Genomic DNA, 57,671 nt, shown 5'->3' with positions numbered 1-57,671 from the left:
GATTGCTAATTTAATGAGTGAATGTTTAGTCTTAGGAGCCGTTGGAGCTAAAAATGATATTGTTCTTTTAAATCCAGATTTTAAAGTTGAAAATGGGCTTAGAATAGGATAAAGAATAGGAATTTATCAAGATGCCTTTTTCAAATAGATTTGTCTTCTTATCCAAGGCGTCAGGAATTTTATGGTCTTATAATCGCATTGTTTTAAACGCCTTCAAGAATGAGTGTTTACCATATTTTTTTGAATTAAATCAATGCTAGCACAATCGTGGAGATAATTGAAACATCTCGGCTCCGCTCGATGTGACATTAAAGGTGTAACATTATAATAGGTTTAAAAGTTGAAAATTCAATTACATCTCATCTCCAAAGAAAATAGCGTTCATCAATAATTTATTGGTTCCATACCAGAAGCCTCTAAAATTCGTATTGTCTGTAAATAGTATCACATTTCCTCTGCCCATTCCCACTTGTTTAAAAGGAACAGTGTTAGACAGTAGTTCTAAATTAGGTTTGCTAATATACCCGCTTAAAAGAGGTTTCTCCGTATATTTTATAGGATTGTTGTAACTCGTAGAATCAGCTTTTAAGAAAATTGTAGTGTCTCTAAATAATGCGATCTTATTATCTTCATATCCAAAATTTATAGGATGAGACCGGTCTTGAGTAGCTTCAAAAATAGCTCCTCCAATTCCCTGTGCTCCTCTAAAGTCATTGCGCTCCTCAAAACTTATATCTTTGGCTTTTACTTTATTTTCCAAAAATTTCAGTTTCATAAATTCATTGGTGTTAAACCATTTTGCAGCATTTTTATAGCCTATTAAAGTACCTCCAGCTTTTACCCAATCCTTGATTTTTTCAGTATCATTTTTTTCTAGAGCATTGCCCCAAGAGTTTGGTAAAATAATATCGGTGTATTTGCTAAGATCTGTTCTTCCAAAATTACGGGTATCCAATTTGGTGATATTCATGTTATACCGTTGATCGAACAAATGCCAGATCTCACCTGCATCGTAAGGTGTGATCCCATCTCCAACTATTATTGCAACTTTCTGGGGTTCTAAAGGTCTAAAGTAATTGCTTCCTAAATTGATTCCTTTTGTTAATCCAGTACTTACACCAGTAATAGAAACATTCGATTTTCGGGAAACTTCTTTTAAAAAATTGAAGATTTCTGATGCACTTATTTCCTGATTTTGAACAGGAATAAGAATAGTTCCATAATCATATTTCTTGCTATCCGCTTCAAAGGTTTTCATACCCACTTGCGCCCGAAGTCCTTTTTCTAAAATTAGATTTAAAGCTTTTGGAGAATAGTAATCATGCCATTCCATGAGGTAGGCATATTCACTTTGGGTTGTAGGAATAATAGAGGGCTTTTGGAGACTGTCTATTTTCTGTCCCGTGTATTTAAGCGGAACACTATTATTAAATTCAAGATCGAAGGCTAGAGGAAAGGACCAAGCAGAAATATCGTAGAATAAACTATCTGTAAAGGAAGTCCTTTTCTCAAACATTGCTTCAACTACTCTATGCTGACGTTGATTCTTCGGAACAATATATCCGGAACCTTTCTTGAAATTCTTTCCATCAATTTCGAAATCTTCCTTAATCTCATAAATTTCAACTTGCTGACGTTTCAAAATTTCGGCTAAATGATAGGCCTTGTTTTTATCTTTTTCGCTTCCAAAAACATAGGCATCTTTCCCCATGCTATCTCTGGAATTCTTATAGAACGATCGCTGATAGTCTAAAATTTTCTTTCTCATACTTCCAGCGGCTTCTAAAGTAGATAAGGCAGCGGTGAACTGGTTTCGGATTGTAAATGGGAAAGTTAATAAGCCGTTATCTGTTTCCTGTACATGACCTCTGGAACTAGCTTGTTCAAAAAGGATCCCGATGCTTCCATTTATATCTGGAAAGGTCGAGCCTTTTCCGTAGTAAAAATCGTCATAATCTTCTTCAGTATAATATAGGGACCCAATTTTGTCCAGTGCTTTTGCATGATAGGTTCCAATTTCTCTGGTGAGATCTTGATTCATTTGAGGTGTAAGTGGATGTGTTCTGGAAGGGATTCCTGGCTGAAAGAAAAATGAGGAATTGGAACCCATTTCATGATGATCTGTAAGTATGTTGGGTTGCCACTTATGAAAAGTGGTAATTCTAGCTCTAGATTCGGGTAATTGCACTGGTAACCAGTCTCGATTCATATCAAACCAATAATGATTTGTTCTTCCTCCCGGCCAAACTTCGCTAAATTCTCTGTCTTGAGGATCTGGATTTAGATTTTTGCTTTTATTTGTATTAGCCCAATATGCAAAACGTTGTAACCCGTCTGGATTTAAAGAAGGATCAAATAAAATTACCGTATTTTTTAAAAGCTCATCTATTTTTTCGCCCTGTCCTGCTGCTAAATAATATGCAGCTAACAATGCAGCATTAGATCCACTTGGCTCGTTACCATGAATAGAAAATCCTTGATATACCACAATTGGCATCTCTTCGGTTTTTAAATCTTCACTAATAGCTTCAGTAAGATTAACATGATTCTTACGTATAGTTTCTATATTCTTTTGATTCTCTTCTGAAGTAATAACTAATAATAATAAGGGTCTTCCTTCAAAAGTAGTTCCTCTGCTTTCTAGGCTTATTCTAGGAGATTCTGAAGCCAATTTGCGCATGTAAGCAACGAGCAAATCATGTGTTACATGCCATTCTCCTGGGACATAACCCAACACTTCCTGCGGTTTAGTTATATCTGGATTATAAGAAATATCCTGAGGAAGATAGTAGGAGAGATCAAGATTTTCCTGTGCATTTATATTTAAAGAAAAAGTGAAAATAAGAATTAAATAAAGATATTTCATGAATTTAAAATGTTTGAGGCTCTAATATATAAAAACCGCCTCAATTTCTTGAGGCGGTTTCATTTTAATCCCTCATTGAGGATTTATTCTTCCAGAGCTTAACTCTATGTTTTAATACCTAGCCCTAGGACTTGCACGAGCTTCCTATTTTATTATAAGCTTAAATATCTTCAAAACTAATATCTGTAAACTTATCTGGCGAAGGAGTGACATCTGCAACAACTTCATCTTCCTGATATTCTTTTTTGAAATCTTTTTGATGCTTATCGCTAATTACTTCTTGACCTTTTTCTTCAACAATATAGCTAGTCATCTCATTTAAGATTTCAGCAAAACCATCAAAATCTTCTTTGTACAAGTAGATTTTGTGCTTTTTGTAATGAAAAGATCCATCTGCATTAGTGAATTTTTTACTCTCAGTAATAGTAAGATAATAATCGTCTGCTTTGGTAGCTCTTACATCAAAAAAGTATGTACGCCTTCCTGCTCTTAATACTTTAGAGAATATTTCATCTTTCTCCATCATTCCATTTTCATTCATAAAATAAATCTTTGTTGTTTTATTTAACTAATGTCAAAAATCTAAAAAAAATTAACATTTCACAACAAATTTTCACATTTCTTTTTCACTTAGCTGCTTTGCATAAAGTTCTTTATAATATCCTTCCTCCTGAATTAATTTTTGATGTTTCCCTTCTTGCACCACAGCGCCATCTTGAAGGATAATTATCCTGTCGGCATTTTTTACTGAAGAGATCCTATGACTCACAATAATTGTGGTCTTCGTTTTAGAGATTCTGAATAAATTCTGAAGGATTTCTTCTTCGGTCTCTGTATCTACTGCTGAAAGACTATCATCAAAAAGCAAGATCTGAGGATCATGTATAATTGCTCTGGCTATAGAAACACGTTGCTTTTGTCCACCAGAAAGAGTAATCCCTCGTTCTCCAAGAACAGTATCATAACCTTTGGAAAAGCCTTTGATGTTTTTATGTACCGACGCATTTTTAGCGGCTTCTATTACTTCTTCTTCCGTAGCATTGGTCTTTCCAAACATTATATTACTGCGAATTGAATCGCTGAAAAGAAAAGCATCTTGTGGTACATACCCAATACTATCTCGTAGACTATAGAGATTATGATCTTGGATGTTTTCACCATCAATAAGAATAGTTCCATGATCCACATCGTATAATCTACCAATAAGCTCTAGGATAGTAGATTTTCCCGAGCCTGTCTTTCCTATTATTGCTAAGGTTTCCCCTCTTTCTACTTTAAAAGAAATGTTTTTAAGCGCAGTAATATTTGTGTCTTCATAAGTAAAAGTCACATTTTTGAACTCGATATTCCCTTGAATTTCCACAGAACTTTCCTGATGATTTTTTATTTGTGGTTCTTGCTTCAGGAATTCATTAATTCTTTTTTGTGATGCTTCAGCTTGCTGTACAATAGAGGTAACCCATCCTACAATGGCTACTGGCCACGTAAGCATATTTACATATAGCAAGAATTCTACAATAATTCCGATATTTTCTATTTCGCCACTAATTACCTGTTTTCCTCCTATATAAATTACCACAGTGTTGCTCACTCCAATAAGAAGAACCATCAACGGGAAAAAGAAAGCTTGAACTTTAACTAAATTTAGATTCTTTTCTTTGCTTCCGTTAGAAAGAACTTCAAAATCCTGATTGGTTCGTGGTTCTAGTCCATAAGATTTTATAACCGAGATCCCACTAAAGGTTTCTTGGGTAAAAGTGTTCAGTTTAGATAAGTATTGTTGAACAATCGTACTTCTATTATGAATAGCTACACTCAGTTTGTAAATAGCAAAAGATAAAAATGGAAGTGGAGCCAAGGTGTAAAGTGTTAATAAAGGAGCTGTATTAACCATATACCAGATAACCACAACAAATAGTGTGAGAGTAGTTATACTGTACATTATGGCAGGCCCAAGATACATTCTAACCTTGGAAACGTCTTCACTTATTCTATTCATCAAATCTCCTGTACGATTCTTTTTATAGAAATTTAAGGAGAGCCTTTGATATTGCTGATAAATCTCATTTTTAAGATCATATTCCATCCGTCTGGAAGCAACAATAAAGGTTTGGCGCATTATAAATGTTAATGCTGCCGCTACTAAATTGGCTCCAATAATTAGAAGGATGTTATAGAACAATTCTTCTCTTAATTGTGCCGAATCTGTAATTTCTCCTTTAATATAGCTTTCTATGGCCGTAGTGGAATTTCCTATAAATTGAATAGGGTATAAAGTGAATATTCTTGCCGCTATAGTTATTAATAGCCCAAGTAACATATGCCATTTATATTTGAGGAAATATTTATTGAGGTGTCGTAATTCTTTCATGTAGTGATGTAGCCTGTGTTTCTTACAGTATTCGCATTTTAACAATCGAATTGACTGTGAAAATTAAAATATTGGTTAATTTTGCACATTGATTTTCAGAAAACTGAAAAATCTGAACTTAAATTTAAATTTTATGCAAGTTGACGTTTTAGCTGCTGATGACCTTAAAAAAACTGCTCCTGTTTTTGGGCAATTGTCTTTTGATAATCATGAACAAGTGGTTTTTTGCAATGACAAAGATACAGGTTTAAAGGCAATAATTGGAATTCATAATACTGTTTTAGGACCTGCTTTAGGTGGAACCAGAATGTGGAATTATAATAGTGAATGGGACGCCTTGAATGACGCACTAAGACTTTCTAGAGGGATGACCTTTAAAAGTGCTATTACAGGATTAAATCTAGGTGGAGGTAAAGCAGTTATTATTGGTGACGCCAAAACTCAAAAGACTCCAGAATTAATGAGAAAATTCGGTGAGTTTGTACATTCTTTAAGCGGTAAATATATCACTGCAGAGGATGTAGGAATGGATACTGAAGATATGGATATAGTAAGAGAAGTTACACCTTATGTAACCGGAATATCTGAGTCTAAAGGTGGTGCAGGAAATCCTTCGCCTATAACAGCTTATGGTGTGTTCATGGGTATGAAAGCCGCTGCGAAATACAAATTTGGGTCTGATGATCTTGATGGTAAAAAAGTATTGGTTCAGGGAATTGGTCACGTGGGAGAGGCTTTAGTAGAACACTTAACCAATGAAGGTGCTATCGTTTTTATTAGTGATATTAATCCTAGTAGATTGGAAGAGGTTAGTGCTAAATACGGAGTTACTATTTATACAGAAGATCCTTATGATGCTGAGGTGGATATTTACGCTCCTTGTGCTTTAGGTGCAACTATTAATAATGAGACTATTCACAGAATCAAGGCTAAAGTAATTGCCGGTGCTGCAAACAATCAATTGCAAAATGAAAATACTCATGGCTTATTGTTACAGGAAAGAGGGATCGTATATGCTCCAGATTTCTTGATTAACGCAGGAGGAATAATCAATGTTTATGCAGAATTAGAAGGTTACGGAAAACAAGAGATCATTCGTAAAACAGAAAATATATACAATACAACTTTAGAAATTCTAAAAACTGCAGAAGCTCAAGCCATAACTACCCATCATGCTGCTCTAAAAATCGCGCAACAGCGAATTGATGACAGAAAAAGGGAGAATTTGAACTAAGTAGTTTGAAATAAATACTATTTTTGCAAGGCGAAAGAGAATTCTTTTCGCCTTGCTAATTTTATAACGTTCTTTTACAGCCATGTTAACCAGAAGACATATTCGAGTTAAGGTAATGCAATCATTATATGCATTCCATCAAAGTGAAAATAAAAACTTCAGTACAGAGGAGAAATTTCTTCAGAAAAGTATGTTGGAGATGTATGATCTATTTTTAGTGATGTTAAAATTAATCACTGAAATTAAATCCTATTCAGAAAATTATTTGGAAAAATCCTCAAAGAAATTTCTTCCTACACAAGAAGAAATGGATCCTAATAAAAAATTCGTAGACAACAGAGTTATTAAGATACTCGAAAACAATCAATATTTACAAGATGCTTGGGAAGAACGTGGTATTACTCATTGGAAAAGAGATGGGGAATATGTAGCAATCCTATGGGAAGAAATTCGCAATAGTGATGCTTTCGAAAATTATATGACTACTCGCGAATCTACCTTTAAAGAAGATAAAGATTTTATAATTCTTTTGCTGAGAGAATTTATTGCTCCAAACGACAAGCTTTATGATTATATAGAGGATACTAAATTAACATGGGTAGATGATCTTCCTTTAGTTAACACGGCGATCCTGAAGTATTTGAATAAATTGAAGGAGAACACTCCAGATGATGCGAAGATTCCTAAATTATTTAAGAGCCCAGATGATGAAGAGTTTGCTGCAAATTTATTTAGAAAAGCTCTAGCAAACGATGAAGATTTGGCAAAAGAAATGGTGGATAAAACACCCAATTGGGATAAAGAACGTATTGCAGAAATAGATACTATTCTTATTAAAATGGGGATTTGTGAAATGCTTCATTTTTCTTCTATTCCGGTTAAAGTAAGTATCAATGAATACTTAGAAGTAGCTAAAGAATATAGTACTCCAAAGAGTAGTATTTTTATAAATGGGATTTTAGATAAATTATCTAAAGAATACCAGGAACAAAACCGTTTAAATAAAATGGGAAGAGGCCTGATGTAGTCGGGAAAATTTATTATTTTTAACTTTTAATTCAAATTAACATATTATGAAAAAAGGAATTTTAATGATAGCAGCCGTTGGTGCACTATTCTTTACTTCATGTAAGGATGATGCTTCAAGTAAAGTGAAAGCAGAAAATGTTGAAACTGCCGCTGAGCGTGATGCTCAAGTTGCTGCTTTTGGAGAGCTTAGTTTTGAAGAAGAGGAATTCGACTTCGGAAACATTGCCAAGGGAGCGGCTCAAGAGCACGTTTTTAAATTCACGAATACAGGGGAAGGACCATTGGTAATTACCAATGCTACTAGTACATGTGGATGTACAGTACCAACTTATCCTAAAAATGAAACTATCGCTCCTGGGGAATCTGGAGAGATGTTAGTGAAATTTAATGGATCTGGACAAGGTCAAGTTACTAAAACTGTAACCGTAACTGCAAATACAGAAAACGGATCAGAACAAATAAGAATCAAAGCTTTTGTTGAAGCTGGTGAAGAAGAAACTGCCGGTTAAACAAAACTTTTAAAATAATTTATGGAACAATTAACCCAATTTGCACCAATAATATTAATGTTTGTGGTTGTGTATTTTTTTATGATACGTCCACAAATGAAACGTGCTAAACAAGAAAAATCTTTTGCAGCTGAGCTTAAGAAAGGTGATAGAGTAATCACTAAAAGCGGTATGCATGGTAAAATCGTTGATTTTAGCGAGAAAAATAATTCAGTTATTATTGAAACCGGTGCAGGGAAAATTACATTTGACCGCTCATCTATTTCTATGGAGTTGAGTAAGAAAATGAATGAACCAGTTGCAGAAAAAAAGGTTCTAGAAAAAAAATAATTTTTTAGTGTCTTTCTTTATAATATAAAAAAGCCTGTTGATATTTCAACAGGCTTTTTTCATTAATCAACGAGACCTAATTCCAAAATACATTAGGGATATATTTCTTTAAGGAATTAAATCACGTCAACAATATTCTTAATTCCAGAATTCTTAATTGCTTGTGTAACAACCTCATTGCCATTGTTTAATATCACAATATTTTTCCCATTCGTTATTGCTTTATTTTTCAAAATCAATAACATAAAAACTCCTACCACATCAAGCTTATTTAATCCCGTAATATCTATTGTAAGCTTCGAAATCTGAGAAAGTGCCATTTCAAGATCTTTCTGAACCTCACTTACATTAATAGAGGTTAAATATCCGTTTAGCTCAACTAGCTTATCATTATTTATTAGTGATTCGGTCATTTGGTTTCTTTTGTTACTCAAAGATATAAGGCTTAGGACATTAGATTAGTAAGAATTCGATGAAAGGAATTTTCGCGTAGTTAGATGGTTATTAAATAACCGTGAATGTTTAATAATCGGACATAGTATAGAGATAGATCAGTTTAAAACGCTAAAATTCAACTTGTTATACTAAAGCGATTTCAGCTCTTATATATAATACCCAAAGTTTGTTGTCCATAAATATACATTCTTCTAACAGACGATTAATGTTTAAAATAATGAATTAAAGGTATTATAAGTGTTCCAAGTAAATATTGATTAGCTCTTATTATTAGCTAGCTAAATTTGCAGAATAGGCGCATAAATAATTCTGCTGTATTGCTACAAGCGGAATCTTACAAAAGCTATTGGGGTATATAATTTTAATTTTGAACCTTAAATATTATTGGTAATGCATATTGCACAATAACAGGATTGCCTCTTTATTTTCCAGGTTTCATTTAGGTAAAGCCTCTATTACCCGCTGAGCTTCTAGTTCTAATTTTGGGTGCGGGGGCGCGAGTTTGTATGTCTATAATATCCCTTCCCTATTGGATCAATTTTAAACATCACATTTATTTTATTGTTAACCGTAAAACCAAGTTGGATTCCAAACTCTGTGCTGAAATTTTAATTAATCAATTTTGTGATCTCTTTCTCTTAAATTTTTATGGTCTTTATTATTTTTAAGGCTTCATATTCTGAAAAAAAGGAAAATCTTCTATTAATAAAAAAGAGATTATTTCAATATGAACATCAAAATACAATTTCAAAAGATATACATAAGTAAGAAATAGGCTCGTTTTATCAAAAAAAGTCTAAGGGTTTTTGAGTTTTTCTACAACTGAAACAGGAAGTCGGGAGGAATAATTATCTAAGATAAGTTTATAAACTGTATTCCATTCAGGATTGTTTTTATTTTGAAGTGTATAACGGTTTTCTTTTAGTTTTTTAAGAATAGGTTCTATAGAATAAAGAGGAAAAGCCTGCTGGTATTCCTCTAATTTATTGATAGATGGTTCTACCTCTTTATTAATAATGTGTTTTAGTGCATCAATCAATAATTGCGATGCTTGATCTTTTTTATCTTCGGAACTGAATTTAATATTACCGAATTGGAGCTTGATACTGCTATCATCAAAGTCATTTTCAATATTAAATATAGTATCTCCATTATTCTCTACGATTTGAATTTCCTCGTTTCTGTACTTTTTAATAGCCATAACCTGAGGGTAAAGTTTAGTTTCTTCGTCATAGATTTTAGATTTTATGGTTGCCAAGGCTTGCATAGCATTTTGGATGGTAGTTTGATTAATTTCAGAAGGGAATGGGATTAACGTGGTTACTTCCTTAGATTTTATACCAATAACTTCAATAATCAACGTTCCACTTAACTTCCCGTCTTTGGCAGCTAATCCAATTGAGTATAAATCTCCAATATTTATCCCTGCTTCAGCTGTAGTAATCAATGAAATAAGCCTTAGCCCAACACCCACTCTTTTAGAGCCGATAAATTGATTATTGGATATCTGTGCTAGGGTTGCATATTTCATATAATCCATTGTCACCTTATAACTGGAATTTTTTTTGGATAGAGTAATGGGTAAGTAATTAATAGACCCTTCCTTGGTTAGCATACCTATTGACACAAGCACCGTTTCATTATTAAGAAAGCCGAGGGTTTCTTCGCGGGTTAAAAGCTTCATGTCTTTTGAAACTATTAAATTTTCCTCACTAGCAATTCGAATTTGATCTTCAAATTCAACTGGGTCTACCGGTTCGTATCCTCTGAAATTTTTATAGGTTTTACCCTCATCAAAAATATTATCATCAAAATTTGAAGTTTTACAGCTATATAGAAATAGGCAAACTAAAATTAAAGTTGTTATTTTCATATTTCAAATTTTTTGAAAAAGCTTATGTGTATAATCTATATAAACCTTATTTTAAATTCTTGATTATTTAGAAATTAATTTTATATAATACTGTGAATCAGTAGTTAATACAAATGTAAATCTAATATTTAATTTTTTTGAAATTGGTTTTTATTACGAAAAAGGTCTAAAGGAATATTACGACCCATTCTTAAGATATAATAGGAAATAAATTGATCACCTAATAGGATGTTTTTATAATTTATTATTAAGAGTAAAATAAATTTAAAATGAACCTTCTCTATGATTATCTATTTAATTTGGTTGAAAGGAATTCAATGGATTTGATAATGAAATATGGACAAATTAGAATTGATAAGGAATTTGAGGATGAGGAAATAGGCAGTAAACCGTTAAAGTGATCATCTTTATAATTATAGAGCTCTTTGCCTACTTAAATTATTTACATAATCTCCAATTGAGACTCAAAGCTTAGGGTTTTTACATCATGTTTTTTGGATGACATGAGAATATAAGAATAGCTATTTACACAGTAGTGCGGGGAATTTCATTCTTAATAATATTTATTAAGAAGTACTTAATTATAAGTTTTTTAAACATCTTAAATAAGTGAAATAAAAAATTCCGCTGTATTGCTACAAGCGGAATCTTACAACTATAAGCTGTTGGGGTATATAATTTTAATTTTGAACCTTAAATATTATTGGTAATGCATATTGCACAATAACAGGATTGCCTCTTTGTTTTCCAGGTTTCATTTTAGGTAAAGCCTCTATTACCCGCTGTGCTTCTAGTGCTAATTTTGGGTGCGGGGCGCGAGTTTGTATGTCTATAATATCCCCATTGGTATCAATTTTAAACATCACATTTATTTTATTGATTCCCTTTAAACCAAGTTGACTTCCAAGATTTACGTTGAATTTGCTATTGATGAATTTGGTAATCTTCTCACTCATACAATCTTTGCGTTCGGTGTTATTAGTCAAATTTTCACAACCCGGAAAAATTGGTACATCTTCAATCAAAATGAACGGAACCGTATCGATCTCTTTATTCTTTTTTATTTCGATTATAGCATCAACTTCAGCTATGGGTTCGTTATCTGTTTCTGTAGATTTAATAGGATCTTCTATTATATCTTCATCATCGGGGATCAATTTAATTTCATCTGGAGCTATTGGTACTTTTGGTGGTGGAGGTGTAGGCAGGTTAGTAATTGGTATTTCCAATTCATCTACAGAGTTGTCTAGGGGCTGGGCATGCACTATTTCTGATTTCTCGTAAGATCGCCATTGCACCACGAAATAAGCCATTAAAAGGACCAGTATTAGACCAATTTGCAAGAAGAATACTGTCCGCTTGTTAAGATCTGCTTTTGTAGTTTTTTTTACTTCCATAATTTTGAAGGTTTAAAAATTAATAGAAAGGTTAACTCAGTTGCAGAAGATATTTATCAATTAACATGCCTATAACATGATTAATTGATAAAGTATTAATATTAATAGTGTCTTTATTGTTTGATAAACTATATTTATTTTATTAAATATGTAATTTTTAGTCATTTCTTATAATTATTTAGAAATGAATCAAGGATTTTAAATGGTAATATTAAATTTTGAATACCACGTTAAATATTTAAGAAAACTAATTTAATGGGTTGTTTATAAAATAGCCATGATTTAGCAATTTCTTTGTTAAGTTTAATGGAAGTCTATTCTAGATGAGATCTTATATAAATCTAATTCTCAGGTTTTATTGCTGAAATATTTCTGCTCATTCAAAGAACAATTTGAATGAGCAGAGTTTTAATTTAATGCGAATAAAGCCAAATATCTACTCTAAAAATTCGTAGTCATATTTTATAATAAGAGCTTTCCTAATAATGAACTTATAGACTCTAACTCATCATAGCTTGATATGATTATAAGTTTAAACTAATCCTCATAGTTTTTATTGATTGAAAACCTAACTAAATAAATAAAAATTATCATAAATTTATTTATTCACTAATTAAATTTCTTCAATATGTCAAACGATCATTCCAGTAATCCTGAAAATCATAAGGTTTGGGAAGTAAACGAATCTAGTAAATGCCCATTTATGGGTGGAGCCAAAAATTTCTCTGCTGGTAGCGGAACTTCCAATCGTGATTGGTGGCCAAATCAATTAAATCTAAAAATATTACGTCAGCATTCAAAAGAATCAAATCCTTTAGGAGAGGATTTTAATTATGCTGAAGAGTTTCAGAAATTGGATTTAAGTGCAGTTAAAAAAGATCTTTTTGATTTGATGACAGATTCACAGGAATGGTGGCCTGCAGATTATGGACACTATGGTCCATTTTTTATTCGGATGGCTTGGCATAGCGCAGGAACCTATCGTATTGGCGATGGTAGAGGAGGAGCTAGTTCTGGTTCCCAACGATTTGCGCCATTAAATAGCTGGCCAGATAATGCAAATCTGGATAAAGCACGTTTACTTCTTTGGCCTATAAAACAGAAATACGGAAACAAAATTTCTTGGTCTGATCTTTTGGTCTTAACGGGAAATTGTGCGCTAGAATCAATGGGTTTTGAAACATTTGGTTTTGGTGGAGGAAGAGAAGATGTTTGGGAACCAGAAGAAGATATTTATTGGGGTTCAGAAAGTGATTGGCTAGCCAATAAGGAACGTTATTCTGGAGATCATGAACTAGAAAATCCGCTAGCAGCTTCTCATATGGGACTTATTTATGTAAATCCTGAAGGACCCAATGGAAATCCCGACCCTATAGGCGCAGCACGAGATATTCGTGAAACTTTTGGACGTATGGCAATGAATGACGAAGAAACTGTTGCACTTATTGCTGGTGGACATACCTTCGGAAAAACGCATGGTGCCGCCGATCCTGAAGAATTTGTTGGAATGGAACCGGCAGGAGCAGGTATAGAAGAACAGGGATTAGGATGGAAGAATTCGTTTGGTACTGGTAATGCAGAAAGTACTATAACTAGCGGTATTGAGGGAGCTTGGACAGCTTCTCCAACAAAATGGAGCAATATGTTTTTTGATAATCTTTTTAAATACGATTGGGAGCTTACTAAAAGTCCAGCTGGAGCATACCAATGGAAACCAAAAAACAATGAAGGAGCTGGAACCATTCCAGATGCACATGATTCTTCTAAAAGTCATGCTCCTTTTATGTTAACTACAGATCTTGCTTTGCGTGAAGATCCTGCCTATTTGAAAATTTCGAAACGCTTTCATGAGAATCCTGAAGATTTTGCAGATGCTTTTTCTCGGGCTTGGTATAAATTGACACATCGTGATATGGGACCAGTTTCCCGTTATCTTGGACCGGAAGTGCCAAGTGAAGAACTGATTTGGCAAGATCCAGTTCCAATTGTAGATCATGAATTAGTAACCGATGAGGACGTAAAAGAATTAAAGAAGATCATTCTTAATACAGGTCTTTCTGTTTCTCAGTTAGTCTCTACCGCATGGGCTTCAGCTTCGACATATAGAGATTCAGATAAACGTGGAGGTGCTAATGGAGCGCGATTGCGTTTAGCTCCACAAAAATATTGGGAGGTTAATAATCCTTCTCAACTTTCAAAAGTATTGGATACGTTAGAAGAAATTCGCACTAATTTTATTAATGGGCAATCTGGAAACAAAAAGGTATCTATTTCAGATATGATTGTATTGGGTGGTAGTGCAGGTATTGAAAGAGCAGCTCAAAATGCAGGATATGAAATAAATGTTCCCTTTACCGCTGGAAGAACAGATGCTTCTCAAGAGCAAACTGATGTTGAAGCTTTTGCGCCTTTAGAGCCGAATACTGATGGTTTTAGAAATTATTTTAGAAATCAGGATCATATTTCTGCATCAGCAGAACAAATGTTGATAGATCGTTCACAGTTATTAAAACTTTCTGCTCCAGAACTAACTGTACTTATAGGTGGAATGAGAACCTTGAATACAAATTTCGATAATTCGGACCATGGTGTGTTTACCGATAGACCTGAAACGCTTACCAATGACTTTTTTGTAAATCTATTAGATATACGTACAAAATGGAAATCAATTTCAGAAGATGAAAATATTTTTGAAGGAACAGATCGTACTTCAGGAGAAAAGAAAGGGACAGCAACAAGATTTGATCTTATTTTCGGATCTAACTCAGAGTTACGTGCCATAGCGGAAGTCTATGGATTTAAAGATTCACAGGAAAAGTTCATTAAAGACTTTGTGAAGGCTTGGACAAAAGTTATGAATTTAGATCGTTTTGATTTAAAATAATACACACCTCAGCATTTTTGACTAAATAAAAGATCCCGTAAACTTAGTGTTTATGGGATTTTTCATTTGTTCCTATATAATTATTGAATTGTTGATTAATTTGCAGTATTAAATAGTATTGGAAATTCCAATAACGTTTAATCCTTGAAAAAAAGTTTAAAAGTTGTTCCGACATTCACTTCACTGCTCACCGATATTTTGCCACCAAGGCTTTCCATATGGCTTTGTACTAAATAAAGTCCTATTCCTTTACTATCTGAATTATTATGAAAACTTTGATGAAGTCCAAAGATTGAGCCTTTAACTTTTTCCATATCAAAGCCAATTCCATTATCAGAAAATAATAATTGGATTCCATTTTTCACCTTTACAGATCTTATTATAATTGATGGAGAAATGTTTGGAGCACAATACTTTATTGAATTAGAAATGAGGTTAAGCAATATACTTTGTAAGTAAAAGGAACTAAATTCTACCGCGGGTGCTTCAGAGAAATCTACATTAAAAGTGGTTTTTGATTTTTGGATCAAATTATTAATAGAATTTAGAACCATAAAAAAGGTGTCCTCTAAACTCAAACTTTCAACCTGAATATTTATTTTTTTCTCTTGACTTACAGCATCTACATACTTATCCAAAGTGTTTTTCATTTGAATTGTAGAAGTATTAAGTAATTCTATATACTCCAGAGTTTGCTCATCTTCGATTTTAGAAAGATCCAATAAGCTAAAAAGTGAAAGAAGATTGTTTACAGGAGCCCTTAGATCGTGCGAGGTAGTATACGTGAATTTTTTAAGATCGGCATTTAATTTTGCAAGGTCTATGAGGAGTAAATTCCGTTCCTCCTCCAGTTTTTTTACCTGCGTGATATTCTTTGCAATAGCGTAAATCAATTGACTTTTTGGTTCAGAAATCGAGGTCCAAGAAAGCCAGATAATATTTCCATCTTTAGTGAGATATCTGTTCTCAAAATTCAAAACTGGGTTTTTCCCACGTAGATTATCTCTAAACTGGGCGGTCTTAATTTTATCTTCAGAATAAATAAAATTACTAACAGGTTTACTAAGTAACTCTTCCATACTATATCCAAGAATATTTGAAAAAGCAGGATTTACCTTCTTCAAATTTCCTTTATGATCTGCAATACAAACAATATCTGGCGTTAACTGGAAAAACTGTTCCAAGTTAAAAGAAATTTCAGTGTCTGAATTTGGTATGATGGAGTTCCTATCACTTTGCATAAAAAACGAAAAATTATAATTTAATTTGACAACTGCAAGTTAGTTTATTAATTTCTTGTGTCCATAATCTGAAGCAATTAGTACTTAGCAAAATAAGTTTATATATTTAATTTAAGTTTATAGAAGAAATTTACCTAATGCTTTTTGATTTTAAGTAATTCAAATAATTATTGCACAGATAAAACTTATGCACTTCGCAAAAATTAAACTCCTTTCAACTCATAAAGAGTAAATTAAAGCTAAAATATTTTTTGTAAGTTTAATAACTGAGACAAAATTTAATGAAAATTATACATATTAGCGCCGAATGTTATCCAATTGCTAAAGTTGGGGGACTGGCAGATGTTGTAGGAGCTTTACCTAAATATCAAAATACTGCAAAAACTACAAGTCAAGTAGTGATGCCATTTTATAAAAATAAATATACTCAAGATCATAAATTTAAAATTTTATACGAGGGTCATTTAGAAATGGGTAATGACTCCTTGGATTTTAAGGTTTTAATTCCAGAAAATGATCACTTAGGATTTGAGCTTTTCTTGGTAGATATTCCTGAACTATTATATAAAGACTATGTGTATTCAGAAAATGACACCGATAGATTTTTAGCCTTTCAAATTGCTGCGTTAGACTGGATAATTCAAGATATGCAATTACCAGACATTATTCATTGTCATGATCATCATACTGGATTAATCCCTTTTATGATGTCCCATGTAGAACAATACAAGAAATTAAAAAACACTCCTTCTATATTTACAATTCATAATGCACAGTATCAAGGTTGGTTCTCCCATGATAAAGTAGATCTAATTCCAAGATTTCCTCTCTCTCATATAGGACTTTTAGATTGGGATAATTGTATAAATCCGCTTGCTACAGCAATAAAATGTGCGTGGCAGGTTACTACCGTTTCTCCAAGTTATATGGAAGAATTAAAACTTAAAGCAAATGGATTGGAAGACTTAATAAATTCTGAAAGTCAGAAATGTTGTGGGATCTTAAATGGAATTGATACAGAAGTGTGGGATCCTGAAAAAGATGGTATGATACCAGCTAAATATGGGATTTCTAACTGTGACCCTGGAAAGCAAGTTTCCAAGGATTGGCTGTGTGAAAAATTTGAATTGAATCCAAAGAAGCCATTATTCGTTTTTATTGGAAGACTTGTAGAAGAAAAGGGAGCCGATCTTTTTTATGATGTATTTGATATGGCTTTGAAAGATCTAGATATTTCCATACTTTTATTAGGTTCTGGAAATAAAACCTTTGAGAAAAGATTAAGCACACTCACTAAGAAGTATCCAAAAAAATATAATGCATATATCGGCTATGATGAGGAGCTCTCACATAAAATGTATGCAGGCGGGGATTTTCTATTGATGCCTTCTCGGGTGGAACCTTGCGGACTTAACCAAATGTATTCCCTTAGATATGGAACCATTCCTATTGTAAATGAAATAGGAGGTTTAAAAGATACAGTTTTGGATATCTCTGACGGTGGTTTTGGATTTTCGCATACGGATAATACGGTAGAAGGAATTTTTAATTCAATAAAACGAGCAAATCAATTTTATTCCAATATTACAAAGTTAAAAGAAACCAGAAAGGTGATCATGCAAATAGATCATTCCTGGGATGCATCTGCCAAGCAATATATTAATTTATACAAATCTTTAATTCAGTATTCATGATCAACGACAAGGTATTAGCGATTATTATGGGCGGTGGCCAAGGTTCCAGATTGTATCCATTAACAGCAACAAGATCTAAACCGGCAGTTCCTATAGCAGGAAAATATAGACTGGTAGATATTCCTATTTCCAACTGTATCAATTCAGATATAAAGAGGATGTTTGTGCTTACACAGTTTAATTCAGCATCTTTAAATACGCACATTAAGAACACCTATCATTTTAGTTTTTTTAGTGATGCCTTTGTAGATGTATTAGCTGCTGAACAGACTCTTCAAAATAATACATGGTTTCAGGGAACTGCAGATGCTGTAAGACAGAGTATGCATCATTTTTTAAATCATGATTTTGAATATGCACTCATATTATCTGGCGATCAATTGTACCAAATGGATTTTAATGATATGCTGAAGGCTCACATAGAAAGTGAGGCTAAAATATCCATTGCCACTTTACCGGTTTCTGTAAAGGATGCAACTTCGTTTGGAATCCTCAAAACTGATGATAGTAATGTGATCACCTCTTTTATTGAAAAACCAAAAACTGAATTATTAAAAGATTGGACTTCACCTGTAAGTGAGGAGATGGAAGCAGAGGGAAGAAATCATCTGGCATCAATGGGAATTTATATTTTTAATAAAGATCTATTGGTAGAACTTATGAATGATAACTCCACCGTGGATTTTGGAAAGGAAATTATTCCGCAGAATATAGATAAACATAAAACCCTAAGCTATCAATTTGAAGGTTATTGGACAGATATAGGAAATATTGAATCTTTTTTTGAAGCTAATCTTGGATTAACCGATGATATTCCAAAATTTGATCTTTATAATAGTTCTAAGCGAATATATACTCACGCACGATTATTACCTACTACGAAGATCTCTGGTACTGTTCTTACAAAAGCCGTAATTGGTGATGGATGCCTGATAACCGCTGCAAAAATAGAACGATCTGTTATTGGAATTCGTTCTCGAATAGGAAGTGGAACTGTTGTTAGCAATACCTATATGATGGGAAGTGACAGTTATCAAACCTTGGATGATATGTTACAAAGAGATAAAAAGATGCCGATGGGAATTGGTGAAAATTGTTCTATAAATAATGCTATTCTAGATAAGAATTGCTGTATTGGTAATAATGTAAAAATAAATGGTTGTGCACAGTTAGAAGAAAAGGAAACAGATACTTATTATATCAAAGAAGGAATAGTCGTAATAAAAAAAGGAGCTATTATTCCTGATGGATATGAGATTTAAAATTCTTTTTTTATGGAAAGTAATTTCGTCACCCTGAATTAATTTGAGGGTCTCAACTAATTGTTATAATTTATATTATGATGAGATTCTGAAACAAGTTCAGAATGACGCCATTTATCAGTTCATGACACTTTATGAAAAATCAATCTTTTAATTAGCAGCCTAAATTATGTCTCAAGTACGAGCTCACAGTTTATTTTCAGATTTTGATATCTCATTATTCAAAGCTGGTAAACATTTTAAACTTTATGAAAAGTTTGGTGCGCACTCCATGCAGTTACAAGAGGAAGAGGGGGTGTATTTTTCAGTTTGGGCTCCCTCTGCAAAATCTGTGGCCGTTATTGGCGATTTTAATTTTTGGGATGGAACCGAGCATTTGCTAAATGTGCGTTGGGATTCTTCTGGGATTTGGGAAGGATTTATTCCGCTAGCCAAAAAAGGAATGCGCTATAAATTCAAGATCACATCTACTCAAAATAATTTGGTAACAGAGAAAGTAGATCCTTATGCTCACTATTTTGAAAGATCTCCAAAGACTGCTTCTATAATCTGGGATATTAAAGATTATACTTGGAAAGACAAAAATTGGATGGGTTATAGAAAAGATAAAAATGACCTTGATAAACCTTATTCTGTATATGAAGTTCAGCTGGGATCCTGGAGAAAAAATGCTGAAGGGGAATTTTTAAGCTATCGAGAACTCGCAGTAGATCTAGTTAATTATGTGAAAGAAATGAATTTCACACATGTGGAATTGATGCCGATCATGGAGTATCCTTATGATCCTTCATGGGGTTATCAACTTATTGGATATTTCGCACCCACTTCACGCTTCGGTTCTCCTCAGGATTTTATGTTTTTAATAGATGCATTCCATCAAAATGATATTGGAGTGATCCTGGATTGGGTACCTGCACATTTTCCTTCAGACCAACACGGACTTGGATTATTTGATGGAACTCACCTTTATGAACATCCAGATACCAAAAAAGGATATCATCCAGATTGGAAAAGTTTAATCTTTAATTATGAACGAAATGAAGTCCGCTCTTTTTTAATTAGCAATGCTCTTTTCTGGCTGGACTATTATCATATAGATGGATTGCGCGTAGATGCTGTAGCCTCTATGATTTATTTGGATTATTCCAGAGAAGAAGGAGAGTGGGAACCAAATATTTATGGTGGAAATCAGAATTTGGAAGCCATTTCCTTTTTAAAGGATTTTAATACTGCGGTGTATGAGAATTTTCAAGGAGTACAAACCATTGCAGAAGAATCTACCGCCTTTCCTGGAGTAACTAAATCTGTAGCCCAAGGAGGTTTGGGTTTTGGAATGAAATGGATGATGGGCTGGATGCACGATTCATTGGCTTATTTTAGCAATGATCCTATTCATAGAAAATATCATCAGAATGAAATAACCTTTAGCCTGGCTTATGCATTTACAGAAAACTTTATGTTACCCCTTTCTCATGATGAGGTAGTTCATGGTAAAAAGTCGCTTTTAAGCAAACAACCGGGAGATGAATGGCAGCGATTTTCGAATTTGAGAACACTCTATGCATTTATGTTTATGCATCCAGGCGCAAAACTCTTATTTATGGGAGCCGAATTTGCCCAGTACGAGGAATGGAATTTTGAAAAAAGCCTTGATTGGAATTTATTGGAATTCTTACCTCATAAAGGAATGCTGAATTTTGTAAAAGATCTTAACTTATTTTTTAAAGAAACTCCTGCGCTCTATGAAAAAGCTTTTAGCGTTGAAGGATTTGAGTGGATCGCTTATGATGATACCGAAAACTCGGTAATTTCCTTTTTGAGAAAAGGGCATGATGCTAAAAATGATGTAATTGTCGTTTGTAATTTTACTCCCACTGTAAAAGAAAATTATAAAATAGGACTTAATAATACAGGACAGATCGAGGAAATCTTCAATAGTGATTTGCAGAGTTATGGAGGTAGTGGAATTGGCAATCTAGAAAGCATACTTATATCCCATGAATCTTGGAATCAACGGGAATTTTCAGCAAATATTATAATTCCGCCATTAGCGGTGATTGTTTTTCAGGTCAAATCTGAATAGTGCAAAATATTTAATATTAGTAGTTTTAATTGCAGATAATTTGAAAAACTGCCTTTATTATTATGGAATAGCAACTATCATATTTTGGTTTTTTTAGTACGTTTACAACTTATTTTCTAGCACCCTAACTATGATCACTAATACAGAATTAGAATTAAAAGGAAATCAGTTTCCAAACCAAATAGCTTCCTATAGTAAGAACATCGATGTTCTGAATTTTAGAACAGAAAATGATGTTACGCTACAAATAACCATCGTTCGGGATAGTGTAATTAGATTTAGATATTCTACAACTTCCAATTTCGATAAGGACTTTTCTTATGCGATTACTAAATATGCTAGCACCGGATACAATTTTTTAGAAATTGAGGAAACCGATGAGGAATATGTTATCACTACCCAAAAGCTTATTTGTCATGTAAATAAACAGGATCTAAAAGTAAATATCTATGATGCCAAGGATAAAACCTTAATAAGTCATGATGAACTAGGTTTTCACTGGGAAGAAAGTTATGAATTTGGTGGTAGCATCGTTAAAATGAGTAAGACCTCTCAAGACGGAGAAAGCTATTATGGGTTGGGAGATAAGCCCTCTCATTTAAATCTAAAAGGAAAACGTTTCGAAAACTGGGTAACAGATTCTTATGCCTATGGTAAAGAAACAGACCCAATTTATAAAGCTATTCCATTCTATACAGGTTTGCATCATGGAAAATCTTATGGGATATTTTTTGATAATACGTTTAGATCTTTTTTTGATTTTGCTCATGAACGCAAAAATGTTACAAGTTTTTGGGCACAGGGTGGGGAGATGAATTATTATTTTATCTATGGTCCCAAAATGACCGATGTGGTTGCTAACTATACAGATCTTACAGGAAAACCACATCAATTGCCTGCACTTTGGACACTTGGTTATCACCAATGTAAATGGAGTTATTATCCAGAATCTAAGGTGAAGGAGGTAACATCTAAATTTAGAGAATTACAAATTCCATGTGATGCCATCTATCTGGATATAGATTATATGGAAGGTTTTAGATGCTTTACCTGGAATAAAGAATATTTCCCAGATCCAAAAGGAATGGTGCAGGAGCTATTGGAAGATGGGTTTAAAACCATCGTGATCATAGATCCGGGAATAAAAATAGATAAAAATTATGAAGTTTTTAAAGAGGGATTAGAGAACGATTATTTCTGTAGACGTGCCGATGGACCTTATATGAAAGGAAAGGTATGGCCGGGAGAATGTTATTTCCCAGATTTCACAAATCCGAAAGTGAGAGATTGGTGGGCTGGTTTATTTAAAGAGCTTATCGAAGATATAGGAGTGAAAGGGGTTTGGAATGATATGAATGAACCTGCAGTAATGGAGGTTCCTAATAAAACTTTTCCAGATGATGTAAGACATGATTACGATGGAAATCCTTGTAGCCATAGAAAAGCACATAATGTATATGGAATGCAAATGGCTAGAGCCACTTATCAAGGCTTAAAAAAGTTTGGATATCCTAAGAGGCCATTTGTGATTACTCGTGCGGCATACGCTGGCACACAACGCTACACCTCTTCCTGGACTGGAGATAATGTGGCTACCTGGGAACATTTGTGGATCGCTAACGTGCAAGCACAGAGAATGGCACTTTCAGGATTTTCATTTATTGGAAGTGATATTGGCGGTTTTGCAGAACAACCCAATGGAGAGTTATATGCCCGATGGATACAATTAGGAGTTTTTCATCCTTTTTGTAGAACACATTCTTCTGGAGATCATGGCGAACAAGAGCCTTGGATGTTTGGAGAAGAGATCACTGCGGTAGTTAAGAAATTCATTGAATTTAGATATCAACTTCTCCCGTATTTATATACTTCTTTTTGGCATTATTTAAATGAAGGAACACCAATCTTAAAATCCTTGGTATTATACGATCAAGAAGATATTCAAACTCATTATAGAACAGATGAATTTATCTTTGGAGATCAGATACTTGTTTGCCCAATTATTGAACCCAATTCCAAAGGCAGAAGATTATATCTTCCAAAAGGTGGATGGTATAATTACTGGGATAATAAATTGAACTCTGGAGGTAGGGAGATCTGGGTAGAAGCAGATTTGGATAGTATGCCGCTATTTATAAAAGAAGGAGCGATTATTCCTAAATACCCGATCCAACAATATGTTGGAGAAAAGGATATAGATGAAGTTACTTTAGATGTTTACTTTAAAAAAGGGAAAGAAAATTCTTTTCTCTTCGATGATGCACATGATGGTTATGATTATACCAAAGGAAGATTTAGTTTAAGAACATTTAAACTCACTGGAAAAGCGAATGAATTGATCATTCAGCAACATAAGGCAGGATCTTTTATAACTAGTTATAAAACCTTCAAATTAAAATTAATTGGATTGCCGTTCAAGATCTCTAAAATTCAGATAGATAATGTAGAAATTGATTTTGAGGCTGTAAAAGTGAATGGAGACAATACCTTGATCATAGACAAAGATTTTACAGAGCTACATATTATGGAATGATTCTAGGTTAATTTACTGAGTTTTAAAAACAATAAATTCCCACATTGGTATAAAACCATATGGGAATTTATTATTTTAAACTATTCTTAACTTAACTTAGTAAGGTTGTAAACCTGAAAAGATAAATCTTCACATTAAGATTTAGAGGATAAATTATCTCTAGGTTCTGTGTGTTCTCTTTTATCTTTTACTTGATGATTAATCTTCGCTCCTTGCGTTGCCTCGTGATTGATGGATTGTTCCTTTTTACTAGTTTTCTCTGGGTTTGGATTATCTTTGCTCATAATTATTTTATTTAATTAGGTTAATATATATCTGATTAGAATATTGAGATTAATTTTAAATATGAACCAATTTAAGATTGAATTACACTAATTGAATTCAACTTGTAAATATATAGTCCATACAAATTAACCAAAATTTTATTTGCCTTCTTCCTTTTTGTTATTATCATCTTTTTTCTTGTCACCGCCGTCTTTTTTCTCGTTTTTAGCAATTCCTTCTGCATGAGGGATTGGATGCTTTCCTACTTTGTCGTCATAATTTGGTGTTTTCATCTTTAATATTTTTAAATTAATAAGATATTTGGAGAATTTATTTCTTCTTCTTAAAGTTACTTTTTAGAACTATTATTTTTAGATGTACTAACATTTTTTAACAGTATTCTGTTAAAGGAAAGTTTATAAACTGATTAAAATATTTAATTCTAAACCGAAATTTTCACTTTTAATTCTAGAGCTTTTCAAGTTGTTATCTGGCTTGCTTTAGGTTTTGACCTAACTTTATTAGGTCATAAGTGAAATTATCGATATTCTTTTTAGAATACTATTATTGACAATATTTGTAGAGAAATTTGCCTGGGTTATGCAGCTAAATCATTATTTGATAGGTATAGTTATGGATCCTTTATTATTTTATAATAGAGAATCTTTGGATATTATTTTTGGCTAGTAGAGGAATATTTTTATATTTGGTAAACCAAATTGGTAAACCAGATTATCTTATGAAATATTTCCTTCTCCTTTTTACGCTTTTATCTTCCAGCCTAAACTTTTCACAAGAAGTCTCCAAGAAAGAAATTCTAGTTCAAAATATCACAGAATTTAACACTGCGGTATCTAAAGCTACGCCAGGAGATAATATCATAATGGCTAGAGGTGTTTGGAAAGACGTGGAATTAATTTTCAAGGGAAAGGGAACAAAAGACCAACCTATTACTTTAAGTGTTGAAGAAAAGGGAAAAGTAACTATTGAAGGAAAATCTTCCCTTAAACTAGCTGGCGAATATCTAATAGTGGACGGTTTATATTTCAAAAACGGTTACACTCCGTCTAATTCTGTGATTCAATTTAAAGTAGATAATGACAATATTGCTAACCATTCCCGGGTTACTAATTGTGTAATTGAAAACTTTACTCAACCAAGTCGTGATGTTCAGGATCACTGGATAGAATTTTGGGGAAGAAATAATCAGCTAGACCATTGCTATATAGCAGGAAAATCTAATTCCGGACCTACTTTAAGAGTTTTTCTAAAAGGAAATGAAAATATTAATACTCATCACCAAATCATTAATAATTATTTTGGTCCTAGACCTAGAAAAGGAGGTCCTCACGGGGAGACTCTTCAAATAGGTTCTAGTGAAACCTCAATGACCCCTGCATATGTGAATGTTGCCGAGAATTTATTTTATAGATGTAATGGGGAAGTAGAGATTATTTCAAGCAAATCCAATTTTAATCAATTTAGTCACAATGTCTTTTTCGAGTCGGAAGGTTCCTTGGTTCTGAGACATGGTAATTATGCAACGATCGATGGAAATGTTTTTATTGGCAATGATAATTCAGAATTTATAGGTGGAATTCGGGTAATAAATACTGGGCACTGGATCACCAATAACTATTTTTATAAATTAAAAGGTTCAGAATTTAGAAGCCCATTAGCGGTTATGAATGGAATCCCTAAATCTCCTTTGAACAGATACAACCAAGTGACCGATGTGGTGGCTGCATTCAATACCTATGTTAATTGCATCTCTCCTTGGCATTTTAGTGTAGGATCTAATGTAGATAAAAGTGAAGTGTTGCCTGCTACTGAAATTCGATCTGCGCGACCTGAGCGTATTCTTCTGGCCAATAACTTAATTTATAATGATGAGGAACAGAATTTTCCAATTGTAGCTTACGATATCGTAGATGGAGTAAGTTTTAAAAACAATATTTCAAATAGTATCAATAAAAGTGAAGTTCAGGATAAAGGCATTATTACAAAGGATTTTAAAATTAAAAAGATCAACGAGTATTTATTTGTCCCGGTTGAAAACCATACAGATGTTTATGCAGGTTTTGATTTTGAAAAGATCGAGGAAGATATTTTTGGAAAAGACCGAAGCGAAGTTAAAAGTATTGGTGCTGTAAGCCTTCCTGTAGAAAAAGATCAAAGTTTGTTCGAAATATCTGAATATGGGCCAGATTGGTATACTGCGGTGAAGGAAAATAAAAAGTCTAAGATTTTTAATGTTTCAACTACAGACGAATTGCTGGAAGTGCTCCAAAAAACAGTTTCCGAAGATATTATTGAATTAAAATCTGGTACTTATAAGCTGGACGTTTCTATTCCAATTAATAAAAAAATTAGCATTAGGTCAGAAAAAGGAAAGAAGAAAGCTATTCTTCAATTCTCAGAAAATGATTCTTCCCCAGCATTCGAAATGAATCCGGAAGGGATTCTTAAGATGGAAAATATCGTATTAAAGGGAACTAAGAATCGGGATGCTTTTGGAACCTTAAAAGAAAATATGTCCAGCGCTTATAATTTGTGGATTGATAATTCAGAAATTAGCGGATTTAAAAATCTTCTCAAAGTTTCTCAACGCTCTTTTGCCGATACAATTTCTATATCAAATTCAACAATTAAAGATCTTCAAAGCGGTATTAATTTGGCTGAAGAAACCGATGATAAGGGAGAGTACAATGCAGAATTTGTTTACATCACCAATTCCAATTTCAGCAATATTAAGGAGGAGGTTTTAAATTATTATAGAGGCGGTTATGATGAATCTACTATTGGAGGTAATCTAATCTTAACAGGAAACACCTTCAAAAACTCTGGGACTTCAGAAAACACACAGGTCCTATTAAAGACTCGAGGGATAGTGAATGTCACGTTTTCTGATAATAGTTTTATAGACAATTCGGTAAAATACATTGCCATCCTTTGGGGAGAAAAAGGTCAGAAGCCTGAGAATAATAGCATCAAAAATTCTGGTGAGATCAAAATAGAAGAGAATCTGAAGCAAAAATTAATGTACTAAAATTCAAAAAATGTCAGTTATTAAAATTTTTCTTCCTTTTTGCTTTTTGGCGATGACTACAGGTATTCATGCACAAGATTTCCCTTCAGAAAGAGTTATTCCCAATAACGAACTCGTTACATATCTTAAGCCTGAGGTAAAAAATGCATTAGCAGATGAAAATGGCGTTATTTCTAATGCAACTCTGGCAACTTACTTTCGCGAAAAATTTTCAGAAAGATATTTTTACGATTGGAAAAATTTTGATGAGAGATTTAAAACTCACAATAATCTTTATCCTTCATCTGAAGGTCATCATAATGAAAGAGCCTTAGATCACCTTTCTAAATATCCTGGTGACGCTAAATGGAAATTGCCTTTTAATTATTTAACTGGCGAAGCTGTAGATGCCTATGCGCTTAGACATTTAGCACGGCAACATAAAATGGTTGATATAGCATTTTATTATAATTATAAGCAAAAGGATACAACCTACTTAAATTATTTCACATCCCAATTACAATCGTTAAACCAAGCTTTAGATGCTAATAAATTTGAAACTATTGACGATGGAAACGGGGTATATGAAGTGTTTCGTTCTGGATATAGAATATTAAACTGGCTTCAAATTCATAATATGTTTTTAGGAGAAAAGCAATATTCAGATGAAGACCAATTAAGAACAATTGCCACTTTGCTTCAACATGGAGCGAATTTATTTGAAAATAACCAAGAATTTAGTTCTGGGAATCATCAAACTCGTGGAATGTCTGCACTTGCAATGTTAAGTATTCTTTTAAGAGATTTTGAGGGAACCGATAAATGGTATGAACGTTCGATGGATTTGTTGGAGCAACATTTATCTGCGGAAATTAATAAAGACGGTTTTCAGTTTGAAAGGACGGTGCATTACCACATGAGTGATATTAAAAATTATTTTTATGTATATCAGTTAGCAAAAAACAGTGGTATTAATGTAGGACCTGTATGGGAAGAAAAGTTGAAATCTTTATTTATCACGCTAGAGAAAATTGCTTTCCCTGACGGATCTGCCCCTGTGTTTTCAGATGATACCGATAAACCTTGGGCAGAAAGAAATGACATTTCTGGTGCGATGACCTTGGGATACTTGCTTTTTAACGATCCGGGAATGGGATTTTTCGCGTCTAATAAAGTCGAATCTGACACGTATTGGTATTTAAGCGGGAATCAGTTAGGGATGTTAGAGAATATTAAAACAAAACAGCCAGATTTTAAATCTCTAGCTTTTACAGAAACCGGGTATTATATAATGCGTAATGGCTGGGAGGCAAAGGATAAAATGTTGGTTATTTCTGCTGGTTTGGACGATAAAAAGCCAGACCATCAACATGGGGATATTTTGGGAATTCAGGCAATGGCCAATGGCAAAGTGATTTTACCCAATTACCAAGTGCGCTATTCACTAGATGATCTTGAACTTTTTAAAAATTCTTTAGTTAAGAATGTAGCCCTAGTAGATGACGAACTTCAGGGAAAGGATTATAAATCTAATAAAGGAGGTAGCGGCTTTGGCAAATTTGGAGAGTTACCACAGCCAAATACGATTGTATTTAAGTCGAATCCTGATCTCGATCTATATATAGGAAGTCACAACGGCTTTGAAAATATTGAAGTAGAATATTCCAGACAAGTAATTTTTGTAAAAGATGATTTTTGGATTATAAAGGATAATTTTAATGCTGAAAAAGATCACATTTACAAACAAATCTGGCAAGGACATTATACAGCAGAACATGCTCCAAATTTATTGAGATCTACTTTTGATGATGGCTCCGGGCTAGATATTCTCCAGTTGGAATCTGCAGATACTGTAGTAAGCTCAGGACAACGGGGAAAGCAATGGTCCATAGTCTCTTCCAAGCCTGAGGCCAACTTCAACTTTATCACTATTCTATATCCATTTGAAGTATTTGATGCAAGAATAAATGAAGATGAAAAAACTCCCGATTTAAAAGGATGGCAACTAAATTTAGAGACACAGTGGGAGTTGAAAGGGGAAGATCTAAAATCATTGATAAAAGATAATATGGGATTTTTATTTTCTGTATCTAGTTTGAAAATAGAGAACATTCAAATTGATATTTCTGCATCCTCAGATATTTATCTTAAGAAAACGGATAGTAAGATCTTAGTTCAGTCACTTTCAGTTAAGCCTTTTAAAATAAGCTTCAGTTCTATAACCAAATCAAAAAAGGTCAATAAGAAAGAAGTAGAACTTCAACCGGGAGAAAAATTTGAGATTGACCTCCTGAAATTATAATTCATTTTAAGATTCCTTTAACTATCATTTGCTCCATATAAAATTTTTATTATATTTGGTAAACCAAACTGGTAAACCAATTATCAATTTACTATATCGATATAGTCATCGAATACAATAATTAGTTCATTTTTTTGAATATACATTAAACCTAAAGCCTGTATGAAAAGTCCTTTTCAAAGTCACTCTTTAAGAATTTTCTTATTTCTTTTCATCTTCAGTCAATTTTCGAAGGCACAAGATCAGGTGTCATCAAAATCTTCAGGATTGATATTAACAGAAAAAGGACTTAAGAAAATTAAAGATAACCTTGGACAAGTCCCGTTATTCGATAAGAGTTTACAGGAGATTAAGGATGAGGTTGATGAAGAAATAAGTAATGGTATCGAGGTGCCTATTCCTAAAGATCTTGCAGGTGGGTATACACACGAACGACATAAGAAAAATTATAGTACAGCGCAGAAAGCCGGAGTGCTGTTTAATATTCTCGGAGATGAAAAATATGCTAATTATATTAAAAAAATGCTTTTGGAATATGCAGTGATGTATCCAAAATTACCACTACATCCTGAAGAGCGTTCTTATGCAAGAGGAAAAATATTTTGGCAGTCATTAAATGATTCAAATTGGTTGGTTTCTATGAGCCAGGCTTATAGCAGTATCTACAACTGGATAAGTAAAGAGGAAAGAGCAACTTTAGAAAACAATTTATTCAGGCCTTTTGCCGATTTTCTTTCAGTAGAAAGCCCTCAATTTTTTAATAGAATTCATAATCACAGTACTTGGGGAAATGCCGCTGTAGGTATGATAGGTTTAGTAATGAACGATGAAGAGTTGGTAGACCGTGCGCTTTATGGCCTTAAAGAAGACAATATAGATGAGGCTGCAAGAGATAATGATGGTGGATTAATCAAGCAAAAAGGACAAAAAGCTGGGTTTTTGGCTAATATGGAAGAAGCTTTTTCTCCTTCAGGTTACTATACAGAAGGCCCATACTATCAGAGATATGCATTGTATCCTTTTATGTTGTTTGCGAAAGCTTTACAGAATAAAAAGCCCGAATTAAAGATTTTTGAATATAAGGATGGCATCTTGGTAAAATCGGTTTTCGCGTTAATAAATTTAACTGATGCTGATGGGGAATTCTTTCCACTTAATGATGCTCAAAAGGGAATGTCTTATTTCAATAAGTCTGTGATCATGTCTGTAGATGCAGCATATTTTTATGGAGAACATAATCCAATGCTGCTTTCCATTGCAAAAAAGCAAGGAGAGGTTACTTTAGATGATGCCGGACTCGCTGTAGCACTTGGGTTAAAAAATAATGAAGAGCAAGAATTTCTTAAAGAGTCTATTATTCTTACGGATGGGCCAAAAGGGAATAAAGGAGGTGTAGCTATTTTACATAGTAAGGAGGATAAAAGTATGTATTCGTTAGTAATGAAATATACTTCTCAAGGAGATAGTCATGGACATTACGATAAACTTTCTTATTCATTTTATAATGAAGGAGAAGAGGTAATCCAAGATTATGGTTTTGCGAGGTTCGTTAATATTGAACAAAAAAATGGTGGAGGATATTTGAAAGAAAACAGCAGTTGGGCAAAACAAAGTATAGCGCATAATACAATTGTTCAAAATGAAACTTCTCATTTTAATGGGGATTTTGATACGGGTACCAAGTTTCATTCTGAACAATACTTTTCAGATTTTTCCAAACAGGAAATTCAAATTATAAGCGCAAAGGAAAATAATGCCTATCCAGATACTCAGATGCATAGAACTATGGCATTAATAAATAGTGACATTTTTCAAAAACCTGTGATGATCGATATTTTTAGAGTGAACGGAGAAAAAGAGAATCAATATGACTTACCATTTTATTATTTCGGTCAAATTATAGAAACAAATTTTGAATATAATTCACCAGAAAAACTTGAAAAGCTAGGCGTAGAAAATGGTTATCAGCATTTATGGAAAGAAGCAGCAGGGACCTCCACTGCTAATAATTCCAAATTCACTTGGTCTAATAATAACAAGTTTTATACGCTAACAAATGTGACTAAAGAGGGAGATAGTTTAATTATGGGAAGGCTTGGAGCTTCAGATCCTCAATTCAATCTAAGGAGGGACCCAGTTTATATTTGGAGAAAAAATAATATTAGAGATGCAGTTTTTGTTTCGGTATTAGAACCACATGGGAGTTATAATCCAATAACCGAATTAGGGAACAATTCCTTCAGCCAAATCCAAGAGGCTAAAATTCTTGTGGATAATGATGAGTATACTGCTGTTGAACTTGTTGGTTTTAATAAAGCTAAGCTAATTCTTGTAATAGCTAATAAAAATGGAGAAGGCCAGCATAGTTTAAGGCTAAATAATAATGAGATTTCCTGGAAGGGATATTATACAATAATTGAAAACTAAATATTATGAAAGATATAGGCACAAGTAAAGAATTTTTAAAGTCTGAAGAAGTTAAGTGGGAAACTGTTGGAGAAGGTGTTCAAAGACAAATCCTTGGATACGATGATAAAATTTTACTGGCAAAAGTGAAATTTGAAGTGGGTAGTATAGGTCCAATGCATGAGCACCATCATTCTCAGGTAACCTATGTGGTTAGTGGGGAATTTGAATTAACCATTGGAGATGAAACTAAAACATTAAAAGGGGGAGACTCTTTTTATATTCCTCCTCATAAACTGCATGGAGCGATTTGTAAAGAAAAAGGAATTTTAATAGATGTTTTTAGTCCAATTAGAGAAGATTTCTTTTAAAGTACATTATTGTGAAAGTTTAACTAAAAAATGGTAAAATTTACCTCAATATATTTTTCAGTTAACAATTAATTAATATATATTTGGTAAACCAGATTGGAAAACCAAATTGGTTTACCAAAAAAGTTCTTATAAATTTTTAATTCAAGAAAAGAAAAAAGGATAGGTGCACGCCTATCCTTTTATAAAAACTTCATTGAGAGAAGTTATTAAATACATATCGATTACTTGGTAGTAACCAATTGTTACAAATGTACAAATTCATAAGTAATCCAATTCTCTTTTTTCCTCTGAATTTCCACTAGTAGGGATTATTAAATCTAAAAATTAGTCTGGTGTAACTAATTTATTAAATGAGTCTAATTAACTAAAAAATCAACTTATGAATTTGAAGAAATTTGCAATTGTTTTAATGGTGTTTTTCTGCCATTTCACTCTTATTGCGCAGGAGAGCTTTCTTCTTTCGGGAACCATTACCTCGGAATCAGATCAACTTACCTTACCTGGGGTTAACGTAATTGTTAAGGGTACAAATAGGGGAGTGGTGTCTAATTTTGATGGTAATTACGAAATCGATGTAGTGAAGGGAGATGTCCTTCAGTTCACTTTTTTAGGTTTCAATACGGAAGAAATTATTATTAATGAACAAAAAACATTGGATATTTCCATGTCTGTGGATGCACAACAACTTGATGAAACTGTGGTAATTGGTTATGGTACTCGAAAGAAGAGCCACTTAACTGGTGCGGTGTCTAGTGTAGTGAATGAAGATCTTGATCAATTGCCTGTGGCAAGAATAGATGATGCTCTTGTAGGGCAGATATCTGGGGTTAATATTCAGGCAACACAAGGTGAAGCTGGATCTGCACCAACTATAAGAATTAGGGGAACAGGTTCTTTAACAGGAAGTTCAGATCCTTTAATTGTGGTAGATGGTCTTGTTGTAGATAACGATTTCTTAGGAAGTTTAGATATGAGCGAAGTTGAATCTTTTGATGTGCTTAAAGATGCTGCATCTGCAGCTATTTATGGATCTAGAGGAAGTAATGGAGTTATCTTAATTACCACTAAACAAGGGAAAGAAGGTAAAACGGTTTTTAGTTACCAAACTTATATGGGTTTTAAGGAAGCTAGAGAAAGCGATGCTTATTACTTTTCTGTAGCTAAAACCGCTGCAGCAGAACTTGCCGCAACAGGGGAGCTATCAAACAGAACTCAGTATATTCAGCAAATTGGAATAGATCGGGATTACCAAGACATTATATTTGATGGTGGAATTATTGAAAATCACTCTTTAAGTGCTCGTGGAGGAACTGAAAAAACTAAATTCAGTATATCAATGGGATATCTTCATGATGAAGGTGTTTTGCTTACAGATGATTACAAAAGATATAACCTAAGATTAAAATTAGATACTAAGGTTAGTGATAAATTTAAGATGGGTGGAAATTTAGCTCCTTCTTACACTAATACAAGAAGATTTGATGGATCTACCCATGATATTCTACGCCAATCTCCTTGGCTTCCAGTTTACCATGACGAAAATTCTATCCAATATGTAGACCGTAATGTTTATCCAGATGTTCAAATTGGAGATTATGCCATACAGCGACATTTTGACAATTATGATCTATTTGGTGATGGTACTCTTATAGATATAAGTGATACCTCAAACACGAATCCTGTAGCGAAAGTTGTAGAGAGAGATAGAAATGATTTAAAGTTAAAGTTCTACGGTAATTTTTATGGTGAGTATAAGATCTTAGACGATTTAAGTATAAGAGCTAATTTGTCTGGGGATTATCAAAACACATTTAGAGATAGATGGCAGGGAGTTTTATCTAGTAGAAACGGTGCCGCAGATGCTAGTTATGAAGTTTCTAATGAAAATAGAATTCATGTAGCTTCTGAAACTTATTTGAGTTACGATACTACAATAGGTGATCATGAAATTGATGCTTTGGTTGGTATTTCTTTCGAAAAATGGGATTATGAAGGAAGTAGTTCTCTAGGAACTGGTTATTCTTCAGATTTAATTAAGACACTTTCCGCAGCAACTGTTGCAACAGATATTGAATCCTTTATTTTTACAGAACGATTTCAAAGTTACTTTGCTAGAGTGAATTATGCTTATGCAGATAAGTACCTTGCATCTGTAAGTTTTCGTCGTGATGGTAGTTCTATTTTTGGAACTGAGACAAAGTACGGTGATTTCCCTGCTGTTTCTGTTGGTTGGGATATAGCTCAAGAAGATTTTCTAAAAGAAAGCAATTATGTAAGTAATCTTAAATTTAGATTGAGTTATGGATTCACCGGTAATAAAGACTTAGATACTAATAGCGATATTATAGATCTTTATCCATCATTACCGCTTTTAGGACCAGCATCTGCAACAATTGGTGGCGGTTTAGAGTCGGCATTTATTGCTTTAAACATTGCAAATCCAGATTTAAAATGGGAGCGTTCAAAAGAAATTAATCCTGGATTAGATTTTGGTTTTTTTAAAAATAGATTAACAGGTTCTGTAGATTATTATAGACGTACTAGTGATCAACTATTACTTTTTAATCCTGTTTCTTCCACAACCGGTTTTAGAAATGCGTTAGTAAACATAGGAGAAGTTGTAAACAGTGGTTTGGAATTAGAATTAAGAACACGAAATATTTCTACTCCTAATTTTAAATGGAGTACTACTATTTTGGGGTCTATGAATGACAATGAATTAACAGATTTTGCAGATTCTAATGGACAGATCCAAATTGTGGATGACAAAAGAGCTGCAGAATGGATAAATTTACAAGGGCAACCTATTTCTTCATTTTACGGTTGGGTTGTAGATGAGCAAATTGCTTTAGAAAATCTACAACAACCTTTCTTTCCAATTGGGGCTCAGGCACAAGATGTATATGTAAAGGATTTAAATGGCGATGGGGTTATAGATGATGATGATAAAACTATCCTTGGGAATCCGTATCCAGATTTATTATGGAGTCTTACAAACGACTTTAAGATTGGAAATGTAGACGTGAGTTTCTTATTTCAGGGAAGCCATGGAGCGGAGGTTAGGAATATGGGAGATCAGTACATATTCAATCATTTTAATAGTGGGCAGGATTTTGTTCCAGCAACTACTCCAAACCAAGGTTTTATTAAAGAAAAAATCTTTACAAATTCTGTGATTCAAGATGCATCTTATGTAGCTCTGAGAAATGTTAATATTGGCTATGATTTACCAGAGAATCTTACCTCCAAAATAGGATTAACGGGCTTGAGAATCTATGCAGCAGGGCAAAACCTTAAGTATTGGACAGCAGATAACTATACTGGATTTAATCCAGAATCTATAGATGATACTTCGGCAACAACTTACGGGTATCAAAGAGGAGGATCTCCTATATATAAAACAATCTCGATAGGATTAAACGCAGATTTTTAATTGTAAGAAAAGTATAAAAGACACAATTATGAAAAAAATAAAATATTTAATTTATGGATTTTTATCCATCATGATGATCTCCTGTGGAGCCGATTTTCTAGAGCCTTTGCCAGAATCTGCCATTTCATCTGTGGGTTACTTTCAAAATGATGAAGAAATTGAAACAGGAGTTATAGGTATGTATGATGCTATACAAGGTGTAAACTCCAATAATTTGGATGACAACTTTAGTATTCAAAGAGAATATTACCTTACTGAAATGCGTAGTGATAACACTAGAACTAAATCTAGTGAAGGAGAAGCTGCTCAGTTTGAAAGTTATAACGTAACTGCCAGTAATGGTATAGTTTCTAATTATTACATAAGTTTTTATGAGATTATTTACCGTGCTAATCTAGTTTTAGAAAATCTAGATGCAGCGTCTGAAGCGAAATCTCCAAAATTTGAAGGAGAAGCGAAATTTGTAAGAGCCTATGCTTATTTTAATTTGGTGAGATTATATGGAGACATTCCTTTGATAGACCATTTAATAGGTCCACTTGAAAAGGAAATAGCATTTACCAGAGTTCCATCCAGTGAAATTTACGATCTAATTATTAGTGATCTTAAAATTTCCATCCAGAACCTGGATAACAGTTTCAAGAATAGAGCATCTAAAGCTGCGGCTCAATCACTTTTGGCTAAAGTTTACCTAACATTAGGAACAAATTATTCTGAAGCACAAACTCTTTTAGAATCGGTAATTACCAGTGGAGAATTTTCTCTCGAATCGAACTTCAAGGATGTATTTTATACTGAGAATAATGATGAAGTGATTTTTGCAATAGGTTATACTTCAGATCTTTCTTCAGAAAGTCAGAATATTTCCGCCGAATGGTTGAATTCCGTAGGTAGAACCAGTGGAGTGAATTATGTGACCGCAGATGCTAGATTGGCTTTGGACGCTAAAGGAGGGAATAGAACAGAATACTCCTATAGACAAGACATGGCGCAACCTACACAGTATCAAGTTGTAAAATATCTTCCGAATGGAGATTCAAGTTTAGATATAGAACCTACATCTAGCAATCCAGAATTGGCGGGGAATGATTGGATAATCATTAGATATGCAGATGTTCTATTAATGCATGCTGAAGCAATTTTAGCTGGAGGCCAAGAAACAAGTGCTACTGCTGCGATCAACTCATTTCAGAAAGTTAGGGATAGAGCAGGTTTAACAGAAACTGTTACAACTATTACCAAACAAGATCTGTTGGATGAAAGACGTGTAGAATTAGCCTTTGAAAATCATAGATTCTTTGACCTTGTTCGTTTTGGGGCAGCTCAAGAAGTCCTTTCCGCATTCTCAAGTATGAATGATTATAGCTTTAGTGCTACAGATTTATTACTACCAATCCCGCAAAGGGAAATTAACCTGAGTAATGGGATAATGCAGCAGAATCCAGGATATTAAAATCTTTAAAAAATTTAAAATGAAAACAATAATCTATAAACTTTCCATCTTAAGATCTTTTAAGCTAATGTCTGTGGTCTTAATGATATCAAGCCTTTTTGCTTGTGATTATGAATACGATCTACCTGAGACAGGTTCTATTGCAGATAAAACACCTCCTTCGGCAAATTTTACAGCATCACAAAGTGATACAGATTTTCTAACATATAATTTTGCTAATCTGTCTAATAGTGCAACAACTTTTATGTGGGATTTTGGAGATGGCAACACCTCTACAGAATTGGATGCCACTAATACTTTTCCGGATGAAGGTACCTATACGGTTACTTTAACAGTATCAGATAATCTAGGCGTAACAAATTCTTTCAGCAAAGAAGTTACGGTAGTAGAACCTCCTGTTCCTGCGGCAATTACGCCAGTTATAGGAGAGGCAGACTTTGAAGATGGTAGCGAAGCTTGTGGCGATGGGCAAGATGGCCGGGACTGCTGGAGATTAAGCGGGGCAAGTATTCATCAAATTTCAGGTTCGGATGGCCGAGGTGATACGCAAGCTGCAAAATATCCAACTAGTGCTACAAACGCACGCCAATCCTATCAAGGTATAACAGTATCTCCTAACACAAAATATATTTTCACAGCCTATTACGCATTGCGGGAAGATGGTGATTATATAAGAGTTTCTATCATAGATGGTCAGTTATCAAATCTTGATGAGTTTGAATCTGCTACGCTATTAGCTCAGGAAAAAGGTGAAGTTAATGATGGCAAAGGGAATTATAATGCGCTAATTATCGAATTTGAAACTGGTGCAAATGGAGAAATTTCCATGCTATTTGATAGTGAAAATGTAAGTGATGCATATATAGATGATGTGTCTATAGTTCCAGTTATTGAAGAGGAAGAAACAGAAGGAGAATGATTAAGAATCCAATGAAGTATATTCAAAAAACTGTGATTTTAATTGGAGTGCTAACTTTTAGTTGCATTTCAATTCAATGTCAGAGTGCTGGATCTGCAATTAAAGGTCCTTCAGAAAAGGATCTTAATTCAGATAAAAAATATCAATTACCAGATATAGATTTAAGTCATTGGAAAGTAACTATCCCGGAAGGGGAGGGAAAAGGAGGGGCCATAAGTGTGGAACCTCCTAAAATCCTCGATTATGCAACCAATGAAGTGTTGAGGCCATATATGTATAATGATTCAACTTCTGGTGCATTGGTGTTTTACGCGCACCCAAGTAATGCGACAACAGCGAATACTAAATATTCGAGGTCTGAATTACGGGAACAAATGGTTGCTGGAGATGATGATATTAATTGGACTTTTAAAGAAGGAGGAAACTTGAAAGCTACCATTTCTATGGAAGATGTATCGCGAGATGAAGAAGGGAAATACCATAAAGTGATCATCCTTCAAATTCATGGTAGAATAACAGATGAACAAAAGAAATTAATAGGACAAAAGGATAACAATGCCCCACCAATATTGAAAGTTTACTGGCATAATGGAAAAATAAGAGTTAAGACCAAAGAATTGAAATATTTAGGCACAAAGGCAGATGGTCTCTTATATGAAGATGCCTGGGGAGATGATGATGGTTACACTTTTGAAAATGAAGTTGGATTCAAAAAGTTTGATATTGAAATTGAAGTATCAGATGGGAAGATGGTGATTTCGCTGAATAATAATGAATTCAAAACCTATAATAATATTCATATGGAAAAATGGGGAGTTTTTGAAAATTATTTCAAAGCAGGAAATTATCTTCAAACAACAGATGAAGGTGCATATGCTAAAGTGAAATTCTTTAAACTGAAAGTTTCACATTAACACATTAAATATGAGAAATAGAAGATATAAGAAATATTTTAAGCCTGTCTATTTTTCTTTCTGTACACTTGGCTTGCTGAGTATTTTTATTAGCTGTGAAAAAGAGGAAACGGTAGATAAACCTGTTGTAGATCCTATAGAAGTAGTACCAGAAACGGTAATCTCTAAAGACTATAAGTTGCCAAATATAGATCTTAGCCATTGGAAGGTTACTATTCCAATAGGAAATCCTACAGAAGTCGAGCCACCGGAAATTATGGATTATGCCACGAATGAAACTTTAAAAAGGTTTATGTATAATGATTCTACTGATGGTTCTCTTGTTTTTTACACATTTCCAGCTTCTTCAACTGCCAATTCTTCTTATTCCAGGACAGAACTCAGGGAGCAGATGCAGCCAGGAAGTAACAATGTAAACTGGACCTTTGAACAAGGTGGGAAGATGAGAGGAACATTATCTGTTCCAGAAATTTCTAAAGATGAAAACGGTGAATTTGAGAGGACAATAGTAATGCAAATCCATGGCAGACTAACCAATGAGCAAAGGGATTTAATAGGAGAAGACGATAATAATGCACCACCTATTTTAAAAATTTATTGGATTAAAGGAAAGATACGAGTGAAGACAAAAGTTCTAAAGGATATTGAGGCCTCAGACACTGAGATCTTATATACAAATGCTTGGGGTGATGATGAAGGTTTCAATTTTTCAGAAGAAGTTGGACATGAAAAATTTACTCTAGAGGTTGTTGCATCTAAAGGAAAGATGGAAATAACTTTAAATGATAAAGAAAAAGTTGTTTATGATAATATACATATCCAAAAATGGAATGTATTTGAAAACTACTTTAAGGCCGGAAATTATTTTGCAAGTACAAATGAAAATTCATTTGCTAAAGTAAAATATTTTGATCTTGAGGTAAGCCATTGAAACTATTAGGAATTAGCTTAAAATTGGTTTAGTTTCAATAAGTATTATTGACTTTCACAAGTTTAAAAGCTTGTGAAAGCTAATAATCAGAAGATTTCAAAGGAATATTTTTATTGATTTCAGTTAATCCTGTAAACTAAAAAAAAATCCCTAAATTTGACAAACCAGTTTGGTTAACCAATTCTAAAGCTCGTTTTTAAAACAAGAAGAAATGAAAGTGGAGTCACTTAACAAAAAGAATATTCAGCAGGAAACCGAGAATAATATTATTTCTGAAATAAGAGACTATATTAATTTCAAAAATCTGGAACCAGGAGATAAATTACCTTCAGAGCGTATGTTGTCTGATAGATTTGGAGTAAGTAGAAATAATTTAAGAGAAGCTATACAGACTCTTGAATTTTACGGACTCTTAAAATGTGTTCCTCAAAGTGGTACGTATCTAGCCAATATTGGAGTGGTTGCTCTAAACGGAATGATTTCGGACATTTTGAGTTTAAATGATCCAGACTTTAAATCTCTGGTTGAAACCAGAATTTTATTGGAGTTAAAAACCGTTAGATTAGCTTCACTGAGACGCACAGAAGAACAGCTGCAGCAAATGAAAGATGCATTAGAAGCTTATACTGAAAAGGCTCTAAAAGGTGAGGATGCAGTACAAGAAGATCTGCTTTTTCATCTTGCTATTGCTAAGGCAAGTGGTAACAGTACTATGAATACTTTCATGCTTATAATTACTCCTGAAATTATTACAAATTTCGCAAAATATCATGTTTGCGATGAAAACCAGGCAATTTTAGGGATCGAAGAACATAAAGCTATTTATCAAGCAATAGAAAATATGGATCCCCAAGAAGCTAAGGTAAAAATGAAATTACATTTTAGAAGTCTATACAAGTATTGCTATAATGTAGATTTATAAAAGTATAAATGGAATGCACGTTCCATATATAAAAGTTGTAATGAGAGAAATTAATTAAATATATATAGTTCTTTGGTATGGACGTCCTTCTCTAAAATTTATACCTGTAAATTATATTATTTATTATCTATAAAACTCGGTTCTATACTGGGTATGGGAATACTCTGTCTTAATTTAAGGCTTGTATCTCATTAATTATAAGAAACAAAAATTATGAAAATAAAAGGTCTTAGATGGTGGATTATAGGTTTAATAGCTCTTGCCACTGTTATTAATTATATTGATAGATCAGCATTGGCTATTATGTGGCCCGGGATTTCTAAAGATCTGGGAATGACAGATTCCGATTATGCCATCATATTAAATGTATTTATGGTCGCTTACGCTTTGGGGCAATCTATCTCAGGAAAATTGTATGATAAGGTAGGAACGCGTGTTGGTTATGTGCTTTCAATATTCTTCTGGTCTTTAGCTTCAATTCTGCATGCATTCTCAAAAGGATTGTTATCCTTAAGTGCATTTAGAGTGCTACTAGGAGTTTCAGAAGCGGGAAACTGGCCTGGAGCTGTAAAGAGCAATGCCGAGTGGTTTCCAGTAAAGGAAAGGGCTATTGCACAAGGAATTTTTAATGCTGGTGCCTCTATGGGTTCTGTAATTGCACCGCCATTAATTGCCTATTTATATTTAGCATTCGGTTGGGAGACAACCTTCATTGTTATTGGTGCTAGCGGGATGTTGTGGATTATACCTTGGTTGATATTTAATAAGAATAAACCTAAATATCATAAGTGGATCACAGAAAAAGAAAAAGCTCATATTGTTTCGGGACGTCACCTTGGTAGAAATGAAGATGATGAGGACGAGGGATTAACAATTATGCAGATCCTGTCTCACAGAGAATCTTGGGCAGTGTTAGCATCCCGATTCTTTCTAGAACCAATTTGGTGGTTATTCGTAGGTTGGATGCCTTTATATCTTGCAGACACTTATGGTTTTGATGTAAAAGAAATTGGGCTTTTTGCTTGGGTACCTTTTGTTGGTGCTGCGGCGGGAAGTGTTATAGGCGGACTTTTAACCGGAACTTGGATAGCTAGTGGTAACTCCGTTGATACTTCCAGAAAAAGAACGATTTGGATAGGTGGTCTTTTAATGTTCCTAGGTCTAGTGGGAACAATTTTATATGCGGATACACCGGTAAAATTTGTTGGGATTGTAGCAATTGTGTTGTTCGGATTCCAATTCGCCATTTCCAACATTCAAACCTTACCAAGTGACTTATTTAGTGGGAAATCGGTTGGGTCATTAGCTGGACTTGGAGGTTCCGTAGGTATTTTTTCAGTAATTATAATGAACTTTTTGATTCCGGTAATTACTAAAGATTCCTATACTCCAGCTTTTATTCTAATTGCAATATTTGTACCCCTGGGCGTGCTTTCAGTATATTTATTATGCAGAAATATTGGTCCAGTAGATAATAAGAAAAATAATTAATTAAATAAATTGAAATATAATGAGTGATTCAAAGAAAAAAGTAGCAGTTATAACAGGAGCAACTGGCGGAATTGGATTCGAAGTAGCTAAAAGACTTGGAAAAGACGGTTATACAGTAATTTTAAACGGGATTGAAGATGAAAAAGGAGCCGACAGGATTGAGGAGCTTAAAAAAGATGGTATTTCTGCGGAATACTATGGTTTTGACGTTACCAACGAGGAAGCTGTTTCTGCAAACATTAAAAAAATAGGAGAGAAATACGGTAAGATAGATGTACTTGTAAACAATGCAGGTGGTCTTGGAGGCAGATCTAGGTTTGAAGATATGACCACAGAATTTTATAGATCTGTAATGGCATTGAATCTTGATTCAGCATTTTTTGCTTCCCGAGCATCTATACCATTTTTAAAACTTGGAAAAAATCCATCAATTATCAATTATACATCAAATGCTGGATGGAATGCTGGTGGTCCGGGTGCAGGTATCTATGGAACTTCAAAAGCCGCTGTTAATACTCTTACCAGAGCTCTTGCTAAAGACTTGGCAGAATATGGTATTCGTGTTAATGCAGTTTCTCCTGGTACCATAGACACGCCTTTCCATGCACAAATTAAATCTACAAAGCCAGAAGTGTTTGCTTCTTGGAAAAACAATATCCTTTTAGGACGCTTAGGGCAGCCGGAAGAAGTAGCATCTGTTATATCCTTTTTAGTGAGTGATGATGCTGCCTTTATTACTGCGGAAACTATTCAAATTGGTGGTGGACAAGCACTTGGAATCTAGAAGTTGTAAATTATCCTGATTTCATAACTTATTTAAAATTGAAATTAGGGTAGAAGCAGCTATAAGGATTTTTCAATGTAGAAAAACTGAAGCATATTAAAATGCAGATATAGTGAGTTATTTAGCTTCAGAAGTAGCTCATTATGGAATTAAATTTATATAGATATCAACTTAAGTCTAGCATTTAGCGAATCTTAAATTTAAAATACTTCATGAAAAATATTGTTGCTTTTGGTGAAATCTTAATGCGATTATCTCCACCTGATCATCTTCGGTTTTTTCAGGCAAACACCTTCGAGACTTCTTATAGTGGAGCAGAATTTAATACCCTGGTTTCTTTACAAAACTGGGGTTTAAAAACTCAATTCGTAACGAAATTGCCTGATAATGATTTTGGAGATAAGGTTCTTTCAGAAATTGGTAGATATCGTGTAGGACAAAAGCATATTGTGAAGGGAGGTAATAGACTCGGAATTTATTTTTTGGAAAAAGGATCTGCGATTAGATCGGGAAAGGTTATTTATGACAGGGCAGAAAGTGCTATTGCTAACGTAAAAACCGGCGATATAAACTGGGAAAAGGCTTTAAAAGGAGTCGAATGGTTTCATTGGTCTGGTATAACACCAGGTATCTCTGAAGCAGCTGCGCAAGAATGTTTGCTTGCTTGCAAGACTGCAAGAAGCATGAATATTAAAATCTCATGTGACCTTAATTATCGACAAACACTTTGGAAATGGGGGAAAAGACCAGATGAGGTCTTACCAGAGATTTTAGCCTTCACAAATGTTATATTGGCTGATCTTGCTACACTTTTCAAAATGCTTGGGAAAAGAGATATTGATCCTGATTATAAATTGCCAGATACCTTGGGAGATCATTATAAAGAAGTTTTAGAAAGTTGTCCAGAACTAGAATTCTTACCATCTACATTGCGATATTCCCAAAGTGCATCTCATCAAAAAATTGGTGGAATAATGTATTCTAAAGGAAAATTAGTTACATCAGACATAAAGGAAATCATTCCAGTAGTAGATCGTTTAGGGACTGGAGATGCATTTATGGCAGGTATTATCTATGGCCTAAGTCAAGATTGGGAGAATCAAAAGGTTTTGGATTTTGCAGTAGCCTCAAGTTCTTTTAAGCACACTATTTCAGGAGATATCAATTTAGCCTCTTTAGAAGAGATCAATGCAATTATGCAGGGAGATTTATCTGCATTAGTAAAACGATAAAAATTATTAGATATGTCTAAATTATCAAGGCTTGATGTTTTAAATATTATGGGATCTACAGGTTTAGTTCCCTTATTTTATCATGAAGATATAGAGGTTGCAAAAAATATTATTAAAGCCTGTTACGCTGGTGGAGCAAGTGTGATAGAGTTCACTGCTCGTGGTGATTTTTCTCATGAAGTGTTTGGCCAACTAAGTAAACATGTGCAAGAAAAATATCCAGATCTTGCTTTGGGAATTGGCTCTATTACAGACGGATCTTCAGCATCATTATATATTCAATTAGGGGCAGATTTTATTGTAACCCCTGTGTTTAGAGAAGATATTGCAATAGTATGTAATAGACGAAAGATCCCGTTTTTTCCAGGTTGTGGGTCTTTAACTGAGATAGCAAAAGCGGAGGAAATGGGCTGTGAAGTAGTGAAATTATTTCCGGGTTCTATATATGGATCGGAATTTATAAAAGCTATTAAAGGACCGCAGCCGTGGACAAGTATTATGCCTACTGGTGGAGTGGAACCAACAGAAGAAAGTTTAAAAGATTGGTTTAATGCTGGGGCTTTTTGTGTGGGTATTGGTTCTAAGCTTATGATAAAGGATTCTACTGGGTCTTATAATTATAGCGAAATTGAAAAACTTATAAAAAAATGCACTTCGTTCATAAAGGAACTAAAGGTGAAATAAAAATTAACTTATTTCTAAAAGTGTCTGGAATCATAAATTCAAACAAATCAAAAGGATGGAAAGACATATAACTTTAGGAGAATTTATTGTTGAAAATCAAAAGGATTTCCCCTATGCAAAAGGGGAATTAAGCGCTTTGCTAAGTTCTATTCGGCTTGCAGGGAAAATGGTCAATCAGCAGATTAATAAGGCTGGACTTGCCGAAATTTTAGGAAAAGCTGGTAAAGAAAATATACAAGGAGAGAGCCAGGCGAAGTTAGATGTAATGGCTAATGATATTTTTATTAGTACCCTTCGTAAACGTGGTGAAATCTGCGGACTAGCTTCTGAAGAGCTAGAGGATTATCTGGTATTTGATGATAGTATCCATAAAAATGCTAAATATGTTGTCCTCATAGACCCTCTTGATGGCTCAAGTAATATTGATGTTGGAATTACGGTAGGAACTATATTTAGTATTTATCGTAGAATTACACCTGAAGGTGGCAAGGTAGAATTAAAAGATTATCTGCAACCTGGAACTAAACAAGTAGCAGCGGGATATCTTATTTATGGTACTTCTACAATTTTAGTTTACACAACGGGAAACGGGGTAAACGGCTTCACTTTTGATCCAGGAATTGGATCTTTTTTTCTATCTCACCCAAGTATTACATTTCCTTCTACTGGAAGCACTTATTCTGTTAATGAAGGGAATTATGTGCATTTTCCTGCTGGAATCAAAAAATATATCAAATGGGTGCAGGAGCTAAACGAAGAAGAGAATAGACCTTTTACTTCTAGGTATACCGGTTCCTTGGTGGCAGACTTCCATAGAAATATGTTACTTGGAGGAATTTATTTGTATCCGCAAGGAACAACAGCTCCAAAAGGTAAATTGCGGTTGTTGTATGAATGTAACCCTTTGGCATTTTTAGCCGAACAAGCCGGGGGGAAAGCTTCAGATGGTTTTAGAAGGATATTGGAATTGCAGCCTAAAGAACTGCATGAAAGAGTGCCATTTATATGTGGTAATAAAGAAATGGTGGAAAAAGCAGAAAATTTTATTAGAGAGATTCGTTAAATTTCGAAAAGAAAAAACAGTTAGCTAGGTGTTTCTTTAAATATATACTTTTTAAAATCAAAAATGTGTTTAAGCCAGAACACCGTTGATTGGTGGTTTTAATATATAAGAAATTTCAACTGATTTATATAGGTTGAAGGTGTAATATCATTAAATTTTTTGAACTGTTTATTAAAGTGGTTAAAACTGTTAAATCTACTATCAAAGTAAATTTCAATGTAGTAACTAGTTTTGCCATGATGATTGGGTGGTAAAAAAATCTTTCACTTTTCTGAAATATCTTATAGTTAATATTCGATTGAAGTGCCAATAGAAGTTTAAATTTTACTTAAAAATTGAGGGGTGAGTTCATAATTTATTTACTAAATGAAATTAAGAAGATGTCTCATTTTTAAAAGCGGAGAAAATATAGAAAGGGGAATTTTATTAAAAGAAAATAATTAATAATAGCGGTGACAAGCACACTTCAAAAGGCACTTTATAAATATTTGAGATTTTATCATCTATAAAAAATTAGGATACTATTGATTAGAAAATAAAACAAAGAAACCCGCCATTCCGGCGGGTTTCTTTGTTACTACAAGATTCTAAATTAATCTTTAACTTTTTCGCTTTCTGTTTTAAGATTTATTGGTTGTTTGATTTCATTTCCCTGCTTATCAAGGACTTTTACCTCATCAAAGCCCATTTCTTTAAACTGCTCTAACTGAGTTGCAGCGTCACCAACAACCAAGTAAGCCATTTTTGACTCATCAAGATATTTTTGTGCCAGCTTTTTATGCTGCTCAAGAGTCATGGCTCCAATAATTTTCTCTTCTTTTTCGATATATTTAGGATCAAGATCATAAGAACTCATTTCCTGTAGCATTCCAAGTAATGAACCCTGAGTCTCAAAACGAAGAGCATTAGATTTAATTAATGCATTCTTTGTGAATTCAAGATCTTCTGGAGTTATACCTTCTTTATATTTAGCGATTTCATCCTTAAAAATCCCTACAGATTCTCCGGTGGTATTTGTTCGTACACTCGAGGAAGCAGTAAAGGTTCCTGGAATTTTAGATCCGCTGAAACCAGAACGTGCACCATAAGTATATCCTTTTTCCTCACGTAAAATTAGGTTAACATTCCCAGAAAAGGACCCTCCTAGTTTATAATTCATCACCTCGGCAGGGAAGAAATCTTCACTGGTTCTTGGTAAAGCGATGTAACCTATGTTGATAACTGATTGCTTTGCATCTGGAACATCTACAAAATATAGGGATGACTTATCACGATCATTGCTAACATCAAATTCCGGGATGTTTACCTCTTTAGCTACCCATTTTTCTGCTAAACTTTTTGCAGCTTTTAAGGCTTCAGTCTTAGAAATATCACCAACGATATGCATACGGCTCACTGTAGGAGAAAAATACTTATTATAATATTCTTTTAGGTCTTGAATTTTAATAGATTCAACAGATTCTACTGTTCCAGAAGTTGGATACGCAAAAGGATGATTCTCACCATAAAGAACCTTGTTGTAAACCTGGTTTGCAATTACATTAGGATTAGCCTCATTTCTTTTTATTCCATTTATTGTACTGGTTTTGATGCGGGCAAATTCCTTCTCATCCCATCTAGGTTCAAGTAAGATCTCCTTAACTAGAGCTATTGTTTTATCAAAGTTACGTCTAAGTGTATTCCCACGAATAATAATAGATTCGTTAGTAGTGTACATATTGATCCTTGCCCCAAGCATATCTATCTCTTCTTCAAGTTCTGCAGGAGTTTTATTGGCAGTTCCTTCCATGAGGATATCTGTCATTAAATTAGCAACTCCATTTTTGCTTAAATCATCAAGTAAATGTCCACCATCAATAACAATACTAAAATTCACCAATGGTAATTCTCTTTGCTCTATTCCATATACTTCTAATTGATTAGAGAGTGTTTCTTTCCAAGAATCTGGTATATTCAATTTAGGAGTGTTACCCATTTCAGGTTGAACTGAACGATCGAATTCTGAAGGGGTTTTTTGTATTTCCTGTTGTGCATCTGCCACTTCAGATTCTACATTTTCTGTAATTTTTTCTTCAACTACTTCTGCTTTTTCAGAATTTTCAGCAATAAGATCTAAATTTCCTTTAGGAACAAAGCTTGTTAGAATGAACGGCTTGTTTTTAATATATTTATTATAAACGCGCATTACATCTTCCTTGGTCACTGCACGAATGTTTTGAATGTCTTTTTTAATGTAACCAGGATCTCCTGTAAAAACATCGTATTGGGCTAATTGGAAAGATTTACCAAGAACACTGCTTATACCATTGTAAAAGTCAGTTTCTTGTCCTGCTTTAATTCTCTCAATATCTCTTTCAGTTATACCTTCTTTTTCAAACAAGGCAAAAGCTTCCTTAATACCTGATTCTACACTATCTAGATCTACACCTGCATTCGCAGTTACCGAGATCTGAAATTTTCCGGCAATCTGGCTAGGGTTATTGTAAGCGTATGGTTGAGAAGTAAGCTCCTTTTTTTCTACGAGAACTTTATATAATGGTGCTTTTTTTCCATCAGATAGTATTTCGCCAAGGAAATCCAGCGCATAAGCATCTTTGTTATATTGCTCTACTACTGGCCAAACCATGTTAAGTTGAGGGGCTGTTGCGAAATTATCCTCGTGGTAAAGGCGTTTAGATTCTGTAAGTGTAACCGTCTGTATTTCCAGAGGAGCCACTTCCTGTCGTTTTTTTATTTCTCCAAAATATTTTTCTATAAGCTTTTTAGATGCTGCTTTGTCAAAGTCTCCAGCTATTACTAAAGTCGCGTTGTTAGGACCGTAAAATTTATCATAGAATTCTTTTACATCTGGTACAGTTGCATTTTGAAGATCTTCAAGTTCTCCAATAACCTGCCAGCTATAAGGATGTCCATCTGGATATAGATTTTTGTCAATTACCCAACCCGTATGTCCATAAGGATTGTTGTCTACTCGCTGACGTTTTTCATTTTGGACAACTTCTTGTTGGTTTGCGAAGGCAGTTTCGGTAACTGTATTAATAAGGTAGCCCATCCGGTCAGATTCCAGCCACATTACCATTTCTAGTGCATTCTTTGGTACAACTTCATAATATACAGTTCCATCTTGCCAGGTTCCACCATTCAAAGTACCACCTGCATCTTGGATCTTCTTAAAAAATTGATCTTGTGGAACATTTTCTGATTCTTGGAAAAGCATGTGCTCAAATAGGTGAGCAAAACCAGTACGGCCCTTTTTCTCACGGTTAGATCCAACACCATATTGAATAGCTAAGGAAACTATTGGATCTGACTTGTCCTGATGAAGGATTATATTAAGACCATTATCCAACTCGTATTTTTCGAATTCGATTGATAACTCAGGACCTTGATTGGCTTTTTCTTGTCCTGAAGCCTTGTCGCAGTACACAAATGCTACGACGCTTAAGGAAAGCATAACAGTCCTCAGTTTAAACTTTAAATTTGTCATATTAGAATTTTTTGATTTTTGATGGTTAAATATAATTAATTGATTTTTAGCAAATTGAATATTATCGACGAAAAATGTAATAAAATTGATTATTTCTCATTTATTGTCTACAAAATAACATTATATCAACAAGCATAAGATTATTTAATAATGAATTAGTTGAATAAGGCTGATTTAAGTTTTAAACTAAGATTAATAGAATCCATTTATTGGTCTTTTTCCCATTGCAAAATATTTAGCTAAAGTTTTTTAAAAACTACGAGTATATAAAAAAAATTTGTTGTTTTAAAATTGAAGAATTTTAGTATAAATTCATGATTACTGTTAGTTTTTAGCTGAATTGCGGATATGCTCTTTTAAGTGATAAGTAATTTTTAAGCTGAATTGGATGGAATTATAAATAATTTTATAACATTTTATCACTTTCAGTATTCATCCATTTATCCCAAAAAGTAAAATACAAACCAAAATTGGTATTAAATTCCGAATGATGGTAGTGATGATGAGTGGCGCCAATAAATACTCTTCCGAAGAGACTCTTTTGAAGTTTTTCGGGATATATTTCTATATCCAAATGATTTATCACACTACTAATAGTCATAATAAGAAGATAAAATAATACAAGGCTAAAGTGCAAAGGAATAGTGACTAGAAGTATAGGCAAAATTAGAGATTCCAACATTGCTTCCCAAGGGTGAAAGGAAAATGCAGTCCATGGAGAAGGGGTTAAACTATCATGATGTACTTTATGAACTTTTTTATATATCGCTTGTTTATGCATCCAACGGTGCGCCCAATAATAGTAAGTTTCATGAATTAAAAGCACACTTAACAAGCTTAGTGGAAAATACCATAGGTCGTTTATAGAGAATTTAAGGTAGATCTGAGTGTATCCAAGATTGTAAAGTAAATAGAGAAAAGCCCCGGTAATCGCGAAAATTGCCGAGGAAATCAAACTCCATTTAATTTCATTTCTAAATTGTTTCTTTTTATAAGGCCTCTTGCTTAACCTTTTCGGCCGAAATTTTTCTTTGTTTTTAATGTAATAATAATGGTAGAATAGACCTACAGCTAGAAAATATCTAAAAACAAGAATGAGGAAAAAAATAAAAATATACAAGAGAAATTCACTGAATAATTTTACCAAACTTTCCATAATATTATATGTGAGAGGGATTTCTTCCAAATTAAATTTATAACAATGGAATTAGAATATTTACTAATCAACTTATAAAAAAACCTTAATAATAGGTGGATGAGTCAATTGGAATTATTTTTTTGACATTAAAGCTTTCACAGAGCTTTGTTGAAACCAGTAATCTAGTGGGATTTTTACTTATTCTTTGCAGTCATAACTAATCATGTAAACCAATCCTAACCTCTACGCTTATCTTCAACTCAAAAATAACCTTTCCTTAACGCTGCCAAAAAAGAGAACTTCCTAAATTTAATAGAAAAAATTACTGGTGAGTTTTACTAGGAGTTACCGTAAAAATTAATACAATGAAAAAATTGGAAATACAGAAGGAACATGAATTGGGTCTTGGGGGTGTTGCTATAGGAACTGCTTTTGACAATATTAGTGATGAAGTAGCTCAAAGTATACTGGAAAAAGCATGGGAATTGGGCATTAGATATTATGATACTTCACCTTGGTATGGCCTTACGAAAAGCGAACGCCGCTTTGGTGATTTTTTAAAGAACAAGAATAAATCGGAGTTTTTGTTTTCTACTAAAGTGGGTCGACTTTTTAACAAAGTTGATGATAGTAAAGTTCCACCTACCATGTGGAAAAACCCTTTATCCTTTGATTATAAACACGATTATTCTGCAGACGCTACCAAATTTTCTATAGAGAAAAGTCTTAAAAGAACAGGTTTGGACTCCATTGATATTGTTTATGTACATGACCTTTCTGAAGATCAGGTAGGAGACCGGTATGATTATCATATGGAGATTGCTAAAAAAGGTGCTTTCAAGGTGCTTTCTGATTATCGCGATCAGGGAATAATTAAAGCTTGGGGAATGGGTGTAAATAAAATTCAGCCTATTCTTGATTGTATGGAGGCTGCAGATCCCGATATCTGCCTTTCTGCAACTCAGTACTCCATCTTAGAACATGAAGAAGCTGTAGATCGATTGTTGCCTGCAGTGAATAAAAATGGTGTGAAACTAGTTTCTGGAGCTGGATATAACTCTGGTTTTATAGCTGGAAGGAATCGTTACAATTACAAAGAACAAATTCCAAAAGGGATGGAGGATAAGCGCAATCGCATAGCGGCAATTGCAAAAGATCATGGTACCGATATTATCACTGCAGCAATGCATTTTGTATTGGCCTCAGATGAATTTGTAGCTATAATTCCTGGAATGAGTAAAACAGAGCAGGTGGTGGGTAATATGGAAGCCTGGAAAAGAAAAATACCAGAAGATTTTTGGAAGGAGCTTAAGGAAGAAGGTCTTATATACGAAAAAGCACAAACCTCTTAGAATACTAAATAGGCTTCACTATATATTATTACTGAATCTTAGAGAGATTATAATATTCAACTAAGAATTTTGTATAGAATGATTTAAGTTTTCAATAAATAAATGGATGAATGGTTAAAAGCGCTATTAATTCGCTAATTAAATTTCCACCTCTAAAAAAAATAAAAATATGAGATCAATTTGGAATGGGTCTATTAGTTTCGGTCTAGTGTCTATCCCCATTAAATTATATTCAGGTTCTGAAGATAGAAAGCTGGATTTGGATATGTTGGATAGACATGATAATGCCCGAATTAGGTATAAAAGAGTTAATGAAGAAACCGGGAAGGAAGTAGAATGGAAAGACATTGTAAAAGGTTTTAAAAAAGATGATAATTATATCGTTTTGGAAAAGGAGGACTTTGAGCAAGCAAATTTGAAAAAAAATAAAACCATAGATATTGAGGAATTTATAAATGAGTCTGATGTGGCAGATGTGCTTTTTAAAAAACCTTATTTTTTAGAACCTCAGAAGGAGGGAGGGAAATCCTATAATCTTTTAAGAGATGCTTTAAAAAAAACCAAGAAAGTTGGAGTTGCAACTTTTGTGATGCGTCAAAAGGAAAATCTTTGCCTTATTGGTATTTATAAAAAAGCATTAGTTCTTCATGTAATTAGATTTGATGATGAAATGCGAGATCCAGCAGAACTCAAATTGCCTACCACCAAGATCTCAAAAAAAGAAGTTGATATGGCCATCAGTTTAATTGAGCAGTACACAGATAAATTTGATCTTGAAAAATATAAAGATGTTTACAATGAACAGTTGATGAAAATAATAAAAGCAAAATCAACCGGGAAAGTGAAAAAACCTGAGAAATATGAAAGCAAACCGACTCCAGCCACAGATCTAATGGCGCAACTTAAAGCTAGTTTGGAGAAGAAAAAGAAGAATAAAGCTTCCTAAGGATGGCATTAGAAGATTATAACAAAAAACGAGATTTCAACAAAACACCGGAACCTCCGGCCGAATTGAACAATGAAAATGCAGGTCGGTTTGTGATTCAACGTCATAAAGCTAGTAGGTTGCATTATGATCTTCGACTGGAATTGGAGGGAGTACTAAAAAGCTGGGCGGTGCCCAAAGGTCCTTCCATGAATCCAGAGGATAAGCGATTGGCCATTCAAACAGAAGACCATCCTGTGAAATATCTGAGTTTTCAGGGAACCATACCTAAAGGAAATTATGGAGCGGGAATTATGACTATATGGGATGAAGGTACCTATAGAATTGCTCCAGATTACGAACATATGGATCTTGTTAGGCAGTTTGAAAAAGGAGATTTAAAAATTGATTTCTCTGGTAATAAGATCAAGGGTAGCTTTGCTTTAGTTCACACTAAACGCCGCGATGCAGACAACCAATGGTTATTAATTAAGAAAAAAGACAAATATTCTACAGATCTCGGTTATGATGCTGAAGTTTTTACAGATGTTTCTAATTCAACAACTAATAAAACAACTTCTGTTAAGAAACTTAAGTTGGAGGAATTTGTAAAACCAATGTTGGCTTCTTCTACTAAAGATATTTTTAATGATAAAGCTTGGGTGTATGAATTGAAGTGGGATGGCTATAGAGTTATGGCGCATATTAAAGATGGAAAAGTGAGCCTTTATTCTCGAAACGGTATCGCTTATAACACAAAGTTTAAGAAACTAGTTGAGGACTTGGAAGGAGTAGAGCACGATGCGATCCTGGATGGAGAAGTAGTGGTGGTAAATGAAGATGGAATTCCGCAGTTTCAAGCATTGCAAAATTATGATGAATCCACTTCCGGAACCTTGAGGTATTATGTTTTTGATATGCTTTATCTTAATGGGCATAGTATGCTGGATCTTAAACTACTTGAAAGAAAAAGTCTTATTTCTGAAGTCATTGAAAACTTAACTCATACGCATTACTGTGATCATATTGAAGGAATGGGTGCAGCACTTTATAAAAAAGCTATAGACGCAGGTATGGAGGGCGTAATTGCTAAGAAAGTTGATTCTATTTACTCGCCAGGCTATCGCAGTGAGAGTTGGCTAAAGATTAAAGCCGTAGAAACAGAGGAAGCAATAATCTGTGGCTATACAGATTCTATTGGAGGTGGGGGGATTTTTGGTAGTTTAATATTGGGGAGGTATGTGGAGGATCAATTGAAATATATTGGAAATTGTGGTTCTGGCTTTTCAGCAAAGGATCAAAGCAAATTACTTGGTCAACTGAAAAAACTTGAAGTTGAAAATCATCCTTTTAAGAGAAAGCCAAATTTAAAAGGAAGAAATCCTCATTGGGTAAAACCGGTTTTAATTTGTGAAGTGAAATTTTCTGAATGGACTAAAAATGGAATCATGCGTCATCCTGTTTTTAAAGGAATTCGAAATGATAAAAATGTCCAGGAGATTACAGCTCCTATTACAAACAAGCCAAAAGTAACTAACAATGTTTCTAAGACTAGTTCCACCACTTTAAGTGTTGATGGATTAGACGTTCCTATCTCTAATTTAGATAAAGTATTATGGACTGATGATGGGTATACGAAATATGATCTTATTGATTATTATCTTAATGTTTCAGAATATATTTTACCGTACTTAAAAAATCGGCCTCAAAATTTACACCGGCATCCTAATGGTATAAATAAAACTGGATTTTATCAGAAAGACAATGAAAACCTACCAGATTGGATTGAGACGGAAGATGTGTTTTCCAAATCTTCGAACAAGGAAATCAGTTATCTTTTATGTCAGAATCAAGCTAGCCTTTTGTATATGGCTAATTTGGGTTGTATAGAGATAAATCCTTGGCACTCTCGTGTACATAATTTGGACTATCCAGATTATACTATAATTGATCTGGATCCTTCCAAGGGAAATACTTTTGAGGAAGTCATAATTGTAGCACAAGCTGTAAAAGAAGTTTTAGATGTTGCTAAAATAAATGGGTTTTGTAAAACTTCAGGTTCCAGTGGACTCCATATTTATATACCGTTAAATGCTAAATACACGTATGAAGAGGCTAGGAATTTCACTAAACTTCTTTGTTATTTCGTAGAACAAAAAGTGCCTGAACTAACAAGTATGACTAGAGCGGTTAAGGATAGGAAAGGAAAAATATACCTAGATTATCTTCAGAATAGACAAGGACAAACAATAGCTTCGCCTTATTGCGTAAGACCAAAAATAGGTGCTCCAGTTTCAACCCCTTTGGAATGGAGTGAGCTTAAATCTGGTCTTAAAATCTTAGATTTTAATATCAAAAACATATTGAATAGAATTCAGGAAAAAGGAGATCTTTTTGCTAAGGTGTTATCACAGGAATTAGATATGATGAATGCTATCCAGAGACTAGAGAAATAAGATCTTTGAAATTTTCACGGGAACCCAATATAAGTAGTAACCATATTAGCTTTTCTAGGTTCCTCTATTTTTGTAAAGAACATGATCTTAATATGTAGCAAAAGAAAAAATCTGAATGAAGTTTGCTGAAGATGTTAAATTAAAAAAGAGTCAGCTATTCTTAAAAAAATAAATCTTTTAAAAAGTAGGGTATTTACTAACTCTTTTACTTAACCTATATTCAAATATAGAGCGATACTGGGAAAGCAAATGAAATTTTCGATGGGATGTAGTTTTGAATAGACCAGTGGTCGCAACGTATGGATGAGTGTTTAAAGAAGATTTAATCGTTTGAGAAGTTCCGGCTTATTATTCCTGCTAACAGGTACTACAAATTTCTCTATAAGTACACTATTATCTTCAATATCAATAATCTTCTGAGTGTTGATAATATAAGATCTATGGATTTTAAAAAATACATTTTCAGGTAATTTTTCTTCAATTTTCTTAAGAGTGGAATGCACTGTGTAATTCTTTTCAGAAGTTTTAATAAGAATATAATCGCCTTTAGCCTCGATTAAATAAATAGTTGGGATATCAATTTTAATAAGTCTTCTATCGATATTCACATATAGATCATTTTCAGCCTTATTGATTGAAGTAGTGATGTCTTGAGGATTTTCGGGTGCTTTAAAGTTTAAAGCTTTTTGAACTGCTTTATCAAATCGTTCTTGTGAAACTGGTTTTACAATATAATCTACAATGCAATCATACTCAAAAGCTTCTATCGCAAAATTTCTGTCTGATGTGGTTAAGATTATGTTTGGAGGATTTTTTAAAGTCTGAATAAAATCGAAACCAGTAAAATCTGGCATATGAATGTCTAAAAAAATAAGGTCAATTGTCTCTTGCTGCAGAAACTTAAAAGCTTGCATAGCATTAGAAAATTCTCCTACAAATTCTATATGAGGATTTTTTTTAATAAATTGTTCAATGATGGTTCTTGCCATTTCCTCATCATCAATTATAATGCATTTCATTTGGTCGTTATTTTAATGCTTATCTATAAATATTAGCATTTGCTGTAGAATTTTTTCAAACTTAGCTTCTTCTTTAGCAATGCCGCTTCTTAGCTTATTCTCGTAATTATCTGCAAATTCATGAGACTTAGGGAGACCTAAAATAATAATTTTGTGTTTTATTTTATGCACATTGGATGCAGCTCCTAGATAATTTTTCTTACTTATATTTTGACTATAAATTTTAGCCTCCTCGGGGAGTTCCTTTTTTATAACTCGAAGCAATTTAGTTTCAAATTCTTTGTCTCCATCAGAAATCTGATGGATGTAGGACATATTTGGTTTTTCTATCATTTTGCTAGGGGTCTATAAAATATAGTTCCTTCTCCTAAATTTTTTTACACAATATTTCTAGTAGAACAAACAACAAAATTTATATCAATTGAAAGTAAAATTCCAATAGAATCTTGATCATTCTCTACTTGTATTCTTATAGTATAGGTATTCTTTTTCTATTTTAAAAATCTGTTTATGTAGGGTTAAACAATAGGAAAAGAATGTGCGGTTTATTAAAAGTAAGAATTATTGCATTCCTTCTGCTGATTTTAGTATAGAATATTTTATTCTTTTTTAATTATTCCAGAAGTTATTCCTGTATCGGAGAAAATAGAGAAGAATCCGGATAATTTAACATAGTTTAAAACTACACAAGGATTGGCCCTGTCAAGATTAAACTATTTTTGAAATCTGGGATCTTATACATAATCATATTTAAAATTTATTTCTGAAAAATGAAGAAAAAGAAAGCTTATACCTTTAGAATGTTTATGACTGATGTTCACCTGTGGCTTGGTCTTGCAAGCGGAATTATTTTATTCTTAGTTTGTTTTAGCGGAACTATGTTGGTTTTTGAAGAGGAGATTAAAGGTCTATTTATAGAAAAACTTCAGGTCTCAGTCCAATCAGAAAAATTAAGCATTGAGGAATTACATGAAATTTTGTCTCCTGAAGGAGTAATTACTGCCATCACGATCCCATCTACAACAAATGATCCTTATGAGTTTAGGGTTAAAACATCTCCTAAAGATAGACGCGGAAGTGCCTTTATGGTCGACCCTTATTCAGGAGCAGTATTAAAACCTCAAAAATCATCACTAGATGGATTTTTTGGTGTGATGTTCAGGATGCATAGATGGTTACTTTTGGATACTAAGATTGGAAGACCTATTGTAGGAACAGCGACCATTATTTTCCTATTTCTCGCTATATCCGGGATTATTATCTGGTTTCCTAAAAAATGGAAATGGAAGTCATTTAAATCTGGTTTAAAAATTAAGTTTTCATCCAAATGGA

The 57,671-nt window shown here is 33.6% G+C and carries 42 protein-coding genes (1 of these 42 running past the window's edge); 29 read left to right on the top strand and 13 right to left on the bottom strand.

The features are described 5' to 3' along the window. Positions 1 to 112, top strand: partial view of a tRNA-binding protein gene (locus I130_RS11775; RefSeq protein WP_034923274.1) — the end only. Its footprint begins 224 nt before the window's first position; the window shows 112 of its 336 coding nt (coding positions 225-336); its start codon lies off the left edge, out of view; the stop codon is at positions 110 to 112. A 240-nt stretch (positions 113 to 352) separates the two neighbouring features. On the opposite strand, the gene I130_RS11770 is transcribed toward I130_RS11775, so the two are convergent. From I130_RS11770 to I130_RS11760, 3 genes are all read right to left on the bottom strand, one after another. After that, positions 353 to 2,866, bottom strand: a complete 2,514-nt coding sequence (locus tag I130_RS11770) for a M14 family metallopeptidase (protein ID WP_034923272.1) — start codon at positions 2,864 to 2,866, stop codon at positions 353 to 355. Between the two features lie 160 nt (positions 2,867 to 3,026). Beyond that, a complete protein-coding gene (locus I130_RS11765; RefSeq protein ID WP_034923270.1) occupies positions 3,027 to 3,407 on the bottom strand; it encodes a PUR family DNA/RNA-binding protein in 381 nt (126 codons plus the stop codon). A 72-nt stretch (positions 3,408 to 3,479) separates the two neighbouring features. After that, the gene (locus I130_RS11760) at positions 3,480 to 5,237 is read right to left on the bottom strand and encodes an ABC transporter ATP-binding protein (protein ID WP_034923268.1); all 1,758 of its coding nucleotides are present in this window, start codon (positions 5,235 to 5,237) and stop codon (positions 3,480 to 3,482) included. 133 nt (positions 5,238 to 5,370) lie between these two features. Between I130_RS11760 and I130_RS11755 the strand changes: the two genes are divergently transcribed. The 4 genes from I130_RS11755 to yajC all read left to right on the top strand — a co-directional run bounded on the left by I130_RS11755 (position 5,371) and on the right by yajC (position 8,339). Continuing rightward, the gene (locus I130_RS11755) at positions 5,371 to 6,471 is read left to right on the top strand and encodes a Glu/Leu/Phe/Val family dehydrogenase (RefSeq protein WP_034923300.1); all 1,101 of its coding nucleotides are present in this window, start codon (positions 5,371 to 5,373) and stop codon (positions 6,469 to 6,471) included. An 82-nt stretch (positions 6,472 to 6,553) separates the two neighbouring features. Continuing rightward, the gene (gene nusB, locus I130_RS11750; RefSeq protein WP_034923266.1) at positions 6,554 to 7,498 is read left to right on the top strand and encodes a transcription antitermination factor NusB; all 945 of its coding nucleotides are present in this window, start codon (positions 6,554 to 6,556) and stop codon (positions 7,496 to 7,498) included. Positions 7,499 to 7,544: 46 nt separating this feature from the next. Then, positions 7,545 to 8,009, top strand: a complete 465-nt coding sequence (locus I130_RS11745; RefSeq protein ID WP_034923265.1) for a DUF1573 domain-containing protein — start codon at positions 7,545 to 7,547, stop codon at positions 8,007 to 8,009. Between the two features lie 21 nt (positions 8,010 to 8,030). Then, the gene (gene yajC, locus I130_RS11740) at positions 8,031 to 8,339 is read left to right on the top strand and encodes a preprotein translocase subunit YajC (RefSeq protein ID WP_034923264.1); all 309 of its coding nucleotides are present in this window, start codon (positions 8,031 to 8,033) and stop codon (positions 8,337 to 8,339) included. A gap of 116 nt (positions 8,340 to 8,455) precedes the next feature. Here the strand turns inward: yajC and I130_RS11735 are convergent, their stop codons facing one another. The 3 genes from I130_RS11735 to I130_RS11725 all read right to left on the bottom strand — a co-directional run bounded on the left by I130_RS11735 (position 8,456) and on the right by I130_RS11725 (position 12,065). Then, positions 8,456 to 8,752, bottom strand: coding sequence for an STAS domain-containing protein (locus tag I130_RS11735; RefSeq protein ID WP_034923263.1), 297 nt, complete (start codon positions 8,750 to 8,752; stop codon positions 8,456 to 8,458). Between the two features lie 839 nt (positions 8,753 to 9,591). After that, positions 9,592 to 10,668 (bottom strand): hypothetical protein, encoded by a 1,077-nt coding sequence (locus I130_RS16295; RefSeq protein ID WP_051119703.1) that lies wholly within the window; start codon positions 10,666 to 10,668, stop codon positions 9,592 to 9,594. A gap of 680 nt (positions 10,669 to 11,348) precedes the next feature. After that, positions 11,349 to 12,065 carry an energy transducer TonB gene (locus I130_RS11725; protein WP_034923261.1) on the bottom strand — a complete coding sequence of 239 codons (717 nt, stop codon included), beginning with the start codon at positions 12,063 to 12,065 and terminating at the stop codon, positions 11,349 to 11,351. Between the two features lie 628 nt (positions 12,066 to 12,693). Between I130_RS11725 and katG the strand changes: the two genes are divergently transcribed. Further along, a complete protein-coding gene (katG, locus tag I130_RS11720) occupies positions 12,694 to 14,949 on the top strand; it encodes a catalase/peroxidase HPI (protein ID WP_034923259.1) in 2,256 nt (751 codons plus the stop codon). Positions 14,950 to 15,086: 137 nt separating this feature from the next. On the opposite strand, the gene I130_RS11715 is transcribed toward katG, so the two are convergent. Continuing rightward, entirely contained in the window at positions 15,087 to 16,133 is a 1,047-nt protein-coding gene (locus I130_RS11715) for a PAS domain-containing sensor histidine kinase (protein ID WP_232224059.1), read from the bottom strand. A gap of 338 nt (positions 16,134 to 16,471) precedes the next feature. On the opposite strand from I130_RS11715, the gene I130_RS11710 reads away from it, so the two are divergent. From I130_RS11710 to I130_RS11695, 4 genes are all read left to right on the top strand, one after another. Beyond that, entirely contained in the window at positions 16,472 to 17,884 is a 1,413-nt protein-coding gene (locus I130_RS11710) for a glycogen synthase (RefSeq protein WP_034923257.1), read from the top strand. Then, the gene (locus I130_RS11705) at positions 17,881 to 19,146 is read left to right on the top strand and encodes a glucose-1-phosphate adenylyltransferase (protein ID WP_034923255.1); all 1,266 of its coding nucleotides are present in this window, start codon (positions 17,881 to 17,883) and stop codon (positions 19,144 to 19,146) included. The genes I130_RS11710 and I130_RS11705 overlap by 4 nt, the downstream gene beginning before the upstream one ends. Before the next feature lie 169 nt (positions 19,147 to 19,315). After that, positions 19,316 to 21,229, top strand: coding sequence for a 1,4-alpha-glucan branching protein GlgB (gene glgB, locus I130_RS11700; protein ID WP_034923253.1), 1,914 nt, complete (start codon positions 19,316 to 19,318; stop codon positions 21,227 to 21,229). 130 nt (positions 21,230 to 21,359) lie between these two features. Further along, entirely contained in the window at positions 21,360 to 23,762 is a 2,403-nt protein-coding gene (locus I130_RS11695; protein ID WP_034923251.1) for a glycoside hydrolase family 31 protein, read from the top strand. A 134-nt stretch (positions 23,763 to 23,896) separates the two neighbouring features. Here the strand turns inward: I130_RS11695 and I130_RS16710 are convergent, their stop codons facing one another. Both I130_RS16710 and I130_RS16905 read right to left on the bottom strand, forming a co-directional pair. Further along, positions 23,897 to 24,046: a hypothetical protein gene (locus I130_RS16710; RefSeq protein WP_198012052.1), complete on the bottom strand. Its 150-nt coding sequence runs from the start codon at positions 24,044 to 24,046 to the stop codon at positions 23,897 to 23,899. Positions 24,047 to 24,184: 138 nt separating this feature from the next. Continuing rightward, positions 24,185 to 24,319, bottom strand: a complete 135-nt coding sequence (locus I130_RS16905; RefSeq protein ID WP_262489275.1) for a hypothetical protein — start codon at positions 24,317 to 24,319, stop codon at positions 24,185 to 24,187. 446 nt (positions 24,320 to 24,765) lie between these two features. Between I130_RS16905 and I130_RS11690 the strand changes: the two genes are divergently transcribed. The 15 genes from I130_RS11690 to fbp all read left to right on the top strand — a co-directional run bounded on the left by I130_RS11690 (position 24,766) and on the right by fbp (position 45,962). Then, positions 24,766 to 27,075, top strand: coding sequence for a chondroitinase-B domain-containing protein (locus I130_RS11690; protein ID WP_034923296.1), 2,310 nt, complete (start codon positions 24,766 to 24,768; stop codon positions 27,073 to 27,075). Positions 27,076 to 27,085: 10 nt separating this feature from the next. Further along, positions 27,086 to 29,356 carry a heparinase II/III family protein gene (locus I130_RS11685; RefSeq protein WP_051119701.1) on the top strand — a complete coding sequence of 757 codons (2,271 nt, stop codon included), beginning with the start codon at positions 27,086 to 27,088 and terminating at the stop codon, positions 29,354 to 29,356. 162 nt (positions 29,357 to 29,518) lie between these two features. Beyond that, positions 29,519 to 31,783 (top strand): heparinase II/III family protein, encoded by a 2,265-nt coding sequence (locus I130_RS11680; protein WP_051119700.1) that lies wholly within the window; start codon positions 29,519 to 29,521, stop codon positions 31,781 to 31,783. A 5-nt stretch (positions 31,784 to 31,788) separates the two neighbouring features. Beyond that, positions 31,789 to 32,133, top strand: coding sequence for a cupin domain-containing protein (locus I130_RS11675; protein WP_034923247.1), 345 nt, complete (start codon positions 31,789 to 31,791; stop codon positions 32,131 to 32,133). 382 nt (positions 32,134 to 32,515) lie between these two features. Next, complete coding sequence (locus I130_RS11670; RefSeq protein WP_034923245.1) at positions 32,516 to 35,569, top strand: SusC/RagA family TonB-linked outer membrane protein; 3,054 nt, start codon at positions 32,516 to 32,518, stop codon at positions 35,567 to 35,569. Positions 35,570 to 35,597: 28 nt separating this feature from the next. After that, entirely contained in the window at positions 35,598 to 37,022 is a 1,425-nt protein-coding gene (locus I130_RS11665) for a RagB/SusD family nutrient uptake outer membrane protein (protein ID WP_034923243.1), read from the top strand. 19 nt (positions 37,023 to 37,041) lie between these two features. After that, positions 37,042 to 37,941: a PKD domain-containing protein gene (locus I130_RS11660; protein ID WP_083932914.1), complete on the top strand. Its 900-nt coding sequence runs from the start codon at positions 37,042 to 37,044 to the stop codon at positions 37,939 to 37,941. Then, positions 37,938 to 38,855 (top strand): polysaccharide lyase family 7 protein, encoded by a 918-nt coding sequence (locus I130_RS11655; RefSeq protein WP_232224058.1) that lies wholly within the window; start codon positions 37,938 to 37,940, stop codon positions 38,853 to 38,855. The genes I130_RS11660 and I130_RS11655 overlap by 4 nt, the downstream gene beginning before the upstream one ends. Before the next feature lie 10 nt (positions 38,856 to 38,865). After that, positions 38,866 to 39,786: a polysaccharide lyase family 7 protein gene (locus I130_RS11650; protein ID WP_034923241.1), complete on the top strand. Its 921-nt coding sequence runs from the start codon at positions 38,866 to 38,868 to the stop codon at positions 39,784 to 39,786. Positions 39,787 to 39,997: 211 nt separating this feature from the next. After that, a complete protein-coding gene (locus I130_RS11645) occupies positions 39,998 to 40,708 on the top strand; it encodes a FadR/GntR family transcriptional regulator (protein ID WP_034923240.1) in 711 nt (236 codons plus the stop codon). Positions 40,709 to 40,921: 213 nt separating this feature from the next. Next, positions 40,922 to 42,199: an MFS transporter gene (locus I130_RS11640; RefSeq protein WP_034923238.1), complete on the top strand. Its 1,278-nt coding sequence runs from the start codon at positions 40,922 to 40,924 to the stop codon at positions 42,197 to 42,199. Positions 42,200 to 42,218: 19 nt separating this feature from the next. Continuing rightward, complete coding sequence (locus I130_RS11635) at positions 42,219 to 42,983, top strand: SDR family NAD(P)-dependent oxidoreductase (RefSeq protein ID WP_034923236.1); 765 nt, start codon at positions 42,219 to 42,221, stop codon at positions 42,981 to 42,983. Between the two features lie 212 nt (positions 42,984 to 43,195). Beyond that, positions 43,196 to 44,215: a sugar kinase gene (locus I130_RS11630; protein WP_034923234.1), complete on the top strand. Its 1,020-nt coding sequence runs from the start codon at positions 43,196 to 43,198 to the stop codon at positions 44,213 to 44,215. 12 nt (positions 44,216 to 44,227) lie between these two features. Further along, positions 44,228 to 44,899 (top strand): bifunctional 4-hydroxy-2-oxoglutarate aldolase/2-dehydro-3-deoxy-phosphogluconate aldolase, encoded by a 672-nt coding sequence (locus I130_RS11625; protein WP_034923232.1) that lies wholly within the window; start codon positions 44,228 to 44,230, stop codon positions 44,897 to 44,899. Positions 44,900 to 44,954: 55 nt separating this feature from the next. Then, a complete protein-coding gene (fbp, locus tag I130_RS11620; RefSeq protein ID WP_034923230.1) occupies positions 44,955 to 45,962 on the top strand; it encodes a class 1 fructose-bisphosphatase in 1,008 nt (335 codons plus the stop codon). A gap of 592 nt (positions 45,963 to 46,554) precedes the next feature. Here fbp and I130_RS11615 read toward each other — a convergent pair. After that, entirely contained in the window at positions 46,555 to 49,449 is a 2,895-nt protein-coding gene (locus I130_RS11615; protein ID WP_034923228.1) for a M16 family metallopeptidase, read from the bottom strand. A 406-nt stretch (positions 49,450 to 49,855) separates the two neighbouring features. Continuing rightward, entirely contained in the window at positions 49,856 to 50,404 is a 549-nt protein-coding gene (locus tag I130_RS11610; RefSeq protein WP_232224057.1) for a sterol desaturase family protein, read from the bottom strand. Positions 50,405 to 50,952: 548 nt separating this feature from the next. On the opposite strand from I130_RS11610, the gene I130_RS11605 reads away from it, so the two are divergent. The 3 genes from I130_RS11605 to ligD all read left to right on the top strand — a co-directional run bounded on the left by I130_RS11605 (position 50,953) and on the right by ligD (position 55,320). Further along, complete coding sequence (locus tag I130_RS11605; protein WP_034923224.1) at positions 50,953 to 51,939, top strand: aldo/keto reductase; 987 nt, start codon at positions 50,953 to 50,955, stop codon at positions 51,937 to 51,939. A 169-nt stretch (positions 51,940 to 52,108) separates the two neighbouring features. Continuing rightward, positions 52,109 to 52,885 (top strand): Ku protein, encoded by a 777-nt coding sequence (locus I130_RS11600; RefSeq protein ID WP_034923222.1) that lies wholly within the window; start codon positions 52,109 to 52,111, stop codon positions 52,883 to 52,885. Positions 52,886 to 52,887: 2 nt separating this feature from the next. Then, positions 52,888 to 55,320 (top strand): DNA ligase D, encoded by a 2,433-nt coding sequence (ligD, locus tag I130_RS11595; RefSeq protein WP_034923220.1) that lies wholly within the window; start codon positions 52,888 to 52,890, stop codon positions 55,318 to 55,320. Between the two features lie 311 nt (positions 55,321 to 55,631). Here ligD and I130_RS11590 read toward each other — a convergent pair whose 3' ends face one another. Next, on the bottom strand, positions 55,632 to 56,339 hold the full coding sequence (locus I130_RS11590) for a LytR/AlgR family response regulator transcription factor (protein ID WP_034923218.1): 708 nt from the start codon (positions 56,337 to 56,339) through the stop codon (positions 55,632 to 55,634). 12 nt (positions 56,340 to 56,351) lie between these two features. Then, complete coding sequence (locus I130_RS11585; RefSeq protein ID WP_232224056.1) at positions 56,352 to 56,654, bottom strand: Hpt domain-containing protein; 303 nt, start codon at positions 56,652 to 56,654, stop codon at positions 56,352 to 56,354. 455 nt (positions 56,655 to 57,109) lie between these two features. Here I130_RS11585 and I130_RS11580 point away from each other — a divergent pair. Then, positions 57,110 to 57,671: PepSY-associated TM helix domain-containing protein (locus I130_RS11580; protein ID WP_034923216.1), on the top strand; the 562-nt coding region annotated here is incomplete at its 3' end.

The sequence above is a fragment of the Gillisia sp. CAL575 genome (assembly GCF_000403785.1).
GTDB lineage: Bacteria > Bacteroidota > Bacteroidia > Flavobacteriales > Flavobacteriaceae > Gillisia.
The sequence above is the reverse complement of the archived record's forward strand: the minus strand, read 5'-3'. Positions and strand labels throughout refer to the sequence as shown.

What these genes read in the sequence shown, in the direction of transcription:
- I130_RS11770 (WP_034923272.1), bottom strand. Translation starts at nt 2,866, where the DNA reads ATGAAATATCTTTATTTAATTCTTATTTTCACTTTTTCTTTAAATATA.
- I130_RS11765 (WP_034923270.1), bottom strand. Translation starts at nt 3,407, where the DNA reads ATGAATGAAAATGGAATGATGGAGAAAGATGAAATATTCTCTAAAGTA.
- I130_RS11760 (WP_034923268.1), bottom strand. Translation starts at nt 5,237, where the DNA reads ATGAAAGAATTACGACACCTCAATAAATATTTCCTCAAATATAAATGG.
- I130_RS11755 (WP_034923300.1), top strand. Translation starts at nt 5,371, where the DNA reads ATGCAAGTTGACGTTTTAGCTGCTGATGACCTTAAAAAAACTGCTCCT.
- nusB (WP_034923266.1), top strand. Translation starts at nt 6,554, where the DNA reads ATGTTAACCAGAAGACATATTCGAGTTAAGGTAATGCAATCATTATAT.
- I130_RS11745 (WP_034923265.1), top strand. Translation starts at nt 7,545, where the DNA reads ATGAAAAAAGGAATTTTAATGATAGCAGCCGTTGGTGCACTATTCTTT.
- yajC (WP_034923264.1), top strand. Translation starts at nt 8,031, where the DNA reads ATGGAACAATTAACCCAATTTGCACCAATAATATTAATGTTTGTGGTT.
- I130_RS11735 (WP_034923263.1), bottom strand. Translation starts at nt 8,752, where the DNA reads ATGACCGAATCACTAATAAATAATGATAAGCTAGTTGAGCTAAACGGA.
- I130_RS16295 (WP_051119703.1), bottom strand. Translation starts at nt 10,668, where the DNA reads ATGAAAATAACAACTTTAATTTTAGTTTGCCTATTTCTATATAGCTGT.
- I130_RS11725 (WP_034923261.1), bottom strand. Translation starts at nt 12,065, where the DNA reads ATGGAAGTAAAAAAAACTACAAAAGCAGATCTTAACAAGCGGACAGTA.
- katG (WP_034923259.1), top strand. Translation starts at nt 12,694, where the DNA reads ATGTCAAACGATCATTCCAGTAATCCTGAAAATCATAAGGTTTGGGAA.
- I130_RS11710 (WP_034923257.1), top strand. Translation starts at nt 16,472, where the DNA reads ATGAAAATTATACATATTAGCGCCGAATGTTATCCAATTGCTAAAGTT.
- I130_RS11705 (WP_034923255.1), top strand. Translation starts at nt 17,881, where the DNA reads ATGATCAACGACAAGGTATTAGCGATTATTATGGGCGGTGGCCAAGGT.
- glgB (WP_034923253.1), top strand. Translation starts at nt 19,316, where the DNA reads ATGTCTCAAGTACGAGCTCACAGTTTATTTTCAGATTTTGATATCTCA.
- I130_RS11695 (WP_034923251.1), top strand. Translation starts at nt 21,360, where the DNA reads ATGATCACTAATACAGAATTAGAATTAAAAGGAAATCAGTTTCCAAAC.
- I130_RS16710 (WP_198012052.1), bottom strand. Translation starts at nt 24,046, where the DNA reads ATGAGCAAAGATAATCCAAACCCAGAGAAAACTAGTAAAAAGGAACAA.
- I130_RS16905 (WP_262489275.1), bottom strand. Translation starts at nt 24,319, where the DNA reads ATGAAAACACCAAATTATGACGACAAAGTAGGAAAGCATCCAATCCCT.
- I130_RS11690 (WP_034923296.1), top strand. Translation starts at nt 24,766, where the DNA reads ATGAAATATTTCCTTCTCCTTTTTACGCTTTTATCTTCCAGCCTAAAC.
- I130_RS11685 (WP_051119701.1), top strand. Translation starts at nt 27,086, where the DNA reads ATGTCAGTTATTAAAATTTTTCTTCCTTTTTGCTTTTTGGCGATGACT.
- I130_RS11680 (WP_051119700.1), top strand. Translation starts at nt 29,519, where the DNA reads ATGAAAAGTCCTTTTCAAAGTCACTCTTTAAGAATTTTCTTATTTCTT.
- I130_RS11675 (WP_034923247.1), top strand. Translation starts at nt 31,789, where the DNA reads ATGAAAGATATAGGCACAAGTAAAGAATTTTTAAAGTCTGAAGAAGTT.
- I130_RS11670 (WP_034923245.1), top strand. Translation starts at nt 32,516, where the DNA reads ATGAATTTGAAGAAATTTGCAATTGTTTTAATGGTGTTTTTCTGCCAT.
- I130_RS11665 (WP_034923243.1), top strand. Translation starts at nt 35,598, where the DNA reads ATGAAAAAAATAAAATATTTAATTTATGGATTTTTATCCATCATGATG.
- I130_RS11660 (WP_083932914.1), top strand. Translation starts at nt 37,042, where the DNA reads ATGAAAACAATAATCTATAAACTTTCCATCTTAAGATCTTTTAAGCTA.
- I130_RS11655 (WP_232224058.1), top strand. Translation starts at nt 37,938, where the DNA reads ATGATTAAGAATCCAATGAAGTATATTCAAAAAACTGTGATTTTAATT.
- I130_RS11650 (WP_034923241.1), top strand. Translation starts at nt 38,866, where the DNA reads ATGAGAAATAGAAGATATAAGAAATATTTTAAGCCTGTCTATTTTTCT.
- I130_RS11645 (WP_034923240.1), top strand. Translation starts at nt 39,998, where the DNA reads ATGAAAGTGGAGTCACTTAACAAAAAGAATATTCAGCAGGAAACCGAG.
- I130_RS11640 (WP_034923238.1), top strand. Translation starts at nt 40,922, where the DNA reads ATGAAAATAAAAGGTCTTAGATGGTGGATTATAGGTTTAATAGCTCTT.
- I130_RS11635 (WP_034923236.1), top strand. Translation starts at nt 42,219, where the DNA reads ATGAGTGATTCAAAGAAAAAAGTAGCAGTTATAACAGGAGCAACTGGC.
- I130_RS11630 (WP_034923234.1), top strand. Translation starts at nt 43,196, where the DNA reads ATGAAAAATATTGTTGCTTTTGGTGAAATCTTAATGCGATTATCTCCA.
- I130_RS11625 (WP_034923232.1), top strand. Translation starts at nt 44,228, where the DNA reads ATGTCTAAATTATCAAGGCTTGATGTTTTAAATATTATGGGATCTACA.
- fbp (WP_034923230.1), top strand. Translation starts at nt 44,955, where the DNA reads ATGGAAAGACATATAACTTTAGGAGAATTTATTGTTGAAAATCAAAAG.
- I130_RS11615 (WP_034923228.1), bottom strand. Translation starts at nt 49,449, where the DNA reads ATGACAAATTTAAAGTTTAAACTGAGGACTGTTATGCTTTCCTTAAGC.
- I130_RS11605 (WP_034923224.1), top strand. Translation starts at nt 50,953, where the DNA reads ATGAAAAAATTGGAAATACAGAAGGAACATGAATTGGGTCTTGGGGGT.
- I130_RS11600 (WP_034923222.1), top strand. Translation starts at nt 52,109, where the DNA reads ATGAGATCAATTTGGAATGGGTCTATTAGTTTCGGTCTAGTGTCTATC.
- ligD (WP_034923220.1), top strand. Translation starts at nt 52,888, where the DNA reads ATGGCATTAGAAGATTATAACAAAAAACGAGATTTCAACAAAACACCG.
- I130_RS11590 (WP_034923218.1), bottom strand. Translation starts at nt 56,339, where the DNA reads ATGAAATGCATTATAATTGATGATGAGGAAATGGCAAGAACCATCATT.
- I130_RS11585 (WP_232224056.1), bottom strand. Translation starts at nt 56,654, where the DNA reads ATGTCCTACATCCATCAGATTTCTGATGGAGACAAAGAATTTGAAACT.